This is a genomic window from Lewinella sp. (genome assembly GCF_050633125.1).
Lineage (GTDB): Bacteria > Bacteroidota > Bacteroidia > Chitinophagales > Saprospiraceae > Lewinella.
In genome coordinates, this window is sequence record NZ_JBOEFX010000037.1 from 1 (window position 1) to 57,671 (window position 57,671).

The 57,671-nt window shown below is 44.2% G+C and carries 45 protein-coding genes (1 of these 45 running past the window's edge); 10 read left to right on the forward strand and 35 right to left on the reverse strand.

All coding sequences use genetic code 11. The features are described from left to right. Positions 1-72: 72 nt before the first annotated feature. The 9 genes from ACRBG0_RS09160 to ACRBG0_RS09200 form a co-directional block, all read right to left on the reverse strand. Positions 73-1,176 carry a ligand-binding sensor domain-containing protein gene (locus ACRBG0_RS09160; protein ID WP_431486595.1) on the reverse strand — a complete coding sequence of 368 codons (1,104 nt, stop codon included), beginning with the start codon at positions 1,174-1,176 and terminating at the stop codon, positions 73-75. 51 nt (positions 1,177-1,227) lie between these two features. Then, the gene (locus ACRBG0_RS09165) at positions 1,228-2,394 is read right to left on the reverse strand and encodes a ligand-binding sensor domain-containing protein (protein WP_431486596.1); all 1,167 of its coding nucleotides are present in this window, start codon (positions 2,392-2,394) and stop codon (positions 1,228-1,230) included. An 84-nt stretch (positions 2,395-2,478) separates the two neighbouring features. After that, positions 2,479-3,525, reverse strand: a complete 1,047-nt coding sequence (locus ACRBG0_RS09170; RefSeq protein WP_431486597.1) for a bifunctional transcriptional activator/DNA repair enzyme AdaA — start codon at positions 3,523-3,525, stop codon at positions 2,479-2,481. An 81-nt stretch (positions 3,526-3,606) separates the two neighbouring features. Next, positions 3,607-3,918, reverse strand: a complete 312-nt coding sequence (locus ACRBG0_RS09175; protein ID WP_431486598.1) for a hypothetical protein — start codon at positions 3,916-3,918, stop codon at positions 3,607-3,609. 80 nt (positions 3,919-3,998) lie between these two features. After that, complete coding sequence (locus ACRBG0_RS09180) at positions 3,999-4,778, reverse strand: ABC transporter permease (protein ID WP_431486599.1); 780 nt, start codon at positions 4,776-4,778, stop codon at positions 3,999-4,001. After that, on the reverse strand, positions 4,775-5,692 hold the full coding sequence (locus ACRBG0_RS09185) for an ABC transporter ATP-binding protein (RefSeq protein WP_431486600.1): 918 nt from the start codon (positions 5,690-5,692) through the stop codon (positions 4,775-4,777). The genes ACRBG0_RS09180 and ACRBG0_RS09185 overlap by 4 nt, the downstream gene beginning before the upstream one ends. A 714-nt stretch (positions 5,693-6,406) precedes the next feature. Then, positions 6,407-7,072 (reverse strand): hypothetical protein, encoded by a 666-nt coding sequence (locus tag ACRBG0_RS09190; RefSeq protein ID WP_431486601.1) that lies wholly within the window; start codon positions 7,070-7,072, stop codon positions 6,407-6,409. 58 nt (positions 7,073-7,130) lie between these two features. Continuing rightward, on the reverse strand, positions 7,131-7,574 hold the full coding sequence (locus tag ACRBG0_RS09195; protein ID WP_431486602.1) for a hypothetical protein: 444 nt from the start codon (positions 7,572-7,574) through the stop codon (positions 7,131-7,133). A gap of 220 nt (positions 7,575-7,794) precedes the next feature. Then, entirely contained in the window at positions 7,795-11,229 is a 3,435-nt protein-coding gene (locus ACRBG0_RS09200) for a LamG-like jellyroll fold domain-containing protein (RefSeq protein ID WP_431486603.1), read from the reverse strand. A gap of 74 nt (positions 11,230-11,303) precedes the next feature. Here ACRBG0_RS09200 and ACRBG0_RS09205 point away from each other — a divergent pair, with 74 nt between their 5' ends. The 3 genes from ACRBG0_RS09205 to ACRBG0_RS09215 all read left to right on the forward strand — a co-directional run bounded on the left by ACRBG0_RS09205 (position 11,304) and on the right by ACRBG0_RS09215 (position 14,578). Further along, positions 11,304-12,218: a LuxR C-terminal-related transcriptional regulator gene (locus tag ACRBG0_RS09205; protein WP_431486604.1), complete on the forward strand. Its 915-nt coding sequence runs from the start codon at positions 11,304-11,306 to the stop codon at positions 12,216-12,218. Between the two features lie 374 nt (positions 12,219-12,592). Continuing rightward, the gene (locus ACRBG0_RS09210) at positions 12,593-13,285 is read left to right on the forward strand and encodes an SDR family NAD(P)-dependent oxidoreductase (protein ID WP_431486605.1); all 693 of its coding nucleotides are present in this window, start codon (positions 12,593-12,595) and stop codon (positions 13,283-13,285) included. A 213-nt stretch (positions 13,286-13,498) separates the two neighbouring features. After that, complete coding sequence (locus ACRBG0_RS09215) at positions 13,499-14,578, forward strand: S-adenosylmethionine:tRNA ribosyltransferase-isomerase (protein ID WP_431486606.1); 1,080 nt, start codon at positions 13,499-13,501, stop codon at positions 14,576-14,578. A gap of 1 nt (position 14,579) precedes the next feature. Here ACRBG0_RS09215 and ACRBG0_RS09220 read toward each other — a convergent pair whose 3' ends face one another. The 4 genes from ACRBG0_RS09220 to ACRBG0_RS09235 all read right to left on the reverse strand — a co-directional run bounded on the left by ACRBG0_RS09220 (position 14,580) and on the right by ACRBG0_RS09235 (position 18,612). Then, positions 14,580-15,242, reverse strand: coding sequence for a Uma2 family endonuclease (locus tag ACRBG0_RS09220; protein ID WP_431486607.1), 663 nt, complete (start codon positions 15,240-15,242; stop codon positions 14,580-14,582). Between the two features lie 97 nt (positions 15,243-15,339). Next, positions 15,340-15,720 carry a 30S ribosome-binding factor RbfA gene (gene rbfA / locus ACRBG0_RS09225; protein WP_431486608.1) on the reverse strand — a complete coding sequence of 127 codons (381 nt, stop codon included), beginning with the start codon at positions 15,718-15,720 and terminating at the stop codon, positions 15,340-15,342. 52 nt (positions 15,721-15,772) lie between these two features. Beyond that, on the reverse strand, positions 15,773-17,455 hold the full coding sequence (locus ACRBG0_RS09230; protein ID WP_431486609.1) for a hypothetical protein: 1,683 nt from the start codon (positions 17,453-17,455) through the stop codon (positions 15,773-15,775). 71 nt (positions 17,456-17,526) lie between these two features. After that, positions 17,527-18,612 (reverse strand): sterol desaturase family protein, encoded by a 1,086-nt coding sequence (locus ACRBG0_RS09235; RefSeq protein ID WP_431486610.1) that lies wholly within the window; start codon positions 18,610-18,612, stop codon positions 17,527-17,529. Between the two features lie 117 nt (positions 18,613-18,729). Between ACRBG0_RS09235 and ACRBG0_RS09240 the strand changes: the two genes are divergently transcribed. Next, the gene (locus tag ACRBG0_RS09240) at positions 18,730-18,864 is read left to right on the forward strand and encodes a hypothetical protein (RefSeq protein ID WP_431486611.1); all 135 of its coding nucleotides are present in this window, start codon (positions 18,730-18,732) and stop codon (positions 18,862-18,864) included. Between the two features lie 454 nt (positions 18,865-19,318). Here the strand turns inward: ACRBG0_RS09240 and ACRBG0_RS09245 are convergent, their stop codons facing one another. Then, complete coding sequence (locus ACRBG0_RS09245; RefSeq protein WP_431486612.1) at positions 19,319-20,284, reverse strand: hypothetical protein; 966 nt, start codon at positions 20,282-20,284, stop codon at positions 19,319-19,321. Between the two features lie 365 nt (positions 20,285-20,649). On the opposite strand from ACRBG0_RS09245, the gene ACRBG0_RS09250 reads away from it, so the two are divergent. After that, positions 20,650-23,796 carry a CHAT domain-containing protein gene (locus ACRBG0_RS09250; RefSeq protein WP_431486613.1) on the forward strand — a complete coding sequence of 1,049 codons (3,147 nt, stop codon included), beginning with the start codon at positions 20,650-20,652 and terminating at the stop codon, positions 23,794-23,796. Here the strand turns inward: ACRBG0_RS09250 and ACRBG0_RS09255 are convergent, their stop codons facing one another. From ACRBG0_RS09255 to ACRBG0_RS09290, 8 genes are all read right to left on the reverse strand, one after another. Next, the gene (locus tag ACRBG0_RS09255; protein WP_431486614.1) at positions 23,797-25,083 is read right to left on the reverse strand and encodes a hypothetical protein; all 1,287 of its coding nucleotides are present in this window, start codon (positions 25,081-25,083) and stop codon (positions 23,797-23,799) included. It lies immediately after the preceding gene. Between the two features lie 297 nt (positions 25,084-25,380). Next, positions 25,381-26,031: a hypothetical protein gene (locus ACRBG0_RS09260; RefSeq protein ID WP_431486615.1), complete on the reverse strand. Its 651-nt coding sequence runs from the start codon at positions 26,029-26,031 to the stop codon at positions 25,381-25,383. A gap of 4 nt (positions 26,032-26,035) precedes the next feature. Beyond that, a complete protein-coding gene (locus ACRBG0_RS09265; RefSeq protein WP_431486616.1) occupies positions 26,036-26,650 on the reverse strand; it encodes a hypothetical protein in 615 nt (204 codons plus the stop codon). 58 nt (positions 26,651-26,708) lie between these two features. Next, positions 26,709-26,960 (reverse strand): hypothetical protein, encoded by a 252-nt coding sequence (locus tag ACRBG0_RS09270; protein WP_431486617.1) that lies wholly within the window; start codon positions 26,958-26,960, stop codon positions 26,709-26,711. A gap of 485 nt (positions 26,961-27,445) precedes the next feature. Next, positions 27,446-28,180 carry a hypothetical protein gene (locus tag ACRBG0_RS09275; RefSeq protein ID WP_431486618.1) on the reverse strand — a complete coding sequence of 245 codons (735 nt, stop codon included), beginning with the start codon at positions 28,178-28,180 and terminating at the stop codon, positions 27,446-27,448. Between the two features lie 99 nt (positions 28,181-28,279). Beyond that, on the reverse strand, positions 28,280-28,630 hold the full coding sequence (locus tag ACRBG0_RS09280) for a hypothetical protein (protein ID WP_431486619.1): 351 nt from the start codon (positions 28,628-28,630) through the stop codon (positions 28,280-28,282). Positions 28,631-28,874: 244 nt separating this feature from the next. Then, a complete protein-coding gene (locus ACRBG0_RS09285; RefSeq protein WP_431486620.1) occupies positions 28,875-30,263 on the reverse strand; it encodes a Gfo/Idh/MocA family protein in 1,389 nt (462 codons plus the stop codon). 426 nt (positions 30,264-30,689) lie between these two features. After that, positions 30,690-33,530: a M4 family metallopeptidase gene (locus ACRBG0_RS09290; RefSeq protein ID WP_431486621.1), complete on the reverse strand. Its 2,841-nt coding sequence runs from the start codon at positions 33,528-33,530 to the stop codon at positions 30,690-30,692. Between the two features lie 347 nt (positions 33,531-33,877). Between ACRBG0_RS09290 and ACRBG0_RS09295 the strand changes: the two genes are divergently transcribed. Continuing rightward, positions 33,878-34,750: an AraC family transcriptional regulator gene (locus ACRBG0_RS09295; RefSeq protein ID WP_431486622.1), complete on the forward strand. Its 873-nt coding sequence runs from the start codon at positions 33,878-33,880 to the stop codon at positions 34,748-34,750. 3 nt (positions 34,751-34,753) lie between these two features. On the opposite strand, the gene ACRBG0_RS09300 is transcribed toward ACRBG0_RS09295, so the two are convergent. The 8 genes from ACRBG0_RS09300 to ACRBG0_RS09335 all read right to left on the reverse strand — a co-directional run bounded on the left by ACRBG0_RS09300 (position 34,754) and on the right by ACRBG0_RS09335 (position 45,959). After that, positions 34,754-36,007: an NAD(P)/FAD-dependent oxidoreductase gene (locus ACRBG0_RS09300; RefSeq protein WP_431486623.1), complete on the reverse strand. Its 1,254-nt coding sequence runs from the start codon at positions 36,005-36,007 to the stop codon at positions 34,754-34,756. After that, positions 36,004-37,005: a 4-hydroxyproline epimerase gene (locus ACRBG0_RS09305; protein WP_431486624.1), complete on the reverse strand. Its 1,002-nt coding sequence runs from the start codon at positions 37,003-37,005 to the stop codon at positions 36,004-36,006. The genes ACRBG0_RS09300 and ACRBG0_RS09305 overlap by 4 nt, the downstream gene beginning before the upstream one ends. Then, positions 37,002-38,573, reverse strand: a complete 1,572-nt coding sequence (locus ACRBG0_RS09310; RefSeq protein WP_431486625.1) for an aldehyde dehydrogenase (NADP(+)) — start codon at positions 38,571-38,573, stop codon at positions 37,002-37,004. Before ACRBG0_RS09310 ends, ACRBG0_RS09305 begins: the two co-directional genes overlap by 4 nt. A gap of 13 nt (positions 38,574-38,586) precedes the next feature. Further along, positions 38,587-39,522: a dihydrodipicolinate synthase family protein gene (locus ACRBG0_RS09315; RefSeq protein ID WP_431486626.1), complete on the reverse strand. Its 936-nt coding sequence runs from the start codon at positions 39,520-39,522 to the stop codon at positions 38,587-38,589. Positions 39,523-39,869: 347 nt separating this feature from the next. After that, positions 39,870-40,685, reverse strand: a complete 816-nt coding sequence (locus ACRBG0_RS09320; protein ID WP_431486627.1) for an alpha/beta fold hydrolase — start codon at positions 40,683-40,685, stop codon at positions 39,870-39,872. Positions 40,686-40,732: 47 nt separating this feature from the next. After that, positions 40,733-42,043: a DUF6985 domain-containing protein gene (locus ACRBG0_RS09325; protein WP_431486628.1), complete on the reverse strand. Its 1,311-nt coding sequence runs from the start codon at positions 42,041-42,043 to the stop codon at positions 40,733-40,735. A 12-nt stretch (positions 42,044-42,055) separates the two neighbouring features. Beyond that, positions 42,056-45,580 carry an SNF2-related protein gene (locus ACRBG0_RS09330; protein WP_431486629.1) on the reverse strand — a complete coding sequence of 1,175 codons (3,525 nt, stop codon included), beginning with the start codon at positions 45,578-45,580 and terminating at the stop codon, positions 42,056-42,058. A 19-nt stretch (positions 45,581-45,599) separates the two neighbouring features. Further along, on the reverse strand, positions 45,600-45,959 hold the full coding sequence (locus ACRBG0_RS09335; RefSeq protein WP_431486630.1) for a DUF1304 domain-containing protein: 360 nt from the start codon (positions 45,957-45,959) through the stop codon (positions 45,600-45,602). Positions 45,960-46,117: 158 nt separating this feature from the next. Between ACRBG0_RS09335 and ACRBG0_RS09340 the strand changes: the two genes are divergently transcribed. The 3 genes from ACRBG0_RS09340 (at position 46,118) to recG (ending at position 51,198) form a co-directional block, all read left to right on the forward strand. After that, entirely contained in the window at positions 46,118-46,507 is a 390-nt protein-coding gene (locus tag ACRBG0_RS09340) for a hypothetical protein (RefSeq protein WP_431486631.1), read from the forward strand. A gap of 15 nt (positions 46,508-46,522) precedes the next feature. Beyond that, positions 46,523-48,994: a DUF4132 domain-containing protein gene (locus ACRBG0_RS09345; RefSeq protein WP_431486632.1), complete on the forward strand. Its 2,472-nt coding sequence runs from the start codon at positions 46,523-46,525 to the stop codon at positions 48,992-48,994. A gap of 83 nt (positions 48,995-49,077) precedes the next feature. Then, positions 49,078-51,198, forward strand: a complete 2,121-nt coding sequence (gene recG / locus ACRBG0_RS09350) for an ATP-dependent DNA helicase RecG (RefSeq protein WP_431486633.1) — start codon at positions 49,078-49,080, stop codon at positions 51,196-51,198. Between the two features lie 28 nt (positions 51,199-51,226). Here recG and ACRBG0_RS09355 read toward each other — a convergent pair whose 3' ends face one another. From ACRBG0_RS09355 to ACRBG0_RS09375, 5 genes are all read right to left on the reverse strand, one after another. After that, positions 51,227-51,637, reverse strand: coding sequence for a hypothetical protein (locus ACRBG0_RS09355; RefSeq protein ID WP_431486634.1), 411 nt, complete (start codon positions 51,635-51,637; stop codon positions 51,227-51,229). Between the two features lie 182 nt (positions 51,638-51,819). Continuing rightward, positions 51,820-52,104: a nucleotidyl transferase AbiEii/AbiGii toxin family protein gene (locus ACRBG0_RS09360; protein WP_431486635.1), complete on the reverse strand. Its 285-nt coding sequence runs from the start codon at positions 52,102-52,104 to the stop codon at positions 51,820-51,822. Then, entirely contained in the window at positions 52,101-52,688 is a 588-nt protein-coding gene (locus ACRBG0_RS09365; RefSeq protein ID WP_020536418.1) for a type IV toxin-antitoxin system AbiEi family antitoxin domain-containing protein, read from the reverse strand. The genes ACRBG0_RS09360 and ACRBG0_RS09365 overlap by 4 nt, the downstream gene beginning before the upstream one ends. A gap of 206 nt (positions 52,689-52,894) precedes the next feature. Next, the gene (locus ACRBG0_RS09370) at positions 52,895-54,961 is read right to left on the reverse strand and encodes a WG repeat-containing protein (RefSeq protein WP_431486636.1); all 2,067 of its coding nucleotides are present in this window, start codon (positions 54,959-54,961) and stop codon (positions 52,895-52,897) included. Between the two features lie 8 nt (positions 54,962-54,969). Further along, the gene (locus ACRBG0_RS09375; RefSeq protein WP_431486637.1) at positions 54,970-57,048 is read right to left on the reverse strand and encodes a WG repeat-containing protein; all 2,079 of its coding nucleotides are present in this window, start codon (positions 57,046-57,048) and stop codon (positions 54,970-54,972) included. Positions 57,049-57,283: 235 nt separating this feature from the next. Between ACRBG0_RS09375 and ACRBG0_RS09380 the strand changes: the two genes are divergently transcribed. Next, positions 57,284-57,671, forward strand: the 5' end (the start) of a protein-coding gene (locus tag ACRBG0_RS09380) for a WG repeat-containing protein (RefSeq protein ID WP_431486638.1). Its footprint extends 1,598 nt past the window's final position; the window shows 388 of its 1,986 coding nt (coding positions 1-388); it begins with the start codon at positions 57,284-57,286; its stop codon lies beyond the right edge, outside the window.

The following is a 57,671-nucleotide window of genomic DNA, read 5'->3' on the forward strand; positions in this document are numbered from 1 at the left end:
TATAAAGACCAGTCTTTTGGTTCAGGTAACTAAAAACACCGTTACTCTTATTAAAAATGACAGTTCCTCCTTTTAGAACGTCATCTCTGTTACCACTTCTCCATCAAACTTCCAAAGGCCATGCCTGCCACCGAACCAAATATTACCTTGAGCATCTTGGGTAAGAACAAGCACGCCAGCAAAGCGCTGCCCTTTTGATGAAGTGAATTCCGAAAAGGTTGTTCCATCAAAAATACAGAGGTTACCTCTATCCCCTCCCAGCCAAAGGTTACCCGTATTGTCTTCAAAAATGGACCGAATACTTTTACTGCAAAGTCCGTCTTTTTCATAAAAACTTGTCATCGACTCACCATCATAATAGGTTAAGCCGCTTTCTCTGTTTCCATTAAATCCAAACCAAATGTTCCCTGATCTGTCCTCATAAACGACTCGAACCATGTCGTCTGTCAATCCATCTTCTATCAGAAAATGGGTAAACGTTTCTCCATCATACTTACTTGCTCCGCCGTGCGTCATGGAAGCAAACCAGATATTCCCTTGACTATCTTCAGTGATACTCGGCACCCAGTTATGATAAAGGCTATCTTCCTGTTTCCTCCCGATTTTCGATTGAAAAGAGGTGAAACTTTGGCCGTCATAGCGGTAAGCGCCAGCACAACCTGTGCCTATCCATAAATTGCCTTTACGATCCTGAATCAAGGAGTGAACGGCGTTTGGACTTAAGATCGGGTAAACCTTATCCAGCCATACGCCAGAAGTATCACTAAAAGGGATAGGAACATGGGTAAAGGTTGTTCCGTCGTATTGGCAAAGGCCATTTTGAGTACCCAACCACAGCATACCATTTTTGCCTTCTGTAATTGCAAAAACCTGGTTGCTACTCAATCCATCTTCCTCTATAAAATGCGTGAACGCGGTTCCGTCATAACGGTACACACCACCTCCGTTGCTTCCAAACCACAAAATCCCATCGCTATCTAAATAACCACTATTAAAACCATTCTCAGGTTTTACGACCTTCACTTCTTTGGGAATTTGCAGTTTAGCTACTGACGCAATAGCATCACTGCCTTCGAGCTTCGTCTGAGAACTCCCCGAACAGGAAATGAGGCACAACGCTAATAACAAGGTTAAATAGTGTTTTAGGCAATGTGAAAAACAAGGCAATGTGCTCATTTTTTCTTAGTTGTTTTTACAAGATTAGTGTGAATGCATTTATACGAACAGCTACCGCCAAGGCCCTTCCTTGGTCACATTCACGAAAGAACTCCCCTCCAACCGAAAGAGGCCGCCGGAAAAGCCGAACCACAGCTTGCCTTCTTTGTCTTCTTGTATGCTTTGGATACAGTTATAGGTAAAACCAAGATCACCGAATCGTTCTTTAAAATTGGTGAACGTCTTCCCGTCATAGCGGAACACCCCGTAGTGCATGGAGGCAATCCAGATGTTGCCGCTGCGGTCTTCATAGATAGGGCCAATTAGTTTGCCATGTAGGCCTTCCGTATCTATAAAGGTGGTAAACGTCTTACCGTCGAAGTGGGTTAAGCCAGCATCGGTAGAATCCACAAAGGAATTAGGATTCCCTTCTTCTGGTATTCTGGCATTTCTGGATCCAAACCAAAGGTCGCCCCGGCTATCCTCCAGTATACTGTAAATATTGTTGTTGCTGAGGCCGTCTTTTCGGGTGTAATGGGTAAACTTTTTTCCATCATATTTGGCGACGCCAAGGCCGTCTCTGCCAAACCAAATATTACCTTGGCTATCTTCGATCATACACCATACCTGCTCAGGTGAAAACAGGTAACTCAAGTAGTCTACCTCGGGTCGGGGGATGGGAAAGTTAGTAAAACCAGCGCCATCATTACGGCTAACCCCCTTCGCTGTGCCTACCCAAATAGTCCCTTTGCTATCGGCTAGGATACTCCATGTATCGTTATCACCTAAGCCTTGTTCTACCCTGAAGTTGGTGAAGGTTTTTCCATCGTATTTAGACACTCCTGATGTGGTGGAAAACCATAGGTTGCCCGCTTTATCTTCGGTGATGTCGTTGATTTGATTGCCTGCCAAGCCGTCTTCGGTCGTAAAATAGGTGAGCGATGTTCCGTCATAACGGGCGACACCATAGGCCAGGGTACCGAACCAAAGGTTACCACCTTTATCTTCAAATACCTCGCGTACGTACTCTCCGATTTGGATAGCAGGATCAGGGGTGGAGTTTTGCGAGAAAACACCTTCAAAAAGCTTATTAGTTACTTCGTTTTGCCCTTCTTGGGAATTTACCTTGGCTGTAGCAACAGGTGAGCTTTCTTTTTTTGAGTCTGACGTTTCTTGCCCATTGCAAGCGGTAATGAAAAACAAAAGGCAGGGTGCTAAACATTGAACAAGCAGCTTCATAAAAGTGATATTTTATATTACAGCAGCAATAATACACATCCCTTATGGGTATTCCGTTACGCTTAACAGGCTCGTAACAAGTGCCTACTTCTTCCCCATTTCCAAATCCAGTAACCACTGCTTTCGGGCCAAGCCTCCAGCATACCCCGTGAGGCTGCCGTCACTACCAATCACACGGTGACAAGGAATAACGATAGCAACCCGATTGTGACCATTGGCCGAGGCTACGGCACGCACAGCCTTGGGGTTACCAAGGCGGATGGCTTGCTCTTTATAGCTTCTGGTGGTGCCGTACGGAATGGTCTGTAGTTCGTGCCAAACTTGCTGCCGAAAAGGAGTTGTAGGCGTATGTAGCGCCACGGAAAACTGCTGTAATGTGCCCGCAAAATAAGCGCTTAACTCGGTACGCAGTTGCTCTAAATAAGAGTTACTGCCCGGCAGAATAACCGCATCGAGGCGCTTACGCAAGTCCTTAAATTCGGTTTCCAACATGCGCCGGTCTGTAAACTCCAGTAGGCAGATGCCCTTGTCGGTGGCACAGGCGTACATGGGGCCTAGTGGCGTGACGATACGGTCGATATGAATGACCTGCTTGCCTTTTTGGTCGGAGGGGTTGCCCTGAAATATTTGCTTGAAGCGTTCATTGAATCCGCTGAGAGATTCGTAGCCGTTGCCGAATGCGGCATCGGTGACGGAATACCCATTGGTGATGTGGTGATAAGCACTATTGAGGCGCATCATACGCTGATAGGCTTGGAAAGTCATGCCGTGCTCTTTGTTGAACCAGCGCCGTATTTGACTGGGTTCAACACCTCTGGCACGCAGATCGGCATCGCGGATTTTTAGCTCTGGGTCTTCGCGCAATTCGGTGAGCAAGGTTTGAATATAATCAGGCGTTGCGCCAGGTTCCTCCAATGGCTTGCAACGCTTGCAAGGGCGGTAACCATGTAGGATGGCGGTTTTGGCGAGGGGAAAGAATTCTACATTTTCGGGTTTAGGTTTGCGCGCGGTGCAAGTCGGGCGGCAAAAGATGCCGGTGGTCTTCACTGCGGTGTAAAACACGCCTTCGTAGGCTGCATCTTTCCGTACAATCGCCTGGTATTGCTCTTCAAAAGTCAAGCTGTTACTCATTCTGTTTCTTGCGTTTGTACAAAGGTAACCTAAGGCTTTCCTTCTTGCTACCGAAAACTGGACAGGGAATTTTTGGAGGGATTATCTAATCCTTTTTCGCCGTTTCTTTTTCTTTTGTTTCTTGGCAATTTCTCCCATGACTTTCTTCATTTTTTTAACGGTACGGACGCTTAGAAACCATTTAATATAAGAATATGCCCCTACTAAGAACCCACAAAGTAGAACTACAACCAAAAAACGATCGCTATGAATAGATTCAGGGAATAGAAGAGCAGCAATTAGCACAAATACGATCATTCCTACACTACTAAAAAGAATAAAATAGAAGTCATCTTTTTTATTCTCTTTTTCAAATTCTTTGCCAATCTCCTTTTTGAAGTCTTCTTCTTTCATATAAAAAACAGTCAGGCATACTCAGTGTTTTTTTTCACCTCTGACAGTTAACCATTAGCTGACAGTAAATATTTCAGGTACTAAACCACTCTCTTCCGCACCATATCCAAGCCCGCCAGCACAAATACTACAGCAGCCAAACCAACACTGCGGTAAACGAACTTCAGCTCGCTCAGCCATTCGTAGGCGGGGTCCTGGTAGTTGCCGAGGCCCAACATCGGGAAACCGTAAGGGTGGTATTCTACATATTTCCAGCCTTGTGACAAGATAAGGAAAGAGATCCAGCCTCCGATACCTATTCCCAGTGGCAAGAGCAGGTTCTTCCACCGCTGGCTCATCCAAAACTGTAGGGAAGCGTAGCCCAACGTCGTCAAAAAAATCTTAATGGCCAACTGGAAAAAGAGGCCAATGCCAAAAGCTTGGTCAAAACCCAAATCAGGCATCATCACTTTGAGGAGAAGCCCCACTAAAACAGTGAAGACACTAAAAAGTAATAGGCTGAATAATAGCATGAGCGCAAAGACCACTACTTTGGACGTATACACCACCAGGCGGGAAAGGGGCTGTGTATAGATCAACTTCCAGGTATTGGAGTTGTGTTCAATACTACTGACAAAAAGGGCCACGATCATCACAAAAAAGGTAAATAGGAAGTTACCGGGTTCGATACTCAGCTGTACTAATCGCTCCCAAGGATTCTCGTCGGGGCCCAAGAGCTCGTGGCCTTTTTTTACAAAAATCATCAGATTAATGAATGGCACAAAAGCCGGCGCCAGCAATAGGAACCAGAGGATAAAAGTTCTTCGGAATTTGTACAATTCTGCACCAATTCCCCTTTTCAGGGCGGTTACACTGTTCATTGGTCGAGCTTTTTGGTGAGGTTTAGAAAGACAGCTTCGAGGTTCTCCTGGGAAGAGGAGAGTTGGTAAACCTGCACGCCGCTGGCGACCAGCAGCTGATTGATTTCTGCGATTTCCTGCTTGCTTTTGATCGCTAATAGTAGCCCGTTGTGGTAGGCTTCTAAAATAACGAAACCTTGCTTTTCCAGTACATGAGTAGCAGTATCCACGTGATCCAGCTCTATGCTAAGTTGTAGGTTATCACCTCCATTTTTCAGCCCCTCCAACTTCCCTTCGTAGAGGATTTTGCCTTGATCGATGATGGCTACATCGGTGGCCAGTTTTTCTATTTCAGAAAGAATATGGCTGGATAGGAAGATGGTCTTGCCGTGGTCTTTATTAAGTCGCAGAATCAATTCTCGCATTTCGATGATGCCGCTGGGGTCGAGACCATTGGTGGGTTCATCGAGGATCAGTAGCTCGGGGTCAGTCAGCAGAGCGGCGGCGAGGCCCAGGCGTTGGCACATTCCCAGGGAGTAGTTTTTGGCCTTTTTATCGGCATTGTCTACGAGGCGAACGATCTTCAACACCTCGTCTACCCGCTCTTTTTTTCCGCCCACCATTTTGCGGACGACTTCCAGATTCTGCCTGCCAGATAGGTGCTTGTAGATGGAAGGGTTTTCGATCAGTGCCCCGACCTTTCCGAGTATTTCTTCGCGGTGATCCAGGAGTTCTTTCCCAAATATGCTGACCTGGCCCCGCTTGGGGTGAAACAAGTCCAGCAGTACTCGAATAGTGGTGGTCTTTCCTGCGCCATTGGGCCCAAGAAAGCCATAAATGCTCCCGCGCGGCACATTCAGACTGACCTGATCAAGGGCTTTGAAGTCTTTGAAGTAGAAATCCAGCCCTTGCGTTTGGATAATTGGTTCCGGCATCTTTCCCTATTTGTTATGGCGATGAAGATGGGGAATATGTGTTTGGTGAAATTTTAAACTATACGAAGGAAGGGGTTTTGTCGATGAAGGTGGTGTTCCTCCTGAAGCCTCGGTGCTTACGCAGCATTGAGTTGGTTCTAAATGCGCCCACCTCCAAACAATCAAATCCCTGTCCTCCACCGGGGGAGGTGTCCGAAGGACGGAGGGGCAGCCCTATCTGAAAGGGCTACCCCTCCCTCGATCCTGTGGATCGGTCCCTCCAGCGGGACACATTTTGATGGTGCTAGTAGCAAGAATAACACCGATTATAAAGATGACATCCTATTAATTTGGCCTTAGGAGGGAGTTTTACAGAACCAATCAACTATGAGTGATTTAGCCCCCTAAGATTCGCTTTCTGGGTCTGATAGTATTTGTTGCATTGCACTATCAAAGCTATCAAAGTCAGCAACTTTATAATGACCACATCTTTATCGTTTAAAGATTGCCACTTTCCCTGAAAGGTGGTGGTTGGATTTTGTTTACAACCAGACAATAATAAAACTATCGCTGCAAACCAGAAAAATTTGAGTTTCATAGAAAAAGCGTTCATGTAAGATTTGTTTTCATGTAAGAATTCGAGCGCCTATTTAAGGGGTCGGCGCCGAGCAGGGGTGTTCGTTCCGAGGTATCGGAACTCACGGTGGCGAGTATTTTCAGCAGCAATCTGGGGACTTAGGTTCGCCAACCATTACTCAGTTGCTTATCCTTCCAATAGTCCGTCACCGACTGTAAACGGGCTTTGAATTCCGCAAACTCCTCTTCTTCGAAATTCCGGCTATCGACGGTGACTGTATTTTGGCCCTCTGAAAGAATATATATCTTTTTTTCTTCGAAAACGAAGTACCTAAAATCCTCCATCATGATCGTTTCTTCTTTATTAGGCGCTTCAAATAACAGGAGTTTATCTTCTAGAAGAACTAGCCTAATCTGCGGATTTTTTTTTAACGAAAGAAACTCGAAGATCCCTAAAAGTAAACCAAAGGCGCCCATACTCAACAAAAACACTCTATTGTTCAAATGATTAGTTGAATTCCAGAATCCTAGAACAATAACATAAAGACTTATCAAGGTGCTTCCTAAAAGTGACTTTTTCCGGCTAAAACTCCCCCCTCTTAATTCAGCGACAATAGCTGCTATTGGCTCCACCAATTTTGCTGCTAATTTCTTTTTTACGCTATGGACCATTACAAGTATAGCACCCATCCAAAGCAATATAAGCACAACTAGCCACCACAGAGAAATATCTTCACATTTCAAATATAAAGTTGTAATAGCTACTATGTTGAGCACAGAAATCATAGTAAAAAACCATTTAGAGCGCGCTTGTTTTTCCATCATGATCTAAATAAGTCATTGTAATTCTTAGCATCAATCCCACAGTAATATAAGTACTATTTCACTTTGTCCTCAATTTAGAAACGTGTATAGACTGCCATTCCCCATAGGAAGAAATAAATTTCAGATAATTCCTTTCAAGCGTATCAATAAGGCTATAACGATGATGATAAATAGCCAATTCCCGTACTAGATCTCTGCTTTGCTCGAAGCGAATAATAACAGAATCTCCAAGCAGCTCAACTGTAGAAGAATTTTCGCTAGACATTCCCTCCAACGCGAAAAAGCTTATTCTCAACGTATCTTTTACCCTCGTAACTTCTAATTCAAAAGGCTTTCCAGAACCATAATTCTTTTCAAAATCCCAGGGCTTTCCAAATCGATCATCATAAACAGCATCCACTTCCTTTTCTAAAACGAATGGAGGCTGATCTAATTCGCGGTCGCCTTGATTGCACCCTAGTACCAAAATGATAAATATATATTGACTGCACCTCTGAATCATAAGCTATTTAATGGCAGAAAAAATCAACTCCTATAAAACAAAAAACGGGTTTTTGCCCACCCTTTACGGCAAACAAAAACCCGCGAGTGCAACGAGCACCACCGCGACCCCGATTTATCGGGAGAGCACCACCACCATTCCGATACAATCGGAATGGTACCCCCCGCGAGCCCCGAGGCTTCGGGGCGAGCACACCCACGAGTGAAGCGAGTACCCCACCCTACGGCATCACCACCAATTCCTTGCTATACACCTTCCCATCCAGCTGTACTTTTACGATGTACATACCGGCAGGCAGGCTGCGCGTGTCTAGTTGTTCTAATTGCTCGGAACTGCCTACTATCGTTTGGCCCGTTTGGAAAACCCGACCAGTCATGTCTACAATTTGCCATTCTACCTGCTCGCCTGAGAAGCCGGTAAGTTCTAGCGTAGTGCTTTCTCGGGCGGGGTTGGGGTAGAGGCTGAAACGACGTGGGGTCTCAAGTTCTTCTTCTGTTCCTACAGCTTGAGGAATGATAAAGTCATAGTGCAGATCACCACCAAAATCGGGATTGAACGTTTTCACCGATGCGAAAAACGTCTCGGTCAACTGGCGCCTCAGGCTTACGTTGCCTGTACCTACATTTTGGCCTACAGCGGCCCAGTACCAGAAGTCGAGGCCATCACCGCCATCGTCTTCTATCGTCAGGCTGTAACAACCTGGTGGTAGCATGATCTCGTCGCGGTACGTCGTTGCTGTACTCATATTGCTACGCTCCAATACTACATCACCGTTACTATTTTTGATGGTGTAGCGGTTTTCTCCCGGGCGGTTATTGGTTTTAATCTGAATAAAGAGACTTTCGTAGTCCATTATATCCGCAGGCGTGAAGGCCGAACGCATCATGTTGTTGGCCGCATATTCATCCTGCCCGCCGTTGGGGCCAAAGACGCCTACGATAAACTGAGGGTTTTCGTCGGACGTTTCCCAAAAGAGGTAATCATCAACTGGCAGTTCAATCTCTATCGTTTCGCCGAAAGGCAAATTACCTGTCCAATTGTAAGTGGTCGTATTGCCGTTCACTACACCATAATTAATGCCTAAAGAAGTGATGGTCGTCGTACCATTATTTTTTACCACTACGATAGGCTGCTGACAAGCCGGATTGAAACGCTCATATTCTACCTTCTGGCTGGGGCGCATGACATCTACAACTGCTGCGTCGAGCGTAAAGTTAGGAGTACCATAGCTTACCAATTGGGCCGCCACTAGATAATTGGCTTCTGACATAAAGGCGCCGTTTACCCCATAGTCCACATCAATGGTTTCGCCAGCGTCTTCTGGCACCATAAATTCGTGAACATCCGTAGCCATGCCTGGGCACCAGCCTGCACGGTCAAAAATCCAGGTACCGCCTTGAGGGTAGATCGGGTTTTCGCCACAAGCTTTCCATACATCAAAACGAAATTCCTGGGCGCCACCATTGACGTTGAGGTAGTGCTCGCGAGAAACAAATTCTCCATTTTGGCCGTGTCCTGTGACACTGGCCCTCAACTTATAAGTATCGGCCTCAGGGTTGAGGCGTAGTGTCCGTGGCTCGAAAACGTTATCTGCCTGAATGGCATCAAACCATCCGCGAGCAAAAGGCCATACATTTTCAATAGACAATACATCGCGCGTAGGCGTGCCGGTGATAAACAGGAATTCAATGTCCATTTCCTCCTGGTTTTGGCCGCCCATTTCCATGCTCAAGAAGCGTTCTCCTTTCAGGATGGGCCCAAAATCAGTAACATCAAAAGTGAAGGTCTTTCCTGCTGCTCCCAAGCTCAGGCCGTTGCCGTAAGGGGTGACCAGTGACAGAATCTCAAATTTCGCAGGGCGCTTTAGATGGTAGGTAAGTTCTTCGATATTAATCGTTCCTTCTGCCGTCAGCGGGTACGTTTCGAGGATATTGCCGTCTTCATCGTAAAGATAAGTAGCTGTAGCAGGATAGGTTTCATAAGTATTGGCCACCATCAGGTTGTTGCCATTGTCTACAACATACTCTACGACGGTACTAGGGTACACCAGGCTGGAATCTATCGCCGGCACGGTTTCATTAACAACCGTATGTACCCCTTGCTCAAAGCGGGCAGAGAAGCGGTAGTTGATGCTCGTCCAATCGTAGTAGAGCTCTTCGCCCCGATAGGTTTGCCAATTGGGGCCAACCAAGCTGGCATCAAAACCATTGGCAACATCTTGCGCCACCAAACCGGTTCCTTCATTGAAGGGGTAATGTGCAATCAGCGAAGCAATGGCCGGATGGCTACCAGGGATATCTTCGGTGTACATAATCGCTTGAATTTCTTCGGCCGTCAAGGCACGCTGCCACATACTGAGGTTATCCAAATTGCCAGGGTAAGCGTTGCCACCATTAATATTGGCTCCTACTTTCATGCGAGTTGCCATAATGGGGCGATTCATACCCGTGCCGCTGTGCCATAATTCTCCATTGAGGTAGATGGCCATCGTGCCGGCGGTTGCATCTTTGGTAAATGCCCAGTGGTTCCATTGGCCTTCAAAATCAGCAGTATTAGCTGGTTTTTCTATCCGGTCATATCCGCTACCATCGTTGCCACAATCCCAGTAGATCGTGCCATTACTCCAAGGCAGGTGTACGTTCATCTGGCGGCGATTAGCGCCATCTACGGCCTCAAAAACAGAGGTATTTGCAGGCAATGCATCTTCCAAACCATAAGACCAAAAGGCAACGGTTACGCCCTGTGTCATGCCCAGTGCTTCGGTAGGAACGTCCATCTGACCAGTGCCCTGTAAACCGAGGTAATGCTGATTGGCAGGAGTAGCTCCTAATCCAGTAAGGTTAGTAGTTTCTGTGCCTGCGAAACGCAGTAGTGGTGCTGAATTTTGTCCGGTTTGGCTAACATCCAGTAATACATCACTGGTGCCATCCCATTCAAAAGACTGATAGAAAGGCAGGCTCGTCCATCCCGTCTCCGTGAAGGTGGTCGACTGAAAATAAACTTCTGTAAAACCATCAACAGCCGGGGAGGTAGCATCGAGGTTGTCTTGGTCTACCGCTTTCATACGCAAGCGCAAAAAAGGGAGCGTTCCGCCTGTTTCTAACACCTCCAACTGTAGCGCAGTGATCGGGCCAGCGCTCAGTCCAGCGGCAGTTAAGTCTTCTGCGGCGTAGAGGTATTGTGCCCTGGCACGGTCTTCCAGTGTTCCGATATTGAGTGGCGCAACACCTTCTCCTACCTGGCCAACCGTAAGACTGGTGGTATCCGAAAAGGTTGTTTGTTGCTGACCATATTGTGTATAGGTATAAAAAGGTTGGCTCGTAAAGGGAAAATCTTCTCCAGCAAACCCACTGATCAGATGAGAAGGATGACGACTTAGTGAGGAGTCTTGAAGCGTAGGGTCGGTAATAAAAGTATTACAGCTGTAATCCCATTCCCGGCAACCCACGTTGCCACTACCTACTGCATTGTCATGGCAGCGCATATTGTAGCGCATGAGAATCTTTTCATAAGTCTGCGTTTCATCATCAGGAAATTGATAAAACCCTGAGCGAGCATCATCTGCCCAGGTAAGGGTTTGTACCCGTATGGTATCCTGTGCGTTGAGACTGAAGAAGATGCACGCGAAAAAGCTCAAGAGTAGAAATTGCTTCATTGATCGTTGTTTTGCTCTCAAGATAGGGCTTATCTCTTTTTCCTGTAAATTAGTGGCTCAAGTTCGTCCACCCCATGACCGAAAAAACGTATTTCCAACACCTCTACGAAATTGCTCGCCACTTAAATCAAGCGTTTACGCTGGAAGCTGCTTTGCGCAAAGCACTGGAAAAAACAGTGGAGGTACTTGATCTGGAAGGGGGCTGGATTTGGCTGGTGCAACCCGACAAAAAGAATGTTTACCTGGCTGCTTCGCACCAGTTACCTAAAGCCTTGAGCCAACACCCAGAACGCCTTTCCGGCTGGTGTTACTGTATCGACAAGTACCTTTCCAGTAGCCTGAACCAACCTAGCAACATCAGTGAAATTGCCTGTTCTCGGCTCAAAGACCTCGCCGAGGTGGAAGATGGTCTCAAATTTCATGCTTCGATCCCCATCAGTTCTAATGCCGAAAAAATTGGAATTCTAAATGTGCTGCACCAGCAAAATCGGCAGCTTGATGAGGAACAATTGCAATTATTACAAACCATTAGCGAGCTGCTGGCCATTGCGGTACAACGTACACGGGCACAATCTGTAGCCAACAATACCACCCTCCAAACCAATGGTGAACAAAAGATCCTCCAACAACTGGTACTACCCACTTTGGTGAAAATGCAGCAACAACTTGATGAAGAGGCTGGCCTTGACCTAAGCACCCTAAAAAAAGATTTAGCCAGCCTACAGAAACAACTCCACACCGTACAAAAGGAGTTACCCAAAATGGCTTCGCCCTCCTCTGAAATTCACTACCCCAACTCTCCGCTTACTCCCCGCGAAAGAGAAGTATTGGCATTGGTCAAACAAGGGCTCACCAATCCACAAATCGCCGGCCAGCTATTTATTAGCGAGCGGACCGTCAAATTCCACCTTAGCTCTATTCTTGCGAAACTGGACGCTCAGACCCGAACGGAAGCTGTTTTGGTGGGTACGCAGCGGGGTTTGTTTTGATTTACATGGCCTCTTGACTTTAGAATTGTCTGATATTATATAAGCATTACGGATTTCCGAGTGCATTCACGACCCACCCCAACCCCTCCCTGACCAGGCGAGAGGCTTTTACAAACCGCCCAATCACGGCCCAAAAACCATTGAAACACATTCATAATCAACACTTTATACATTTAAAATCCTCCATCCATCAAAAGGGAGGGAGTTAGAGGGTGGGTCGTGAATACAGGCCCCAAAGCGTCACACACTCCTCATATTATCAATTGAACACCCTCATCCCCTCACCTATACCATCGTACAGGTCGTAACCAAGCCGATAGACCGTAGTTCTAGCAAGCTCTTTGCCTGATCTTTGTTCTAACAAAACAGAGATTATGAAAAACAACAAAACAGCACTGATAACAGGTGCTTCTCGCGGATTAGGCTATGCTTTAGCGCTGGCTTTAGCCAAAAATGGTTGGCAACTACTAATCAATGGCCGCAATGCGGAGACTTTACTGAAAGCATACGACGAGCTATCCATACACACCAAGGTTGTCGCTATTTCAGGTGATGTGCGCGATGAAATTCATCTCCTCCAACTCCGCAATGCACTTCATGACCAGCAGTGGCAACTCGACCTGTTAGTCAATAACGCTTCTGCGTTAGGGATTTCGCCATTGGTTCCTATCCTCGAACATCCGGTGGATAATTTACACGAAGTCCTTCACACCAATCTCATTGCGCCGGTTTCTCTTTTGCAAAAAGTGCAAGCTTTCTTCACCGACCAACCTACCATTATTAACATCAGTAGTGATGCGGCCGTAGCGGCTTACCCAAGCTGGGGAGCTTACAGCAGCAGCAAAGCAGGGCTCGATCACCTCAGCGCTATTCTTGCGCAAGAGCAGCCCCAATGGAAAGTATACGCTTTTGATCCTGGCGACATGCGTACCCAAATGCACCAAGCCGCCTTTCCTGGGGAAGACATTACCGATCGCCCATTGCCGGAGGAGGAGGCGCTGCCTGCTTTACTAAAACTGCTACAATCGGGAGTTCCTAGTGGTCGGTATACCATTGATGCTGTGTAGTAGTTTTCCTACCCTTTTTTCGACCCATCCCCAAATCCCCTTCCTTTCAAGCTAATCTCCCTACACGAGAAAACTTGCACATATCATGTGCGAATACAATTAGGAATATTAGACAATTCCAATAATGTGCTTGATAAAGTTGTGTAGGAAGATTAGCCTTTCCAGGAATCGGCTTTAACCTAAGTAATGCGTAAGAACAAATTGCTATTTATTATGACAAAGACAACAATTGCCCCTATCCATTTTGAGCTACCACAACAACTCTCCTGCCCATTACCGACAGAAGAAAGAGGCATTGCACGCGACGAAGTACGCCTACTCGTGAGTAACCAGGATGGTGATAATATTGAACATCAAAAATTCAAGGCACTGCCGGATTATTTAGAGGAAGGTGACGTACTGGTCGTCAACAACTCGGCTACCGTGCCGGCTGCGCTACCCATCCTCTTGGAGAGTGGCCAAGCAGCCCGCCTCCACCTAAGCACCCAACTGGATGATATTCACTGGTTAGCCGAAATCAGAACCGTCCATAGCAACCAAAGTAAACGCTGGCGGAATGGTACTACAGGGCAGTCGTTCCTCCTGCCAGGAGGTGGCCAAGCGACCTTAATCGCCCCCTTCTATCAAAACACCCAACAACTGCACCTATGGAAAATCAGTTTAAAATTGCCTTTGCCCTGGCAGGAATATTTACACCAGCATGGCTCGCCCATTAAATACCAAAACCTGGATCAAGGGTATCCGCTAAATTACTACCAGACCTTTTTCAGCAGTGTTCCAGGTAGTGCAGAAATGCCTTCCGCCGCAAGAGGGTTTACACCAGAGATGATTGAAGAGCTCCTGCAAAAAGGGATACAAATCATCCCTATCACCTTACACACCGGCGTATCGAGTCTCGAAACCGGAGAAATGCCTTACCCTGAGAAGGTCATGATTTCGCCCTTAAATGCTGCGCGAATCAACCTGGCTAAATCAAGAGGAAAACGCATTATTGCGGTAGGCACCACCGCTGTCAGAGCAATAGAAACCGCCACGAACATTCAAGGGCTAGTGACCGCTTTTAACGGCCAAAGCGAGCTATACATCCAACCGGGCTATAAAATGAAAATTATCGACGGGCTCCTCACCGGATTTCATGAGCCAGAGGCTTCTCACTTGTATATGCTTCAGGCTTTAGCCAGCAAAAAGCATCTGCGCAAAGCCTACGAAGCGGCCATCCAGGAGGGATACTACTGGCACGAGTTTGGTGATTTACATCTTATTATTGCGCAGAAAATAAAAAGTGCGATTTAGCTTAAGTTTGCTGCATTCTTTGCAAAGCCGCAAGATTAGCGGAAGCCGAAAAGATAGCGCTGACTGGAATTTTAAAGCCAGGAATGGCATGGCTGGTTATTTCATCCCTCATTTCCTTGCGGCCATGTAAGTGATATTCTTCTTCCTCTCCTTCTAAAAGATACTGCTCTACTATATTTTCTACTGGATCAATGATCCAATACTCGGCAACACCGTGTAGTGCATAATCAACTTTTTTGATCCCCCGATCATAACCAGCAGTGCTGGGCGAAAGTACCTCTACCACAAAGTCGGGCGCAGGAAAGAGCATCTGATCATCATGGAATTCTTTTGCTTTTTCCTGATTCCAAAAGGCGATATCCGGTTCAAAGCTGTTTCGGCTCAGATGAATCATGATTTTTTCATCTTGGACTTCGCCTAAATCATTAGAACGTGTATACACATCCAATAACAGGGAAAGGTATTTTCTGGCATTGTTATGCCGACGTTTGAAAGGAGAGTGAATAATTACTTCACTATTAATAAATTCTGCTTTCACCGTTTCATCGATGTCATCATAAAACTGTTCGCGCCGCAATGCCTCCTCTTGGAGGTATTGCCGTGCCTTCTCCACCAGCTGAGGCAGATTAGGAAGGTCGAGCAATTCTTTGAGTGCAGTACTCATTTCAATGCGTTTGTTTTCTAAACTAGTGGTTAAACCACTTTTAAAGACAACCAATTTAGCCCATTTTTACAAGCAGCCCATCTCTCCTCAACAATCCCTACTCCTCCTCTGCCGTCCCCATTTGGTCTTCTTCGTGAAGGCGATTGAAAAGGGTTTCTACGCGGTACATTTCGTCGATGGTTTCATCTTCATAGATGCCTATATTGGGTATACGACGTACATGCCGCTTGAGGCGATTCGCCAAAGCTGTACGCAGTCGAGGGGCTTCTTCTTCCAGCTGGAGGAGTACCGCCTGCTTGTTATCCGTGTTCCAGATACTGAGGTAGATTTTGGCCAGGCCCAAATCTGAAGACATTTTCACTTCCGTAACCGTAACCAGTGGCTGGCTACCGTAGATATAGACGCCAATTTCCTGCAACACTATGCTAAAATTCCGCTTCACGAGTTCGGCGACTTGCCGTTGGCGCTTCGTTTCCATTCCTTGTTGTTTTAATAAAGACTAATACACAAAGGAACTGAAAAAAGTTCGCTTATTCGCAATCATTGTTATTGTACAAACGGATAGCATCTTTCATCCGTCGCTCATTTCGTTTATACTCTCCTGCCCTGATTTGCTCTTGCAAAGCTTCACAATCGGGAAAATAAGCTGCAAAGGATTTTCGCCAATTCGTAAATGACAGATTGAATAAACTCAGCGGTTCTGGTTTTTCACCTGATTTATGAATAACAAGGGCAGCGTCCGGCTCGTTTTCTGTGTTTTCGTTTACACGAAAGGGGTAGTAGCGGTAGAGGCTTAACTTCGTCCCTCCTTCTAACACCTCCATGATATTCTTTTTTGTCCCCAGAGCAAGTAAGGGGGAATAATCAATGACAATAAAAGTACGCCCCCGAAACCCTGCTTTCGTAGTTTTATCAGGGTCAAAAAACAGGCTTTGGGTCTTGCCATCTTGTTCATAAACAAAGATCGTATTTCCCGATTCATAAAAACTTGGCTCGCGGAATTCACCATCTGAAAAAACAAAGTTACCCGTCAACGAATCACCGCTATTGGTGATCATATAACCTTCATATTGGACGGCGCGATCCCGGCGGCCATTGATCCTGATATATTGTGTGTAATCAACTCCCTCAGGGCCAACAGCATCGCTCAAATCAATCGCAAAATGCCGTGATGGTCGTTCGTTTTCCACTAAACTGGCTTCGATATCGTCTAAAGCATCCGTTAGCTGATTCGTCATTCTCTTGTTCTCTCCCAGTTCTTCACAAGTGGCCAAATAGGTACGTGCTTCGTCAAATTGTTCCAAGTGGGTGCTTACCAAGGCCAGGTTATACAAACAAGCGTAATGTACTTTTCTTAAACGTTTGTCATCAGTGGGCAGTAATGGAAGTTGTGCTTCCCAGAAAGCCTTTACGGGGGCCATTTCCTCTTGCAAAGGCTCCAATGCGCCATCGGCTGTCATTTTACTCAGGATACCGGCAGCCGTAGCAATATTAGCATCATGCTCGTCTCCATTTGGTATTTTCTTGCCCTTGGGCCACTGGAGGTCTATTTTCTCCGTGGTTACGCGGGTATCAAAATTTGTTATCAACAACTTCTGGTACTTTTCAAAAGTTCGGGGAATCAAGTGTTCACGAAATTCATTCAGCACGTCTTCCTTTTTCTTTTCCCAACTGGCGTCCAGTTCTTTGATAGTGGGAAAATAGCTGGCTTTGTTTTTCTTAAATTCATACACCATCCCGTTGGAACCATTATTTTCCACTTTCCTGAGCAATACTTCCCCTGAAGGGTCTAGTACCTGAAGGGTGATAGGATAACGGTAAACCACCTTTTTATAATAGCTGATGGTCGTCGTCTTGACGCTGTCTTTGGTGGTAGTGGTTTTGCGTTCTTCATTTGTCAACTGGGTAATATTCAATTCACCGATCTGAATATTAATATGAAAATGCCCACCTGCAATCAATTGCCGAAAGGATTCAAGCTGCAAATATTTTTCAATCAGCAACTGCGGAGAAGTCTCTGGTTTTAAATCGCTCAGATCCTGATCACCAAGCACGTTCACAGATACAGAATACGTATTGGAGGTTAAAGGAAAAGGCTGCTCCGGTAATCCACGATAAGTAATTCTTACCGATTCATTATTGACTCGTTGAGCATTAAGACTAAAGCCTATCAAGAGTATTGACAAGCAGATGATGGATGTTTTGAAATTCATTAATAGGGGTGTTATTTGAAATAAAGATACTGCTTTTCATTACCACTAAAAAAGACTCATTGGGTCAGTGCTTAGCTGTTCTTCAAATGGGAGTCATCACAAAAGGGAGCTGCGCTGGTACACTTGCAGTTACAAAGTCGGGCAGGGCCGCTCCGCTGGGCAGTAAAAAGTAAGGGTTTCGACTTCGTCCCATGATGCGAACCATCGCAAAAAGGTTGATTTTGGCTCCTACCGCATTGGCAAAACAGATAGCGCTCCCCTTCCTTTAAGTCTATCATAGCAGGCTCATTTTTTCGGGTGTCCTTTTTTGTAAACCCTCGGGAGATTTCCGAGCGAGGGTCATCCGACGCTACCAACGGATAAAGATAAGCCGCAGTCCAAGGTTCTTTCGGGTCATTTTCGAGGCCGTACAAAGTTGGAAATTCACGACTGTAATGGGCCGTCCCGAACAATTGATCCCATATAGAAAACATATTACCAAAATTGCCATTGGGGTCACTGATCCCATCCCGGCGGCTTTTACCATGATGGGCGTGATGAAAAGCTGGCGTAATAAAAATGCGTTCCCAAACACTCGCCAATGGCTGTAAAAACCTATTGCGGTAAAGCACTTTGTCATAAGCGATGGTGCTGTGAGAACTGATGATTATCAACTGTTTGAGCACCAAGCCCAAGGCCACTGCTTTTGCTCCTCCAAGAAACGTAAAGAGGCCAATCCACCAGATATTTGGCATAAACAAGTAGTAAATGGCCGCATTGCGATAAGACACAAAAAAGCCCATTTCTTCCGCCTGGTGATGGGGACGGTGGAGTTTCCAGAGAAATTCGTATTCGTGAGCAAAACGGTGGTACCAATATTGCAGAAAATCGTCAACAAGCAGAAATATCAATAAACTCCCCCACAGCGGAAACTCGGCTAAAGCAGCCTGCTGTGCTGGAAAAAACTGGCTCCCCAGAAACACCACCACCAAAACTAACCCTGGCTTCGTTAGCAACGACAGTACCATAAAAGCACCAAATTCCTGTATCCAATCACTGATCGTCCGTTGCGTTTTTTGCCAATAACCACCAATAATTTCCAACACAATAAAAAAGATAAGTATCCCCATCACCAGATAAATATCCATGTTCGGAACACCGAAAAGAGCATTATTCATAAGATTAGCGTATTTGTAATCAGACTGAATATAGTGATTTTAGGGATTATTAGAAACTGGTCAAATCACCATCAATGGACACCTGCGGAGATTGCCACATCTCGCAGCAAAAAAGACATGTTCCAGGCATACGAAAGGCGTCTGCACTGGGGCAAGATGAATACCTTTACCAGTGAACAGGCTACGGAAGCTTATCCTTTTTCAATGACTTTTACACTATCGATAGCACAAGATCCGGTGGGCGTTTTCTAAACGATTACCTGGCAAATTACTGCCCTAGTATTGCGTAAAAAACAGATTACGATTTTTGTGCTGTGCCCTAATCGTACTTAGGCTTTTTCAATTTCTTTTCCGCCTTTTTTTCTTTTGCGGTTTTAGCTGGCTCCTTCTTCACTGCTTTCTTTGAATCCTTGCTCTTTGCCATAATCAATTGGTATTTGAGTAGTTAATTTGGCAAGATAGGAGTACCGGTAGTGTTATCACCTAAATTGCCTTGCGAAGATTGCAAAAAAAACCACTCCAATTCAAATAATTTCCTTCTCGGATAATTTCCATAAATATGAGTCATCCCGAATTTNNTCGTACAAAAAGTCAGATAAATTATTCTTTTTAGCTATTTAATGACCCTTTCTAAATCAAAGTCAGGCTGGATTTTGGCCTTAGCCAAAATTCGGGATGACTTATGTTTATTAACCAAACGCTTTTCCTACTCCCAAAAAGCACTAAGACCTCTTAACCCCATATCCACGACCCTTTCACTTTGATTGGTATTTGTGGCATCTATGTCCCACTGGTCATTGCCATTCGTATCCTCCCACTCGAAGCTGCCATTTGTGGAAAACGACAAGGTCATGTACACATCTTCGGTTTCATCCCACGACACTGTCAACGGAATATCAAAACTACCTGCTACCACACAAGACCCCCTGGGAATAGGAGCATTCGCAAATGGATTGACAACCGTGGTGGCATCAGCAGGTGCTTGCCCTGTGCTAATCTGGTTATAACTACTATACGGTTCCGACAATTTGGTCTCAAAGCCCCAAAATCCCTGAAGTTTCGGTGCATTAACAGCAACCTCCAACTCATCCACCTGCAAATTATTGATATACGTATTGTACCCCACAAACGAAGCGATCGTCCCGGATTGTTGGGGCAAGGAGTTGATAACAGGAACATTGTTCAGGTTATACAGCACCTCATAATTTTGATAAGCAACCGATACCCGGATATGATGATAAACACCAGTATCGATAGCTGACAAAGGAATTTCTAAAAACACCTCCTCTTCGACGGTCAGCAATGCGTTATCAAAATCAATAGCTGTGGTAAAACCGTAGGTGTTCGGATTATTCGCTGGTACTTCTTCGCCTTTATAGAGAAACGCCCCTTGCTGGTAAGGCGTAAACTCATCCCCCACCAATTCAATAAAATGAGCACTCATGGTATTGAAGCTGGGCGTCTGCGTAGCATGAGTAGATGGCACTACCGCCGGGTTACCGAAGCTATCTAATCGCGCTTGATCCGAATCAAACCGGATTTTAATTTTAAGCATTTTATCGGTGATTCCGGAGGACGGTAGGTCTTCTTTGTTGCAGGTTGTGAGAATGGTGGCAAGTAGAAACATAAGGAGTACCGCTCCGCTACAGGTGAATGCTTTCCAGTTTTTCATAGGTAGTTTTTTGTATATATCCTATACGAGGTCATTTGTATATCACTTCAAATATAGGGTCTTACAAACAGGTATGTTATTAATCATTGTTCTCTTCAAAAAGGAAAAACAAGTACTGCTACAAGCGCTTTTTTCGATAAATTATTTGACTATTCGTTCATTTTTTATGTGTATATATCGTTTCTTTGCGAATAACGCAATTTACAACAAACAACATAAAACGTTAAAAAACATAGCTTTTTGATTGCGTACATCGTCCCCTACTTTAGAAGAAAGGCTAATTTTCTTTTCAAGCTGAAATTTATTATTTGTGTGAGCATCTGGGTTAGACACAGTCTAATTCATGAAATGGAGTAAGCTACAGTATGAAGGCGTTCAACGAATACTTTAGAGAAAACAGGTTTAGGGAAGCAAGGGATGATTTCCGCTCTCGCTTTGATGCTCCTCCGACGGGCTTCAAGGAGGTAGGGCAGCTAACGAAAGAAAAATTGAACGCTTTTAACCGATGGAGTGAAGCTTGTTTGTATTTAGGTGAAGAAAACTCGGGGTTCCAAGCCCTCAAACGTTTTGTTGAAGACTTAGAAAAGAATAGCCATAAAAACTGGACCTGGCTAAAAACACTAGATGAAAGACTGGCACTCGAAATCACCGAGTCCATCATCCACCTTTCAAATTTTTACTTCTACTTTGGTAAGTACGCGAAATCTTTAGATCTGGCAGAACTTAGCCAAAAACTAAAACAAAAGGTCCTCGATATCAAAAGTGATGCCCGCAACGCTAGGCCTTTGGCTAGAACTAGTGTCGTGATGGGGAAAGCATACTGGAAACTAGGAAACTTTTACGATGCGATCCTTTCCTTTTTGAGATCAATCGAGTATTTGATCATTGCAAACACCTATAACAATGACGAAGAAGGGTATATGGTAGGCCGTTGTTTTTGCCTCCTGGGAGAAGTATACCTTGATTTAAACAGCCTTGATCTCGCAGAAGATTTCCTAAAGAGTAGCCTCAACATTATGGAGAAGCGTTCTCAATTAGTTGACAATCATTTGTATGTAGGCATCGCAAATAATGTATTAGGCAGAATACTCGCAAGAAAGGGGAAAGTAGAGCTGGATTCCGCGAAAGCAGAAAGCCTCTTTTCAGATGCCAGAGATAGGCTTTATGAAGCTAAGTACTACCTGAGTGAGACATTTAAGGATGCTCCATTCCATCGTTATAGAGCAAATAACCTTTGCAATATAGCCATGAGAGATTGGTATTGCTTTTACCGTTTGACCGAACCTGAAGTCCGTTTTTCTCCTTCTAAAATCACGGAATTTGACAACGTAGTAGCTAAATTCAAAGATGAAATAGAGCATCGTGAAAAATGTTTCGACAGGGCTAACAAATACCATAGCAGTAAAGCAAATGCCCATATAAACCTTGCAAAAGTCTATCTACTTTCCAACTTATTAGAAAAAGCCAAAGCGTCTTCTCTATCAGCAATTAAGGTTCTTGCTCCTGAATTAGGGCAAGACCAGTGGTCTCTTCCAAAGAACAGCGAAGGAAGGAGAATGGAAGACATCTCCTGGATTACACTATTCAAAGCCCTGGAGGTTCACCTAAAAATACTATGGAAAGAGTTTTCAGTGTCATTGAGTAAAGACTGCCAAGTGCTAACCCCTTCCCAGCAATCTCTTTATGATCAAGGCATGAATGTAAGTCGCCTTTGTCTTGATATCTATAATAATGTTTTAAACAATGGTAATTCCCCGTTAAAAGTCAAAGATCCAGGCATTGTAAGAATGCTTTATTCACGACAGGCCAGTTTGATCATTGAATTGAGATTAAAATTTCTCTATAGGCAATACCAGTGCTACGATCAAAGCACCGGAGATAGTGCTGAATTGAACGATAAGATTTTTCAGAGTTTTCGTACCCAAAGGAATATCTTCCTGTCTTCGGTTAATGAACGAGGGATGGCTAATAACGAAGACGACACCAATAGTTTGTTCAACAAGACAGAAAAAAGCATCGTTGATATGCTCCAGGGGCTCACTGGTAAAGAACAAACAAATAAAGCTCAGAGAGAACGTATTATTCTAGACACTATTCAATATGTTCATAATGAGCAGATAAAATTAAAAAAACAGATTAAAATCAGGTCAGAATTTGTTGCTTCATTGAGGACACAAGAATCTTCGGAAGAAGATGGAAAAGGCAAAACAGACAACTTTAACTTAAATTCTATTTACAGTCATTTTGAAAAAACAAGAGAGGGTAAAATCCTGTCCTATGTTTTAGGAGAAGATAGCTTGTTTGTGATGATCATAAGTAATAAAGATAATGCCTTTGATTTTAAGAATCTATTAACCGAGCACCCCAACCCCAAACAAGCTATTGATGATATCAAAAGCAGTACTCATGAGATCGAGGCGATCATCAACAACACTATATGGGAAACAGGTAGACTTAGTACAAACAGGCCAACCAATAAACAATATGCAATTCTTGAACCTGAAATCAATACGCTCAACACTAATGACCTAAATGTTAAATTGTACCATCATTTAATTAAACTTAATAGCCTTCTAATTGCCCCTTTAAATTTAAGTGAGGATAAGAGAATTTATGTCATCCCAGATGGAGAGCTTAATTTTTTAAACTTCGGACTCCTAACACCTGATATAATTGAAAGTAAAAACCTGTTTCCTAGAGATGGTGAAGATGATAATGATTTCGGCACTTTTAAATTTAGTGACTTAGCATTCTTAGACCGTAGAATAGAAGTAAGTTATGCCATTTCATCCGAGAGCCTTTACAGCAATCATGTTCACGAGACTGCCGTAGCTCCTATGCCAATAAATGGCGCATTGAGCATGGTAGTAACTGGAAGAATAAATAATCAACAAAAATTTGAACGAACCGCAGAGTCTGATATATTCGTAAAAACGTATAATACAATTGCTAAACTAGCTCCCAATCAACATACTACTTTTGATAGTACTCAGCCCTATAAAAGAGAGGATTTTTACCAAGCCTATGAGAATGCTGCAATGGCTTACCTTCATGTACATTCAAGAAAACAGGATTTCGAAGACAATGAACATTTGCTAGGTTTAATTATTAACAATAGTAAAATTGAAGAAGAGAACCTTTTAACACAAGAACATATTCTCGAGCACTTACAGTCTAACACTCAACTATTACTCGTCCTTAATGCGTGCCGAGCAAAATGGGGTCGTATGGAAAGAACAGGAAGTATTTCCTCCCTACTAAATGCTTTTATAAAAAATGGCAGCAAAAATATATTATCAAATATTTATCGTATTGATGGGGCTACTGCCGAGAATATTTCAATCGATTTTTTGCGGAAGCTAATTAAAGGACACACGATGGGAGAAGCATTACATTTGGTCAAACGTAAGATGATCGAAAAGGGTACTTTTAGCCATCCTACTTACTGGGGAGCAAGCGTATTTTTTGGTAATGCGCAGTTGAAAATCCAACCTGCTCAAGACGACGAATAATTACCCTGTGAGTCCATCAAAAAGAGATATAGGATCTATTTCTTCCCTGCTATAATTTAGTGGATTAATATCTCCTAAAATCGTAAATACCTGCCATGCAGGCTGAAAACCGTCTGCTTCTACTAATAAATAATAACGCCCGGGCAGTAAGGTCGTTTCTTCGACGATGTCAATTTTTATTTCCTTCAATCCTTCTTCAGTATCCATATATTGATCAGCACTGTCATATTCATCAAGCTCTTGCCTTTCTTTATGATGGAGCGCTGGAAATATTCGAACTCTTACCTTTTTTATATTTAAAGAAAACTTCAAATATATAAATTCAGAAAAATCTAATACCTTAAATGGTTCTGCCTCCCATAACAAAGGAACAGTATCTAGTTTTTCTTCAGCCTTGTTGTTGTTATTATTTATTTTACTAAAATAATTCTCATATTGTTGTTCTATTGTCCCTGGAGGTAATTCTTCGGTTCTGCTTAATAGATTCCTGGCACCACTAACTGCTACCTCCAATGTAGACGCCACCTGCCTTTCCATAACTCCAGACATAGTAAAGCGATCTTTCAACTCACTTAATTTTTTATCAATATTTTCAATAGAAAGATCTTTCGTAAAAATATCTTCTAGTATTTCAATTTTATCAAATAACCTACTGACACTTTTGGGCGTATGACTATTCCCTAAAGATGTTTTTATTTTTTGACTTGTCATTTTTTCCGCCAGCTCCGATAAGGTATAATTATTATCCTTTGATTCTTTTAATAAAAATTCAATAGCTGTAATGTTATTAGCTTTAAAATAAGTCTTCTGAATACGTTTTCGAACCTTCAGTGCCTGATGGTCTTTATCTCTAAGATGTAATCCTTGCTTACTTGTTTTAACTTTTCTTTCCTTGGGCCTAGCCTTTGTTTTGCTATGAATAAAAATAAAATGAGGAAATGCTTGCTCTGAAACAGAGGGAGAATCTAAAAATCTAACTTTTAAGTTACTATCAACTAAATTTTGCAACCAAGGAATACTTTCTATTTCAGTGAAAGGTGTAAAATGAGAAATAAATAAAGGTTTGTTTCTTTTTTTTGCCGTCGAAATAGCCAAATCTAATTGTTCTGTAAAGTTCTTTTTATAAAAATTAAAATTAGCTATACTCTGAGTAATTTCAAAAGTATTTTCTTTAGATATATGAATTCCCTTCGAGAAAAATTGTTCTAGTTTTTTAAAATCTTCATCACTACCTAAGCTACTGAGTTTTAGATAAACAACCGTACTTCGATTTATATAGGAGTTCATAATAGGATTAGTTGTTGAAGTCAGACTTTCTTTTCAAGTTCAAAAAATGACGATAATCTGGAAAGATCTTCCTTCAGAAAAATACATAGTTTGGGTTTCTATTCCTACGTACTAGATACTTGAAAAGTTCCACAAAGGTAGGACAAGAGATATTAATGACAAAGAAATATGTTATTTTTTTGACAAAAAATATTACTCTCCTTAGTCAACGCTATTACTTAGTATAAGTTTGACTTTAAGGTCATTATATTCTCTGGAAAGTAAAATAGGTAATTATTTTGACAATTTTCAAAATAATTAATTGCACCAATCATCTTCATTGGCGATAACCTCTGAAAGATTACGAAAATAAACGTCGCCCTTATTTATAACTAAAGAAAATTCTACAAATAATTTATCTAACTCGCAAGGGCCTATCCTATATTTACTTTGTGCTAAATAATGGTAAACACTCAACTGCCTTTCCAATTCCGAGAGATACTTATCTAAAACGGATAGCCAGTCTACTAATTGCTTTTTTTGGCCTTCGAGATTACTTATTTGAGTGAAATGTTTTTGGGAAATAACTCTATTAGGGAACGCTATTTCCCCATAGAGGCTAGTCAGCCTTTTTCTGTTTTTTTCTATTCTTTTACAAAAAAGTGGGATTTCTGTCATATACCCCGTAACTTCTTTAACGTGACCAACAACTTGCTTCTCCCAATCTTCAATAGTGAGACGAGTACACACCGAATCATCTGCATTCTTTGAATAATGAACCACATTTAATACCCATGCATTTACCGTCACCGGATAAACATAAGTAAGCAGTCCTATAACAACAGCTATGTAGATAAACAATAGGTGTACCCACTCAACACCAGGAATAAGCAAGAGCAGAATCGGCACCCCAAGTAAAAGCCATTCGGACCCCTTCAAGCTATCGTCAAAATAGTCAACTGGTTTCATAGTCTTAGCGTTTTTTTTGTTGGCTAAAAAACCAAGCGGAAGCAACAAGTATCAATATCGCAAAGGCAATACGAAAAACAACTGGGCTTTTGTCAACTTGCTGCTGAATTCCACTGATCGAGACAATGGATGCCTGATTGGCATCGAGTGTGATATGATTGTCCTCCAAGTTTGAAAAAGCCTTACCGTCAGAAGATAATTCAACGTGAAAATTGGTAAATTTTTCAACCAAAGTCGTTCCTATATTTTCCACTGCTTCTGAAACTGCTAATTTCGTTCTGTCCGGTTCTTTTGAAACAAAGTCCTTTAATCCATCTATTTCTTCAGTCAGAGTTTCAACACTCTGTTCTAACACACCTATATACGCATCTTGCCTACTTTTTCGAGCCATGTGAATACTATCATTTTTCTGATAGTATTCATTTTCCAATACGAGTTTTTCTTCAACATTCCTCAGCGAGTCCAGCGAAAATTCAAGGCTCAATTTCTGAGCAATTAATCCCTGGTTTTGAGCCTTCAAATCGTTCGCCTTTTTATGCATAGTGTAAATGATGATACCAGATGCCCCAACGGACAAACTCAAAATTATCACAATTGAATACCTGATTAGCTCTTTCATTTCCGTTGATTTTTGTAGATAATATCAAATATTATAGCAGTACTCCAGATCGAGATACCTAAAGCCCCTGGGTTAGTGTACCCCAAGTGTCAGTAAACCAATTTTTAACCTTCGATGTACTTCGACAAATAAGGTAACTCGCTCGAACCTCTTTTACTTTCTTGATTTCAGCACTAGATAGCTCTTCGTACACCGTTGCGTAATCACTGATAATCCTTAGATACTCTGTATCTCTTGCTTCTACCTCAGCTGAAGAATACGATCCACAGCCTATCTCTATTCCATCTCCGAAGGCCGTAATATTCGTCATGAAAATGTCTTTCTCGCTTGGAGCAAATTGACATGCCCCAGCAAAAAGTAACGATAGCATAAAAGCGAAAATGGAAAATTTGTTAGTCCTCATCATGATTCTATTAATTGATCTAATTCATTACATTGTCATAAAACTACAATATATTTATGTAATTGACAAATAAATAATAATATTGACAAATAAATAGTGAAAACGCATTCTACTTAGCACTACGCTCAGTAAAAAGCGAGAACCTGAAAGGCGCTTGAGTGCGCCTATAGTTTTGAATAGGTTGAACAATTAAAAAACAAGGCTCTTTGGAAGAGCCACGAAGAGACAGGTAAAATACAAACGCCCCCTAACCCCAAAGGGATAACCTGACTATAGCCCCAATGGCAATATCATCATCCTGCCCCTGAAGGGGTGGCATTGCACAACTCATACATTTAGATTTTTGCCATAGCAATCTCGCAGAATAAAAAAATATCTTCACCTCACCCTATTCACTTTCTGACAATCATCCTCGTCGTTATTGAAGTAAGGGTAAAGTCATTCGTCCAAAAACTGCTTTTTACAGTGTACTTCCCATTATACAAATCACCAAGGGAGCTTGCATCAAAAATAATCAGCTCTTTTTCTGCTTCATCAAAGAACCATTTTGCCCTAATGCCCTTACTATTGAACCCTGGTAGAGATACCTCGTTTGTTAGGCTACTGAATGACAAGTGTTCCTTGTCAAAAACGCCCACCAGTTCATAGTCATATTTAGTATCAGGAATCATTTCCTTTCCTTCGAAGTAAATACGTTCTATATGAAAGCGATTAATGGCCTCATTGGGTTCCAAAAAATCACGATCATACTCCAATAAAACCCACAAAAAAAGCAGAACACCAATAAGCATAAGCCCCCCTAACAACTTCCCGTAAAGAGGCATATATCGAGCTATCGGAACTCCAGAAAGATACTTATCCAATTTAGTAACAAAAAGAAATCGATGCCTTTTCAAGTCACCTTTCTCCTTTAACTTATGCTCAACCAGTAGCCTATCGGCATCATGGTAAGTTGATCTCGGCACGCGTATTATTGCGCCAGCATTTCCAAACGGATCATGTCTTTTTTCGCTCACCAACCGATATTCGTACAGTGCCTCGTACTTTATATTTTCTCTTTCCAAAAGAGCACACGCTGCCTCAAAGTCTGTTTTTATACTCGTCTCGAACAGCTTAATGTAAGGCATAGGAGCAATTTTAGATTGGGAAGTTTTGCCGAGGGCTATTATTCAACAACTATCTGAACATCTGATGACCAGCGTACTGCCAAATTGATAAATTTCAAACTATTCTCCTCCCTTGTTACGTTGAAATTTTACACATTGAGAACCGCATCGTACAATTTCCATCTTTTCACCATCAGGTAGAGTTATCACTTCTGGTACGTTATTAATTAAATGAAAAATCAAAAAGCCATCATTCATATTCGCTCCTGGCAAGATCAAGATCTCTTCATACCAACCAACATTACTATTTTTCTCGTAGCTCGCTCCATTTTCATATTGAATCCGCTTTTCTCTAAGATCTGAGTTACTGTCTCTCAAAATAGTCGAGTCTACCTCATGATATACCCTATCCATATAAGACGTAAATCCTTCCACGTATTCATTTCCATTTTTATCTGTAATGAACTTCATCGGTGGCAGGCTAGATAGATAGATAGCTATCAAATACAAATCCTTCTATCTGCCCATATCGAATCTTAGACCAGTGGCCTTTTAGGTTATACTCGGACGTCCCCTCACTTTGTCCTGGTATAAACAGTTCCTTCACCTCCTGCAAGGAAGAATAATACAGATAAGCATATCGCGAATATTGTCATGTCTATTAGGTTTTTGAAAACTGAATTCTGTTTGAGACCAACTCCATTTCACACACCCCCTACTCCACAATCCCCAACGGCACCGTCTCCTTCCAGTTCCCGCGTGTAAAATCGGGGAACGCCTGCGGCATACCATCCTGGGCTACCGATAGCTCACTCAGCGGGGCCACCGCACTCCAGTAGCAACCTTCGTACACGTTCTGGTCTAGCGGCAATCCTTTTTGCAGGCACTCTACTATACGGTACATCATCATGCCGTCCATGCCGCCGTGGCCGCTGTCTTTTGTGGCATGGTTGAGGCGTTTGTACAGCGGGTGATCGTATTTTTCATACAGCATTTCCAGCTGCTCGCCTTGCGCCCAGCGATGGTGGTTTTCGGTCAATCCCTCTATACCGCCTTCCAATGCTACCCTGGTCGGAAATCCGGCCAAGGTGCCTTTCGTGCCTTGTATCAGGTTGTGCCGCGAATAAGGGCGCGGACTCGTCTCGTCCCACTGCACCATCACGGTACGGCCCAGTTCGGTCTTTATAATCGTGGTATTCAGGTCGCCGCCCTGATAATCCAGCTGATTCCACTTGTGGTCAGCGGGGTAGTTTTTTTCGGCGTAAGCCTGCCTACCCAGCGCAGGCGTCGAGAAGGACACCAGCCGCTTGAAGTTGTCTTCCTGCCGCGCCAGGTTCATGTACTGCGCCACCGGCCCCAGCCCGTGCGTAGGGTACAAGTTGCCGTTGCGCTTGGCATAGTGCAGCGTCCGCCACGAGCCCGTCCCGCGTTCTTGCTCCTCCATTTGCCAACGCAATTCGTGGATGTAGGCCGCTTCCGCATGCAACAATTGCCCCACTACACCCTGCCGACACATATTCAAAAACATCAGCTCGTCCCGACTGTAGTTCACGTTTTCCATCATCATACAGTGCTTGCGCGTACGTTCCGACGTATCCACAATCGCCCACATTTCTTCCAAGGTCACCGCTATCGGCACCTCCACAAAGGCATGCGCGCCCTGGTTCATGGCCGCTATCGCCATCGGCGCATGGTTGTGCCAGTTGGTCGCAATAAACACCACATCCGGCTTCACCTCTTCCAGCATCACCCGCCAACGTTCTTCCTCACCATGGTAGCCAGCCACGTCTTTATGCCGCTCACCTGCACCTATCTCATTGGCCACTTTCTGCCATTTTTGCACATTATCTTCATACAAATCACTGATAGCCACCACTTCCGTCCCCTCCAACGAAGCAAAAAACTGTAAATGGTCACCTCCACGGGCACCCACACCTATAAAAGCAGCCCGGATCATCGGCAATGGTTCCGCCGCATAACCGCCCATGTATTGAGCCTCCGTCAAGCGTTCTGTCGTCATTCCCGTACGTCCCTCCAATTGGGTACCAGCAGCAATCGCCGCTGTAGAAAGGGCGATCTTTTCCAAAAATTTCCTTCTTTGCATCCTATTCAATTTTGCGTTTTCTTTAATACCAGAGTACTTTCTCCAAGTTTTTGGGGCCTCCCTCCGGGCGCTACGTTACGTAGCTCGTTATTCACTCGGCCCTGGCTAAGGCCAGGTCTGCCCCTCCTTCGTCGGGCCACTACTCCACATCGCTAGGCCAACCGAGAAACGGCTGCCTCCCCTCTTTCAGGGAAAAACTTGCTAGTAGCGTATTCTTAGACACCAAAGCACTAAAATTCGAGACTGTTCATTAATGTGTGTCTGACTAAAAACAGCTAAAACGTATCTACTTGATAACCAGCTACAAGAAAACTCTGCGGGCTCTGCGTCTCTGCGCGAGACACACTATTTTGAACGCTCTCTAAAATTCACAAAAAAGACTTCCGTGTAATTTTGTGTCTCCGCGTCTCTGTGGCCAGTTTAAGTCTACCCCTTCACTACCAACTTGCGCTCCTCTCCTTGCACCGTCTTTGCGACAAGCAGATAAACACCAGCAGGCAATTTTTCGAGGTTTAAGATAAGTCTTTGTCCCGAAACTACCTGCTCATAAGTAGCAGTCGGAATCGCAAGCTGACCATCCAGTCGATACAAGGCTACTTCTACCCTATCCGCATCCGGAGCCAACCACCGAACTTGGGCTTTCTCCTTTATCGGATTAGGATACAACTCAAAAAGGGTGACAGCATTGCTTTCCATCCGAAACGTACGCAATGCAGAAAGGCTTTCCTGGCCATCTACATCTACCTGCCGCAAACGGTAATAATAAGACCGCCCCGGCACCACCGTTTTGTCTTCGTACTGGTAGCTTTTCAGCGCATCGCTATTTCCTGCACCAGCTACCCAACCCACCGTCACAAAGTCTGTATTGGCGTCACTGGATCGCTCTACCCAGAAGCCAGCATTGTTGCTTTCTTCACTTACCGTCCATTCCAGTAAGGCCGCCTGTTTTTCTTCTTTTACCGTAAACATTTCCCAGACCACGGGCAGGACAATCGTTTGGCAAACACCCACCTCCACATTATCGAGGTACCAACCATCGTTGCCGTTACAGCCGTCGGTACCCAGTCGCCAGCGTAAGCGAATATCGTCTCCCGGCAACATACCCAGCTCAATCTGCGAGGTTCCCCAGCTGCCAAATACCGAGCCGCCATCCGTTCCCGTAAAGGATGCTTTACCCGCCAAAGGGTTATCATTCCCTGCTCCTACCGAGCGTAGATTGGCATTGTAGGCATTAAAAACAAAATCTTCACTGGCTACATCCTGCCAGCCGCCGTCATTGATCTCGTACTGTAGAATACCACCGTCCCAAGTGCTCTCCGTAGCAACGTAATGATCAAAAGTGAGGTAGAGCGTCGTCGTGTAACCAGCAGGTACACTGATCAGCGGACTCTCCAGGTCAATCGTCCCATTTTCGAGATCAGTGCCACAATCCCCGTTTACCGGGTCGGCACCAAACAGTCCTTGCCCGGCACGGCCACCAGGCAAGGCGTTACTTATTTCCCAGTTGCGACTATCCCAACTGCCAGGGTTCGTTGGGTTTTCCGTGGCCGTCCAACCCGCAAAACCACTTTCAAAATCATCAAAGAAAAGCTGCTGAAAATTATCCATCGGACAAAGATCAGGGGTAGTAGTATCAAGTAGCGGTTCGAAGCCACAATCTGGTTCTTCACTCATCGCTACAGCGGCAATCGCATCGGCTACCGCCGCACAATCGGCAGCGGTTATCATCTCGCCCGACAACCCAGGATTGGTGGAACTGAAACCCAGCGCGGGCAAATTCACCCCCAACAAATCTGTACAAGAAGATTCCAGTGCTGATGCCAGCACGGCAAAATCACTGGTCCGAGTCAGGTACTGCGACTGGGCCTGCCAAAAGATATGTGCAGCCTTGGTAAATCCGATGGCTGCAACCGTCACACCATTATAGCTACCACCATCCACGAGTAATGCGTAGGCATGGTTAGGAACGCCAGAGTTGGTGTGTACCCCTCCTACATCACCGGTAGAACACCAGTAATTCGCGTCGTCTACCGCATTAGGATCGCCTTTGCAGCTAGGTTGCCACATATCGCGCAGGGCACTGCCTCGGCCTTCCCCCATTAGCCAGCGGGGGCTACTGTTACAGCCAGTACGCAATGTCCCTTCGTCTGTATCTAAATCGTAATTATTGAGCAAGTCAATGGTTTCCCCCCAAATATCAGAGAAGGCTTCGTTCATAGCGCCCGGCTGCCAGGCGTACACCAGGTTGCTGGTGTATTCCGTATAGGCGTGGGCCCACTCATGCCCGACAATATCATCGTAACCAAAACCAGTACAGAAGTTGGTGCTCGTTCCGTTCCAAGTGGCATTGGGGCAGTTGACGTTGGTCGCGTCCACTACTGTTTTCATGGTTGCGCCACTACCGTCGTAGGAGTCGTAACCAAAGGCATGAAAAAACAAATAGTAGGTGTGTTCACTCACGTCCACCAGCGTTAATTCTTCGGTACCCGAAGGCGGAGGGTCGCCTTCTGTCCAAATGGGGCTTCCGCTTGTATCTCCAGAATACAACTCTCGGTTCAGTGCGCTACAATTTGCGGGAAACCGCTCGACAGGGTTCCCTACCAGCGCATCTATGTACACATACTGTCGGTCGCCCGTTTCGCTATTGCCCAGCAGTATCTCGTAAGCCAGATGGCTCTCTCCTTTCACGCCTTGGGCTAGTCCTCGATAGAACACCATCAAGGTGGGCTCCGCCAGCGATTCGTAAATGGTATTTTCTTCTTTTTGTAAAAACGACTTCGCATACAACACTGCCCACGATGGAGAAACCACCGCCTGAGTAGGCAAACTCCGGCAAGGAATCACCACGCCGGAAACGCTTTTCAATTCCAAAAAACGGTTGAAGTGAAACCGCAATTCTCCATCAAAAACGGGCAAGCCCCGGTGTTCCTGACGGAAAGAAAGGTGCGTGTTCCCCGCCATGTCCATTTTAGAATACTGAAAAACCAAGTCGTTAGCAGGATCTTCCAATCCCCATAAGCCCTTGTATTGATATAAAAAATTGGCCGCCTTCTCTTCGGCGTTAGTTCCTGTTAAAGACAAAAGGCCAGCTACCGGAAACTGCACAAAACGCACCAATCCCGTACCAGGATGGAACGACACCGTAGCGCCATATTCGTTTTGCAATACCTCTTGCAAGGCACCTTTACGGGCATTTTGGGCAGACATCGTTTCCCGTAAGGAAAACAACAGGATGAAAAAGAAGAGGATTGTTGTCGTTTTTTTCATGTCTCTAATAGTTGCGGCCCCCAAGAAAGAGAGCTATTGAAAGAAAGGTCTTAAAGCTTCTTTAATTCGGTTTCCATTCGCTTCGTGACGACTCCGTCATTCTCCACAATCAGCAAATTTCGCGTAATCAAACAAGCTCTTAAAGCTACGAAAAAGGCCTCTTTACTTAATAGAAATCATTAATTTGGCTTGCGATACAACTATTTTTTCACCACCTCAGCAATGGACAAGACCATTTCCTTCCCTTATTTCACAAAACTGAATCGCACCTTCGTGTTTACAAAAGAGCTATTCCCGCTTTGTTGATTGATTTGGATACACTAGATCATAAACATCTAGTTCTCATAATGAAAATACATCAACCTATACCATTCAAAATTCCAAAATCAGAAAACCATGCGCTACTCGTTCAGGTGGATGAGGGGCCATTTTTCTATAATCAACTGCACTATCATCCTGAGTTTCAAATAACGGCCATCGTCAAAGGGGACGGGATATTTTATGCAGGCAATAACATGACGACTTTTACGGCACAGGACGTTTTTATTATAGGAGCAAATGTGCCACACCTGCTGAAATGCTCAAAAGATTATCACACCGAAGATTCTCCTGGCGTAGAAGGAGTTTCTCTCTTTTTTGATGAATATTCTTTTGGAAAACAATTCTTTGAAATCAGAGAATTGCATCATATACGAGCGCTACTGCAAAATTCCAAGCGTGTAATTAAAGTGGAAGGGGAGTTAAAAGAGACCATTTTCAATAAAATAACGACTACAACTTCTATTCAAGAAGAACAACTCATCATTCGTTTTTTGGAAACATTGTCTCTCCTCCGCCAGGCAGACAAAACCTATATTAATGGCGAGCAATATAATCTCGTTTTGGATAACAATGAAGGTGATCGCCTCAATGAAGTCTTAGCCTACACCTTTAAAAACCTTAATCGAGAAATAACAATTGACCAAATTTCTCAGGTTGCTTTTTTGAGTCGGTCCCAGTTCAGCTACTTTTTCAAACTCCATACTGGCAAAACTTATATCAGCTTTCTCAATGCCTTACGAATTGAGAATGCCTGTATTCTACTACGAAGCAAAAATCAAACCATTGAGCAAATCTGCTATGAGGTAGGCTTCCAGAATGTATCTAACTTTGTGAGGCATTTCAAGAAAGTCAAAGGGCTTACGCCGTCCCGTTATCGAAAATCATGGGCGGTAAAATAGCCGCTAAAATCTATTTAGTCGAAACGGGTGAATATCCATAAAAGCCGGGTCGCCAGTCATCAGGTCACAGATTATCTTTCCCGTCACTGCACCCAAACTCAGGCCCATCATACCGTGTCCTGTTCCTACAATCAGGTTCGTCAAAATAGCTGACTTGCCGATGTATGGCATTCCATCAGGAGTGCAAGGACGGTAGCCTTGCCAAATCGGCGATTGTTCCACATTAGGAGTCGGCAGGTTTTTATAATATGCCGGGATGCTCTCCACTATTCCCTGCACACGCTTTAGGTTGATTCCTTCAGACCAGCCGCTCAACTCCAGGGTTCCGCCAATCCTCAGGTCAGCCCCCATTGGTGTAATGGCCACCTTTGCTTCTGACAAAATAGTCGGTATTCGTGGACGAACACCTGGTTCTTTCAGCGTCAGGCTGTAGCCTTTTCCATCTTGTAGATGAATTTTAACGCCAGCTTTCTTCAGCAATGTCCCCGTCCAACTACCAGAGGATAGTAGAACATTTTCGACAGTAATTTCTCTACCGTCATTGGTCAGCAAAGCCTCAATTTTGTCATTTTTTATCTCAAAATCGACCACTTCCGTATTAGAAATAAACTGCACCCCCATCTGCTTTAAGCGAGCAGTCATTTGTGCCATCAACCGATTGGGGTACAGATGTGCATCACCTGGAAAGTAAATACCTCCCAATACATCCAAGTCCATTTCGGGCTCCAATTTTTGCAAGCCCTTGGTGTCTAATATTTCTGTTTTGATACCTAAGCGGGTCGCCTTTTCCGCTAGCGCCTCTTCTTCTTCCGCTTGCTTGTGCGTTTTGTACAACATCAACAAGCCTCGTTCTTCAAAACCAAAATCAAAGTCATTTTCGGCAGCTAACGTTTTATACAAGGATTTACTCTCCTCATTTAAAGCATACAAAACAGGCATGGCCTCTCTTACATGCTGAGCATTCGCCGAGCGATAAAATTGCCAAAGCCATTGCATCAAGTCTGCGTTCAAACGGGGCTTAATGTAAAAAGGGCTTTTGCTATTCAAGAGCCATTTCAGCCCTTGCACAATCACGCCAGGAGTGGCCATGGGCACAAAATGGCTAGGTACAATCATCCCGGCGTTACCAAAAGAGGTGCCATCAGAGAAGTTATTTTTATCAATGATCGTCAGATCAAAGCCCTCTTTTTTCAAGTACCATGCAGCGCAAAGGCCAATAATTCCACCGCCAACAATGTGTAATTTATCCGTTTTCATATTACCTGAAATCCATAAGCATAGGGATCATCTTCATCGTCAATAATAATATTATTGTGGCCCGTTATTTTTGCCCAACCTTCAATACTGGGAACAATGGCAGGAAACCCCGCCACGGTTGTTTTCGCTTCTACTCGCCCAATAAAGGTGGAACCGATATAGCTTTCGTGTATGTAATCGTCGCCGGCCTTTAGTTGGCCCTTGCTAAAAAGCTGGGCCATCCGCGCCGATGTGCCAGTACCACAGGGTGATCTATCTATCGCTTTGTCTCCATAGAAGACCGCATTTCTACCATTAGCATCGGAGGAAAGAGGTTCTCCTGTCCACAGCAAATGCGATAAGCCCTGGATATTTGGAGAAGTCGGATGTTGAAATTCATACTGCTCGTTCAATCGTTGCCGCAACACCCTACTCCAGGTAATCAGTTGGTCAGCCGTATGATTTTGGATGCCTTTAAAACTTTGCTGTGGATCAACAATTGCGTAGAAGTTCCCGCCATAAGCAACGTCGACTTTCAGCGCTCCCAAATCCGGGCATTCTACAGTTAAACCTTCTTTATACAAAAAGGAAGGAATATTGGTCAAGCGTACCGATTTTACTTTGTTACGCTCCATTTTGTAAGTGATGTTGACCAGGCCAGCGGGCGTTTCCAAACGAAGTTGGCCCGGCACTTTGGGTTGCACCAAACCTTCTTCCAGCATAATCGTCACCGTACCAATCGTTCCGTGTCCACACATGGGCAAACAGCCACTGGTTTCGATAAACAAAACACCTATATCGTTTTCAGGATCAGACGGCGGGTACAAAATAGAGCCAGACATCATATCGTGCCCGCGTGGCTCAAACATTAGGCCTTTTCTAATCCAGTCGTATTCCGCGAGAAAATGAAGCCGTTTCTCCATCATGTTCTCCCCTTTCAAGATGGGGCCTCCTCCTGCTATCAAGCGAACAGGGTTTCCGCAAGTGTGTGCGTCTACACAAAAGAACGTATTTCTCATCCTCTTCTTTTTTCACCATTTACAGTGCGCCAGATGTCCAACGAGTTTTCCGTTTTCAGCTCTTTTGGCAAAAGCATCTCCGGCATATCCTGGAAGGCCACGGGCCGTACAAACCGCTTGATAGCATCTGTTCCAACAGAGGTAAAAAGAGCATTTGAAGAAGCCGGAAAAGGCCCTCCATGATGCATTGCTGGACATACTTCTACGCCAGTAGGTACACCATTAAAAATGACCCGTCCTGCTTTCTGACTTAGTAATTCTATCAGTGCTGTTGAGTTGGCCAATTCTTCCGTTGTGCCCATAATTGTTGCCGTCAATTGGCCTTGCAAGTGCTGTGCTATCGCGTTTACTTCTATAGCGTCTTCGCAAAGCACTGCCAATGTAAAAGGGCCAAAAATCTCTTCTTGCAAATGGTTGTTTTGCAAAAAACGCTTGCCTGAAACGGTGGCAAAACCAGGCTCGCCCTTCCAATCACTACTGGGGTTTTCACCCGAAAAAACCAATGACACACCTTCGGCGGCTATGCAAGCTGCTTTTCCTTTTTGATAGGACTCAAAAATGCCCTCATTGAGCATAGTTGCTGATTGAAGCGTGGCAAAAGCATCCTTTAATGCTTGTAAAAAGGCCGTCGTCGTATCGCTTTTTTGCAACACCAGCAGCCCCGGATTGGTACAAAACTGGCCTGCCCCTAAATTAACGGAACCAGCAATCATCGTTGCCAAATCCTCTTGCTCCGTCTTTAGCTTTTCTTGTAAAATAAAAATGGGATTGTTACTACCCATTTCTGCATATACAGGGATAGGTTCGGGTCGGCTATTGACCAAATCAAACAAAGCCTTCCCCCCACGAAAGGAGCCGGTAAATCCAACCGCCTTGATCAAAGGGTGTTTTACCAATTGCTGACCAGTCTCTATACCCCCTACCAGGGTAGAAAAAACACCTTCGGGCAAATTACACTGCTCAGTGGCCCTGGTAATTGCCGTTGCAACCAAAGCATTGGTACCCAAATGAGAAGGGTGGGCCTTTACAACGACCGTACATCCAGCAGCCAAAGCCGAGGCGGTATCGCCACCAGCTGTTGAAAATGCCAATGGGAAATTGCTCGCCGTAAATACTGCTACCGGGCCCAGCGCCACCAACATTTTTCGAATATCAGCCCGTGCTAAAGGCTGGCGGTCGGGCATCGCTTCGTCGATAGTAGCATCTACCCAGGAACCTTCTTCAACCAGGTCAGCAAAAAGGCGAAGTTGATTACACGTTCGTCCTCGTTCGCCTATTATTCTGCCTTCAGGCAAACCAGACTCGGCCATTGCACGGTTTATCAAAACATCACCCAGCTGTTCTATCTCCTTCGCAATGGTTCTTAAGAAACGGGCCTTCTCCTTGCCTGTTGTTTGCTTATACGTCTTCCATGCTTTATGAGCTGCTGCCACAGAAGCATCTATTTCTTCCTCGGTTGCGACGGGGAAAAGGTCAGGCAGCTGTGTTTTAGTTGTTGGGTTGACAGCTTGCAAGCTTTCTGTTCTCTTAGCGCTTCGCCTTTCTGCAATTATATTTTCAGTTGTCATTTTATTATCGCTTTTAAGCGTACTCGGCTACATTGATACTCAAATACTCCGGCAACTCAGGGCGAGTAGCCAAACCTTTCTCTAGAATACCAATAACACGCTCTCTCTCTGCGCCAACCAGAATATGGCGTGGTGCTCTGACGTATTCAGTGCCAATACCCGTCATCACTTCTGCCAATTTGATATTCTGTACCAATTGCGGGTTAATGTCTAATTCCAGTATTGGTAAAAACCAGCGATAAATTCTGAGCGCTTCTTCTATTCTTCCTGCCTTTACCAAGCGGTAAACAGCGACCGTTTCTCGGGGGAATGCATCGACCAAGCCTGCGACCCAACCATCTGCTCCCATCAACAATTCTTCCATCGCAAGGGTATCTACACCACAAAGGATTTTGAAGCGATCCCCAAACCTGTTCCTCATTCGGGTAACATTCGAGATATCCCGCGTGCTTTCTTTAACGGCCTGGATATTACTCAGCTGCATCAGTTGCTCAAAAATTCCAATGGTCACTTCGATTTTATAATCCACCGGATTATTATAAAGCATAATCGGAAGATGGGTACTGGTGGCTACATCTTTGAAATAATCGGCCACTTCCTGCTCCGTTGGTTTGTACAACATAGGCGGTAGAAGCATCAAACCATGTACTCCCAGCTTTTCGGCTGCTTTTACCAGTTCAATGGCTTTACGGGTAGCTCCTTCTGCTACATTTAAGATCACATCTATTCGGTCACCTACAGCAGCCAGGGTGGCTTCAACCAACACTAAACGCTCTTGATGCGTGAGCGTACTACTTTCGCCCAAAGAACCGCCAATAACCATACCGTCAACGCCCGCTTCTACCTGAAACTCAATGTTTTTCAAGAATGTAGGGATATCCAAATCACCGTTGGGCGTAAATTTTGTTGTAACGGCAGGGTAAACACCGGTCCATTTCACTTGTCTCATATACAAATTATTTTGGGACAAAGTTAGACCTGCGACCAGTCCTACACTTGTACTATTGTACGGAGAACCCGTACTTTTGCATCGAATTAAACATACAATATCATAAAATAACACCTCAGAAAGGTGGAATATTGGTAGAAAAGTAAATTTCCAATATCATCGCTCATGTTAGTTTCCGAACTATCCCGCCGGTCTTCTGACCAGTAATCAGTATTAGCCCATTTTACGCTGGTCAGAAGACCAGAAAGATAATGTCCCGACCAAGAAGGTCGGGATAGTCTGGAGACTACGACAAGCCTACATAATTGAAATGTGCCCCAACCGTAAATCGCCTTCGTACGATCAGCCTAAGAGTTCGGTAAAAATCGCAGTACCGCTTCTGAAAAATTCGCTTGCTTATAAGTATTGTTATGGTCTCCTTTTACGATCACCAGCTGGCTATTGAGCAAGTACGTCTGCAACTCCTCAGGAGAGCCATTATCCAGATCCTCATCACCACAGATGATCAAAGTCTCTACCTGAATACTCCTAAGTTCTTCCGGCGAGGTGACCGGTTGATAGTCCTGAAGTAAGCCTAATACTTTGAGGTCAGCATTAATAGACTTGGCATAATTAACAGCACCTTCTGTCATGGGTGTCAACTCAGCTCTACCGCTAAAGGCATCGGCAAAGGCTATTCGTCTATCCCAATTGAGGTTGGTAAAATCAAACCCCATACCACCAATCACTGCTTTGGAAATCCGTGTTTCTTGCGTAAGTAATTTTGCTAAAACAATCGAGCCTCTGGAATATCCAATGGCAATATATTTCTTCAACCGTAGATGATCTGCCAAAGCCACAAGGTCCTTTACTTCTGCATCATTCTGATACGCTTCGCCCTCTTGCGGTCGATCAGAAAGTCCATTCCCTCTCAAGTCTGGTACGATAACGCGGTAGCCAGCTGCTAATAATTCCGTCTTTAAAACGGTATTATTCCACGAGCTTCCATTGGAGATAAATCCATGAATAAGGATAACCGGCGTTCCTTTTCCTTCATCAGTAAAAGCAATTTTGGTTTTATCAAACGATAAAAAGAACGGCACCGAGTTTACTCCTTTGGATGTATGGCACTGCATCAATCCAAATAAGAAAAACGTGTAAAGGATCAATTTACTTAAAGACATGTTTCTTGGTTTTGTTTTCGCTATACTTTCAGCACTAAATTCAGTCACTAATCCTTCTTCTTTTTCCCAAACATCCACTTTCTAATCGCAGATATATTTGCTTGCTGGCTTTTTATCTCCTTACTTCTTGTATCCTGCTTTTTATTTGGCGAAACCAAGGCTTCTACTTTTTCCAACAGACCACTTTCTTGCAAAAAAGTGGCATTCCAACGCTTTAGTAAAACCTCTTCGTAATTATGTCCTTCCTTGTCACAAAAGTAGGGATTCGCGCCCATCTTCAGATAGAAAAGCACTCGTTCCCGATGCTCATTTTCCTTCTCCAATTCCTGCTCAAACCGCTTTGGGTCTATGCCTTCGTGCTTGCTTTTATTCTGCACCGCTCGGGCGTAATGATGGAGCTCGTTATGAAGCGGGGTTACCCCCCAGTTATTGAGAATATCAACATTGGCACCATTTTGCACCAGCAGTGCTATCACCTCTTTTTTGATATAAAAGTCTGTACACTCGCGCATAGAGCGGGAAAAATCTCCTCCCTTGTCAATCAGGTATTGAGTCATCTCAACATTGTTGGCGTACGCCGCCAAATCCACCAAATTTTTATCGAGTTCCACAAACCGGTAATTCACATCCCAGTTGCTCTCCTTTAATATTTCGATTAATTTTTCATTCTCTTGCTTTCGCAATAAAGTTCGGAAGTATTCCTCTGTCGCTTCCTGTTGCCAGGGTTTGAATTTGCCGTATTTGGACAAAGGCACATGCACCATATGCTTACCTTCTTCTTGTTGTGCCAGGATATCTTCCCAAGCTTTCCCTTTGTCCATTCCCAAGTCATCGGCAATACACTGATAGCTCATGTCACCCATACCCGAATATCCGATCAGCTGATCTTTATACATTACCACACTCAGGCCATGTTCTTCATCCCCCTTATACTCGCAGCGGACCTCATAGTAAGCCATGCCCTCTTTGTACTCCGCTAAAATGATGATACTACTGAAACCAATGAGTTTTTTCAGGTCACTGGCTTGCCGCATTTCCGGAATCCAATAATCCTCCCCACAAGCTTCAACGTAATAAGGATTAATCACCTCCTGAAAGGCTTTGAAAAGTGCTTCAACGACTTCCTGTTCCTTAACAATTATATATTGAATCGTAGCCTCCTGCGCTTGTGTAGGGTCGGGCTCGTAATTCCGTTCATCTTGAATAGTTACAGGCATATAGCCTTGTTCAAGATTGGTAAAAAAGGCAATCATCCGTTCATGGTACTTTCCCCCAATCCCATAATGGAGCTTAGCCATTTGGGGTAGCAGCAAATCGAAACTCCAATCCCCAGAAAAACGATATGCATCCAATTTCATAATGGTCTATTTTTAATCCAACTTCACCAAATCCCGTAACTCATCATTCGAATACTCTCCAATCCATTTCTCGCCCGTGGAGACCGTCAGATTAGCAAGGTCTTTCTTTTCTTGCAAAAGCATATTGATCTTTTCTTCAAAAGTGTGTTCCGTAATAAAGCGGTGTACCATCACATTGCGCTTTTGACCAATTCGGTAAGCACGGTCGGTAGCTTGCGCCTCTACGGCAGGATTCCACCAAAGATCGTAGTGAATAACATTGCTGGCCGCCGTAAGATTGAGCCCTGTACCTCCCGCTTTGAGCGACAGGATCATGATGCGCGTCGCACGGTCGTTTTGGAATCGGTCTACCATCTCATCACGCCCTTTGCGGGAAACACCGCCATGAAGGAAGGGAATCGTGAGGCCAAATTCTGCCTCCAGCATTTCTACCAGTAGGTTCCCCATTTCCTGGTATTGTGTGAAAATAAGCGTCTTCTCTCCGCTTTGCTGAATTTCGTACAGGAGGTTAAACAACATTAGAGCCTTGCCGGAATCCGCAGGAGACGAATCACCTTTTTTCAGAAACTGGCGCGGGTGGTTACATACTTGCTTTAGTGCGGTAATCAATTTCAAAACCAAACCTTTGCGTTCGATGCCATCACTGGTCTCAATGGTTTTCATCGTAGTGTCTACCACATTTTTGTAGAGTGCCGTTTGTACCGGACTGAGCGAACAAAATTGGTCTTTCTCTACTTTCTCAGGCAAGTCCTTGATAATAGAACGATCCGATTTCAGCCGCCGTAGAATGAATGGCGCGGTGACTTTACGAAACTTCTCCAGCTTCTCGCGGTCCCGATCAACTTCGATGGGTTTGGCAAATTCTGCTTTGAAGTTTTTCAGACTGTCCAGATAACCTTTGTTCGAGAAATCGAAAATACTCCAGTATTCACTTAACCGGTTTTCTACTGGCGTACCGCTCATGGCAATCTTTACAGGTGCTTTGATCTTTTTGATGGCCTTCGTCTGCGAGGTCGTCGGGTTTTTGATATTCTGCGCTTCATCGATGACTAGGATCAACCATTTTTTCTTTTGCAAAACAGCAGTTTCACTGCGGGCTACACCATAGGTAGTGAGCAACACATCTGCATGATTTAATGGTTCCAAACTACGGTTACTACCGTGATAAATATGTGTCCGTAAATCGGGGGCAAATCGGGCGATTTCTTTTTCCCAGTTGGTCAATAAAGTCGTTGGTACAATGACCAATGCCTTTTGCTTGGCCAGTTCTCCATCTTCCTTTAAACGCAGTAAAACAGCAATGACTTGCAAGGTCTTCCCTAGCCCCATATCGTCCGCGATCAGGCTACCGAATCCGATCCGAGTGTTTTTGTACATCCACTCATAGCCACTGAGTTGATAAGGGCGCAATTGGGCCTGCAGACCTTTGGGCACATCTACCTCTTCCCCTTCCAGCAGGCGTTTCATCAACTGCTGGGTCTTCTGATCTAAAGCCACTTTGGCTCCTTCATAATCTTCCGTGAGTGCTATTTGCAACAACTGGTTGCTGTTCAACACAGGCGGATTTTCCAGCTTATTGATCAACGATTTGATCTCATTTTCATCAAAGAAAACGTACTGATCATTGAGTTTAACAATACCTGAAAGTTGCTTGACCAACTTTTTAAACTCCGCCACGCTCACCTGCTGATCACCCAGCGCAATCTGCCATTGAAAAGACAACATTTCCTCAATGTTCAGCAAAGTACTTTTAGACACCACACCCGATTCCTCTTCCGAGGTAACGATCATCGACATCTGTGGGCGAAACAGTTTGCGCAAAGCTTTTGGCAATAGCACTTTGATACCAAACAGACGAATTGTAGGCAGTACTTTAAAGAGGACTTCCACAAAAGCTTCCGCATCAAAAAACAGGGGTTCTTTGCCTCGGTCAGCAACCAGTTTATTGATTTGAGGAAAATAATCAGCGAGCATAGCCAAATCGCGCAGTACCTCCATTCGCAAACCTTGGTACTGTTTTTGGGCCAGTATCTTCCTCAATGGTATCGGCGCACTCAGGCGGGCAGACTGCTTCTGGATGGCAATATTCACCAGAAAACCTTCGCCTTCTTCCTCATCAATTTGAATGACGGGAACAAAATCTTTCTCTACCAGGAAAAACTTATTCAGCCACAGCTGGATAGCCACAGGATACTCCCGGTCTTCGTAAGCGGAGAAGCCCAGCACCGCGCCGTTGAAAAAAAGATGCCCAATCTCGTGTTCCGCAAAACGGCGCTCCAATTGATGATTTTCCTTAACCAAAGCCCCGATAAAAACCCCAAGTAAAGCCTGCGTGTTATCAGCCGCTGTAGGTTCGTAAATCGCTTTTCCTTTACGGTAAAACAAAAGGTCTTTGTCTACAATAGAGCGCACCCCGGAAAAAAGGCTTTGCACCACAGGGTTGAGCAAAGCCGGCAACCACCGAATCTGGTATTGTCCACTATCCGCGACCTGTAGCAACTGCGGCACATAGGCCGATTGCTGCACCAGCTTATGCGCAAACTGGTACAACAACACCAGGCTTTTCAAGACCGGAGCGCAATTTGTCAAAGCACTCACTGGCACCTGCGACAGCCAGCTCATCAAGGTGGCTTGTTCATCAAAAATCAATACCGTTTCTCCATCGCTATCTCCCATGGATGCGGTCAGAAAATCACGCGATTCGCCCAGCAGGATTTCAATATGCTCGATCCTGTCCACCAAGGCCGCTGCTACCTCATCATCAGCATCTTGAAGTGGTTTGCTTATGTTTTTTGCGACCGCCGTATAGGCCATTTTCATGATGCCTTTAAAATCTCCTCTGGGGTAGAAAACCGGATTTTCAGAAAGAATCGTAAGCAAGTCCTCTTTAAGGTCGGGAATGCTGGAAAAATCCAGTTGCTGGTACACTTCATCGAGCCATTCCGTGGCTTGATAATCGGTATTAAAAGGCTGCTCCAGACTCGTTGTAGATAAAATGGTGATTTCCTGCTGCCCTTCGGCAGTGTAGCCTACCTCCGCGAGGCTTTGGAAGAGGTCAAAATTATGGAGTTGAAAAACGAGAAACGGATTCTTGTCGATCTCATTGGCGATGAGGTAAAGGACAGCAGCCATGTGCTTACAAGGCACGGCCCAATCGGGGCAAGAACAACTACCTTTCAGATCTTCCCAAGTAGCAGGAAAAAGCTGGATTTTTTTTTGGTCACAAAGTGTTTTCAATTCGGGCGGCAACACCCGATTGAGCAATCGGGAGAGGTGTAGCGGATTGTCTGTAACCAGATCAATAAGCCCTTGTTTTTCTTTAGCAGAAAAGGCAGGAACGGTGTACGAAACCTTATACGGGCGCGGACTAGAACCCTGTACATTGGCCGTGATTTTATTACCGTTGATTACGATATCACGAGCCAGTCCCTTGTTGGCGTAAGTTCGCCCTCGCGGCAATCGGTTGGAATAATCAATATTGGCAAGCGCATTGAGCCATTGCTGTCCCCACCAGGTATTTCCGTAGGTTTTTCTCACTTCCTTTTAGTTCGGAGATTTACACCAAAATCAAAACCATCGCCACCAAAGCCGGGATAGCCTGCACGTAGAGAATTTGCTTGGCCGCCGTCATAGCCCCATAGATGCCAGCGATAGCTACACATCCCAGAAAAAACAGGGCTACATTCGACTGCCAAATTTCATCTTTGATCAATAAAGACCAGATGAGCCCTGCGGCCAGAAAACCATTGTACAAGCCTTGGTTGGCAGCCATCACCTTGGTCTGAGGGAAGAGCTCTTTAGGGAATTGGCTAAAAACCTTGCGCCCTTTGGTCTCCCAGGCAAACATCTCAAAGTAGAGGATATAGAGATGAAAAAGGGCAATGAGGGCGATCAGAATGGTGGTAGGTATGGACATTTTCTTTACAGTATTCTTTGCCCTCAAAATAAAACATTAATTCGGTTTTGACTCGAAAATCAATCAATTTATTGATAACTTTGTTTCCCAAGTGTTTTTTAGTGTACAACGCGTAGGCTCTAGTTAGCTCGTCTGCCTAATAGTATTAAAGCAACAATATGAAAATTACCATTGAAGATGAAAACTTTGCGGGGCGAGCATTGCAGCAAATCCTCCTTGAAATTGAACAGGATACCTGTACGCTTAAAGAGCTTATTGAAAAACGAGTTGAAGCAGAAGTAGAAAAATTCAATGAGTTGCTCCCCAAATATTTTACGGGCTTGGTACAACCCAACGAATCAGAAGCAACTTTAAATGGATATCTGGTAGGTAACAGAAGAAAAATTGACGTTGAAAAGCAAATTTTTGTTGCACTGGCAGCCTTCAATAAAAACGGCTACTTTGTTTTAGTGGACAACGAACAGGTCACGGAACTCGATGCAATTATTGAACTGCATTCAGAAAGAAAAATCAGCTTCATCAAGCTTACCCCACTGGTGGGTGGATAGAAAAAACACTACCCCATGACAACGACGGATATCATAGAAAACCTTCTCGAAGAATATACCCGCAGAACTAAGAACGGTGAACGCAGCTATCAAATAAAAGATTCCTATAGCTCTTTTTATATCAACAAGTATTATTCTGAAGAAGAACAAGTAGCGTTCGGCAAAAAAGGCTTGCTTACCGTACTTGATCATATAAAAACCAAGAGAGACTTAATTATAGCAGAAAATGACACTGCCAGCTTACAAACACTTTACAAAAGCATTAATCCTCACCAGTTTTTATTTGAATTTTGTGTGCCGTATGCTGCCCCGGAACTCCAAGAGGAAGATATTTTTCCTTTTTTGGCCTACTACGATTCAAGCCCTCGTCTAGAAATCTACAATGATCTGAGTAAAAAAACCTTCGAAGCCGATATAAGCAATGCTCTTCTTTATCACGGTTATGTCTTGGACTTGGTCATTATTTTCCAACAACAACATTCCCTCTCCGAACAACTGGTTACTAAACTAGAACAACTAAAAGACTATCCCTCTATAAAGGAATATGAGTCTCAGCTCAAACGAATAGATGATGTGATAAATGGAGAGAGCAGGTTATATCGGGTGACCATTCCTGAAAAAATCATAAAAAAACTATCTGCCTCCGACCTGGCAAGCGGAAAAAAATGGGAATGGTTACAAAAGACGGAGCTAAAATTCATTGAGCGGAAAGAAGATTTTTTCTCCTTGATAGAAGCGTTGTCAGAAGTCAATTACTTCAACAAACAGGCACTCCGCCCCTCCTCAAAAGAAATTATTGAGCTAATAGATCCTGAAGAGTTCGAGGTTTTTGTTCTTGACCTTTACCATGAAATCCAAAAGGATGGAAAGAAGCGAAGTGGCTGGTTCGTCGGTGACAAAGTAATTGCATTTCAGATTTTTGTTTGGTTGATGCACCACCTAGATACCCCCAATCAATTTTCGGTATTGTCAAAACTCGCTGAAAAGTGCTTTTCTAAAATTCCCGGCGTTGGCCCTGTTTCCAGGAAACTGGGAGATGTTATTCTGAAAATCCTTGAAGAAAGTGAAACCATCGAGGGCTTAGGTATTCTTCTCAATTTGAAAGTAAAATCCAAGTACCCTGTCTTCCGAGACGCTTTAACAATCTCCATTAAGAATGCCATAAATTACACAAAACTAGATCCTAACGAGGTTGAAGATTACTTTATTGATGATTACGGGCTTGCCGATGGAGAAGTGGATAGTGAATTTGGTGCATTTCGTTCTACGATCATCATCGAAGACTTTAGCAAAGTGAATTTGCAGTGGTACAAAGAAGATGGGAGTATACAAAAAAGCGTTCCAGCAAAAGTAAAAACGGATTACGCATCTGAGTTGAAATTGTGGAAAGCAAAACAAAAAGATATAAAAAAAGGGCTATCCGCCCAGAAACAACGGGTTGAGGGATTTTGGAGAAAAAAGAAGAAATGGGCTTATCCTACTTGGGAACGCTACCTCTTAAATCACCAGCTATTGAGGTATGTTTCTCGCCCTCTTATCTGGCAGTTTGAGGACGGTGGCATTATTACGTCTGCCATGTGGCACGAAGGAAACCTCATTGATGCCAATGGTACAGCGATAGAGGGAGTCCATAGCACTTCTGTCTCCCTTTGGCACCCAAGTAGCGCAACCGTTGAGGAAGTACAATCATGGAGACAGTTAATTCTAGACAAGGAGATCAAACAACCTTTTAAGCAAGCTTTTCGTGAAATTTACCTGGTCACCGATGCAGAAATAACGACCTCTACTTACTCTAATCGTTTTTTGAATCACGTTGTTAGACATCATAAATTTGCCGCTCTCGCAAAACAAAGAATATGGACTTACGCCAATGTATATGCCCAACACCCACCATACATTAAGTATCCGGATTATGGGATTGCAGCTACCTTTGATCTCGAAAACAATCATGATTTTGCAAATACAGGGAGGGTCCATTTCCGTGACACAAGACGGAAGCAAGCACTATCAATGGAAGATGTGCCCGTTTTGATCTTTTCAGAAACCATGCGAGATATTGATTTATTTGTAGGCGTGTGTTCTATAGGAATCGAAGACGAATGGAACCAAAATCAATATCGCCAGTATTGGAGAAATTATTCTACTTCCGACCTTTCTGAAACAGCAAAGACGAGAAGAGTTATTCTTGCCAACATGCTGCCAAAATTGGCAATAAAAGACCAGTGCGAATTAACCGACAAATACCTGAAGGTAAAAGGAACAGTAAGGACCTATAAAATACACTTAGGCAGTGGAAACATATTAATGGAGCCGAATGATCAGTATTTGTGCATTGTCCCTGCCAGAGGGAAAAAGGGCCCTGCCGATAGCCTTTTCTTACCTTTTGATGATGATGCTGTTTTTTCGATTATATTAAGTAAAGCTTTTCTTTTGGCTAATGATGACACGATTAAAGATGAAGTTATTTTAAACCAAATTAAACCGTAAAGGTGAACATTCGTTAAAACAATATGCCCATCGTTCTTTCAAGACATAAGGCATAAACACGGTGTTCTACGTAAAAAAAATTAATGCAACCCGGTAAAAGTCAACTGCTACAGCAAGCCATCGAATACCTGAAGGGCGTAGGCCCTGCCCGGGGCGAGTTGCTCCGCAAAGAATTGGCGATCCATACGCTGGGTGACCTTTTGTTTCAGTTTCCTTTTCGTTATGTAGACAAAACCCAGTTTCACCGCATAGGGGAACTGATGCCCGATAGTGGCACTGTACAATTGAAAGGCATCCTCAGACGCCTCACCACGGCGGGCGAAGGCCGCAAAAGCAGACTTCAAGGCGTGCTTCGTGATGAAAGTGGCAAAATCGACCTCGTCTGGTTCAAAGGTGTCCATTGGTTGCAGAAAAACCTGGTGGTAGGCAAAGAGTATGTCATCTACGGCAAAGTCACCGATTTTCGGGGAACCCTCAATATGTCGCATCCGGAAATGGAAGCCGCTGATACGCAAAACGAAAAAGAGGCCGTCTCCTTTGCACCCGTCTACCCCAGCACGGAAAAGCTGAACACCAAAGGCTTAGACAGCAAAGTTCGCAGCCGGATGATGCAGGTGCTCTTTGAGAAACTCACCCCGGCAGATGTACCAGAAATATTGCCGGATTACGTCGTCAAAAAACTGCGCTTACTTTCTCGTTTTGATGCCCTGAAAGCAATCCACTTCCCCACCAATGCGGAAGAACTAAAAGCAGCACGTAATCGCCTGAAGTTTGAAGAATTATTTCTCCTCCAGCTACGGCTGATACAACTCAAAAAACGGCGTAAAGGAGCCGTCAAAGGGTACGCATTTACCACCATCGGCGATTATTTCAATACTTTCTATAAAGAAAAACTCCCCTTTGAGCTTACCGGCGCCCAAAAGCGGGTACTCCGCGAAATTCGCCAGGATATGGGCCGTCCTATCCAGATGAATCGCCTCTTGCAAGGTGATGTTGGCAGCGGAAAAACCATGGTAGGACTGATGAGTATGCTCATGGCCATCGACAATGGCTACCAAGCCTGTATGCTTGCCCCAACGGAAATATTAGCCCAGCAACATTACGACGGCATTCAAGAATACGTTGAAGGTCTGGGCCTAAAAACAGGCTACCTCACGGGCAGCATCCGCGGCAAAAAGCGCAAAGCACTCTTGGAAGAACTCGCCGCAGGAGACATTCACATCCTGGTGGGAACACACGCTATCCTGGAACCTCCTGTCGTGTTCAAAAACCTCGGGCTAGCCATCACTGATGAGCAGCATCGCTTTGGCGTAAAACAAAGGGCCAAGTTGTGGAAGAAAAACACCCCCTACCCGCCTCACGTGCTGGTGATGACGGCCACGCCCATCCCGCGCACCCTGGCCATGACCCTCTACGGCGACCTCGATGTTTCTGTCATCGACGAACTGCCGCCAGGACGAAAACCAGTAACAACAGAACACAAAAACGAATACCAGCGCCGCCGTGTCATCGGCTTCATGAAGGAACAGATCGCGCTGGGTCGACAAGTCTATGTCGTCTACCCACTGATCGAAGAAAACGAGAAACTAGACCTTCAAGCGCTGGAAGCAGGTTATGAGCAATTGCTCCTCGACTTCCCGATGCCGGAGTTCCAAATCAGCGTCGTTCACGGTCGTATGAAATCCGAAGAGAAGGACTTTGAGATGCAGCGCTTCAAAGAGGGCATCACCCAAATCATGGTCGCTACCACCGTGATTGAAGTAGGGGTAAATATCCCCAATGCCAGCGTGATGGTCATCGAAAACACCGAACGCTTTGGGCTTTCGCAGTTGCACCAGCTGCGAGGGCGCGTCGGGCGTGGAGCTGATCAATCTTACTGCTTACTCTTATCGAGTTTCAAACTCAGCAAAGAAGGTAAAGAACGCATCGCGACCATGGTCCGCACCAATAACGGTTTCGAAATTGCCGAAGCCGACCTCAAACTCCGTGGGCCCGGCAACATCGAAGGCACCCAACAAAGCGGCATCCTCAACCTACGCATCGCCGACCTTGCCCAAGATGGCCGCATCCTCCAAACCGCCCGCGAAATTGCCCATCGCATCCTCGATGATGACCCTAAATTAGAGAAGGAGCACCACCGTCCACTAGGGCTGCATTTGGAGCAGCATTACAAACATTTGAAAGGCTGGGCGCGGATATCTTAGGTGTAAGGGGGTAAGGGTTTTACAAACGCTAATCGAAGGCTATTGTTGATTTATTTGGTGTGTCGAGATCAAATTTCACCAAAACAGAATCACCAATTTGCAACTGATAGAGCTTCATTCGCTCTTTCATGGTATATCTCAGCTTATCCAGGTATACCTGCTTATCCTCCTCCTCACCATCCACTACATAAGAATATTTCACATCATATCCTGTAACGCCTAATTTACCACCCGCCTCTGACTCGTATATTTTCTCCACCTTTCTGATCTGGGTCACTACCCCAATCGTTTCTCCCTTCAGTTTCATAGTAGACGCATAACGCAACACTCTTGGCAAGAACCTATACCCACCAACTAAAACGACTAAGAGGGCAGTAACTTTAATTATACCTTTGATATCATCACTATAAAGTGAAAACCACTGGTGAATTTTCTTCATTTATTGTTTAATTGCAGTAGCATTTTTCGGGATACGAAGCGAAGCAGGGTATCTTGGACAACTCAGACCTACCCTCAGTGCGACGCAGGAGTATTGTCGCGGTAGGCTAAGCTGGGCGAATCCCCATCTTTTCATAAATCGGGTGAAGATTCTCTATAATTTTACTTTTTACTGAGGCAAAATCAATATTTTTCAACTGTTTTTTTTGAGAAAGATTTCCCACTGCTTAAGCCTTGACTTGTCCATGTAAAATTCATATCAATATCCCTTGTATGCCTGCTTTCCTCTCCACTGAATGTGTAAGCAAGTGCTCCTCCTTTCAGTAAGAAATTATCCTTGTACTTCGATTTTGATAATCTAAATAAAAACCGTTCTTGAAAGAATTTTACTATCGTATTCTGATGAACCTTACCTTTCGACTTGGAATAGGCTTTAAGTTTATCTTTTATTGACTCTGGATTTCTCATAGAAGTACTTCTAAATATTGTTTTAGTACAGTTTTTATTCCCAGCTCCTCGGCATACGAATGCAACTTATTTAGGTTACGATCTTGACTTTCCAGATAGTTCTTGATGACTTGATTCACCACAGCACGTTCTTGCTTACTGCGGAATTTGATAAAATCGCAAACTGTTTTTTCTCTACTGTACACCTTTATGTCATGAGAATTGTATTTTATTATCTCTACACCTAATTGGTACTGTGGCCCTTTCCAATAATACAACTTGATTGGAGGATAGTCAGGCAAAGTATACTTCTCCTTTTTTTCTATTGCCACGTGAAACTCGAATGGAACGTGAGTGCTATAATTATAGATAAATGCCGCGGAATGCAAGCAAAAAGTGCCACTCGGTATCAATTGCTGGACTATAAGATTATCTGGCAACTCACTATTAGTGAAAATGTATTTTCCTCTTTTTATTTTTTCAATTAAACGATTTGCTATAAGCTTATTTATGCTGTAGTGAGTAAAACCTAGGTTTTTTAATTCTTGAGTTGAATATACCTTATTCTTTTCCTCAAGATTTCTGATTAACGGTATCGTCTTCATTAACTAAGGTTATGCTTTCAGCCCTGATAGCCGTAATTTAGTAAAATATCTTATGCTTTGCAAGTCATCACAGGAACTTTTGCTTTGCGATATGATTAGTTTTCTTCCTTTCCCCCAACTTTTTCTCATGTGCAATACTTAGCGCAAGATCTAATCAATGGTCCTCCCATTCGTATAAATACATTCATGCATTTACACCCGACACCTCACTCCTCCCAAAACACCTCCCCCGCCAAGTCATACAAAGTCGTACCCCCCATCTGATCCGTCGTTACAATATACCCTAGTTGAAGGTAGGCCTCCTCATAAATAGCGGGCAGTAGGACCGTTCCATCACGGCGACCAATGCCCCATTTCCCATTACTGTAGAGACGGAATAATCCTTCGCGAGCGTATTCTACCTGTTTGTATTCGCCACCAAAAAGGAGTTCGCCGTTGGCATCCAGATATTGTTTCTGGCCTTCATACTCAAAGGAGATCAAGCCCATATCCTGATGGAAGGATAAATTTTCAAAGATCGGAGGAATGATTACCTCAGCCTTATCATTAACAACCCCTTTTCGGTCTTTATCATTGAACATAACATAGTGGCCCTCACCAAAAGCCCAACCGTGCAAAGACCAATTCTCCGTTGCTGGTACTTCCTCTCCGTTTGGTAATTGAAACACCCGCTCTCCATTAGGTTTATGGAGGTATAAAAAGCCCTCATCAAGCACAATCTCATAATGCTGCCTGGTACCTTTGTGTAAGACGCGGCCTTGGCAATCAACGACCTCATCCTCACTAACTGTTCTCCCGTCGATGACCACTTTCCGTTTGATGGTAAACGTATTACCTCCTGTATTCTTCATAATAAACCCAGCTGATTCTTTCAGCAGAGGTTCCCCTTTGGCGTTAATCAACATGTGCCCTTCGGCACTTAATGCCTTATAGATGGTATCTGTACCACAGTTGCCTATTGGTGATATTTTCCAGTAACCCAAATCCTCCAATGGCGTAACCTCTCCGGTGTTGATGTTCAGTAATTCACCATATTTATCCTGCCCTTCTTTCCATAATACTTTCAGGTGTTCACCATCTGGCTCCAGCCCAAAATGAAAATATTGACGATGAGGAATCGGTTCCTCACCAGTGAGGCTCACCAGGCCAAACTCTTTAAAACTCTGGGTCAATTGCAGGTATTTCCCGGCGTATAGTTTCTGCTCCAGTAAATTGTAACGAGCAGGCACAGTCCATTCTCCGGCCTCGTTGATCACGCCCGAAAGGATGCTTTGCGTAATATCCGGATCGTAATCTTCTACGTAGCCTACCACGAAATGCCCCGTCGGCAGATAGCCATCCACCTTAGCGAAAGCCATTTCACTAACCAGTTGCCCTTCTGGGTTTATAATATAATTAATCAATGGATCGCTTGCGCTGGAAACTGACAAATAGCCCCGCTCTGCATCTAGGAGCTTTACTTTGAGTTTTTCTCCACAAAACACACTTTTTCCTTCCTGCAAATCAACAAGATGCTGCTCATCGACGATCACGTAGCGATCCCCAAAGAAATTCAAGCCATAGTAGCTGTTCTGAAAGTAGACTTTCTGGCCATTGAGCAGGTTGAGCCAGTAGTACTTTTCGTCTTCATAACGAACTTTGAGAAAAGGAGTTCCTTCCCGAAGCGGCGTAATTCCCAACTGCACAGGAGGGAGCAGCTCTTGCCCTTGTTCCCCTAGCAGGCCAAAGCCTTCCGGTGTCATCACAATAAACGCATCCTGTCCCAAGGGTTGAACATGGAGGTAATCTTCCCGCAAATACGCTTTACCTTTCTCAAAATAGTAATTACAACGCCCTTCAACATAGCCTACAAAACCCTTCTGTTCTGGCTTTGCGATAATGGCATCAAAACGAGGTTTGATAAGTTGCTTGCCATTACTTTTCCGCAAGCCCCATTTCCCATTTTTGAGAAAAAAGACAAGCCCATCACGCCACACCAAGCGTGCTTCCAGGAAATTCTCATCGCTTCTCTTCTGCGTTTCTACATAAGCCTTCAACTTTGCTATTGCTTCTGCTGCAGGAGGGTATTGTACAGGAGCCGTTGCTTCTTCTTCCTCAAATATCCAGTCATCCGGAACTTCCTCCATGAGCCATTCCTCTTCGCCCGACAAGGTTTGCTCCGTCACCAACGAGCAACCCGCCGGGTCTAAATTGAAGATTTCAAAAATGGTCGCTTGAGCAGAAATTGCTGTGGCAAACAGGATAAAAAGTCCTGTTAAGTATATCGTTTTCATTTTCGTAATTATTTATTCAACGGCTGCCCTAAAAGGTCAAAAAACAAGGTTATTCTGGAGCCTGACTTCGCCCCCTTTATGATGCCGTCGTTTACATACAAATAACTATATTCAGGTGCTAGCAAAACCTCTCCATCGAGCGAGACAAGCCCCCATTTCCCGTTTTTCTTCACGCAGAAAGTCCCCATTTGGGTAGTGCGTACATCTTCGTACGCTTGCGCTAAAAAGTGGCTTCCTTCCGGCTTGAGGTATTGCCGCTTATTCTCTTCCAAGGTATAAGCGAGCATACCTACGCTTTTATCAAGGTACAGCGTATTAAAAACGGGTGGAACAAGTACGGCACCTTCCCCACTTACCAGCCCCATTTTGCTTGAGCCTGCAGACATCAAATAGTCTTCCCCAAAACGACCGTAGCTTCTGCTCCAATCATTGCCGCTATAAACGGCCACTCCGTTTGGTAAAACAAAATGGCCACTTTCCCAATCTTTACGAACGAAATAAAAATCTTCGTCAATGATGGTAAAATCATTGAAGGTATCTACAGGCTTTCCATCAATTTCAAAAACATGCGCCTCTCCCTGACAATTGACCCATTGCCGCTGGCGTACCTGTTTACCGTCTTGGGTGATCGTTGAAAGTAAATAGTAGGTTTCGGGTTTTGGCCCTTTAAAAATTCGGCCTGCAGCTTTTTCAAGAATGGGCCTCCCATTGGCATTGAGTAGCATTTCTCCGGAAGCACTGTAGGCCAGATAAACCGTATCCGTACCACAGGTTCCAAAAGGTCGCTTATCCCAATAGCCGGGGTCATCCATAGCAGTTATTTCTCCCGACTTCAAGTGCAGCAAAACAGCCTTCTTTACTTTATCCTCTTCGTAAACACACTTCAGTTGTTTGCCATTATTAGTAAGTTCAAAATGCTGGTACCAAAGAAAAGGCAAGAGGGTATCTCCCTGAAAATTCACCAAACTGGTTTCGTAATAAGATTTATAAACCCTAATAAATTGCCCGTCCACCAAGTTGTTGATAGGCTTTTGGTACAATGGCTCAACAATCCACTCACCGGCCTCATTCAGTATACCATAATTCATAATCTTCAGGCCTCCGGGTTCATAAGGCTGAGGGACTGCGCCAACAACCAAGCCATTAGAGAACCGAGGCCCAAGCACAGCAAACTTTTCCTGGCTGATTAAATTTCCTTCTACGTCAATCAACCAATACTCTTCAGGCGCGTCATTACGAGCGATTTTAAAGACACTCCCCTCTTTATCAAGTGAATAAATTCGTATTCCCGGTTCACAAAACACCAATCGATTCTCCTGCAAATCAATCAAAGCACCCTCTCCTGCCAGCGCATAGCGTTCATTTAGAAACGACCACTGGTACCTGTCCGTAGCATAAAAAGTTTTCACACCCGTTTTGATATGATAAAGAAAGGATTGCTTGTTATTTATATAAACGTGGGCATAAGGCAGCTTACCTTCTGCCACAAAACGAACGAGGTCATAGCTTGGTGCTAACACTTCTGTCCCCTGCTCATCGAGGAGCCCGTAACCTTCGGCACTACGAATGATAAACACAGGCCAAGCAGTGGGTTCAATATGCAGATAAGAGGTAGAAAACTTGGCCTGCCCAGTGAGATCATAATAATTACACTTCTCCTTGATATACCCCACAAAACCTGACCAGTCTTCGTTAGTTACTACATGATCGAAGCGGGGTGTAATCGCTACTTTTTCTCCATCACGCAAGCCCCATTTTCCGTTTTCACGAAAAAAATAACGGTCTTCCGTCCAGTTGATGCGATAGCTTAAAAATTCCGAGTCTTGCTGTTGGTGGTACTTAATTCGCTCCCCCAACAATGCTACTACCTCTTCCAGCGAAGAAAAACCAGGTGGGATGGGTGCCGATGGCGCCGGCAACCATTCTTCAGCTTCCACAGAAACATCATCATTACGACTGGGTACTTCGCCCTCCTTCTCCAACGAACACCCTTCAGGCGGTAAGCTCCACAGCTCAAAGATTGTTTCTTGTGCAGATAGGCAGATTATCGTTCCTATAAAAAGGGCCAACAGGATAAACTTTCTCATCTTTGTCTTGATTACTTGATATGCTGACAACAATAAAACAAGCGACATTGCTCTATTTCATTAAGAACTAAAAGGTAAGCAAAAAGCTCCTCTTTTATGGGCTTGGACCAACACTATAAAGACTGCAAAGAGGCGATATGTGTAACTTTTCTATGAAAAAATCTAAATTACCTTTCCCGTGTAAGTGCAATAGACTACTGATAACCATCCACAATTTCACTTGATTTCTTCCAATATGTCCCCCTATTTACGTCTCCTTTTACTCTTCGGCCTGGCTCTTCTTGGGGTATCCATCATTAATGCTCAATCTGTATTCCGCCTACAACCGGCACAAGGCAGCCTCATCTCTGCGCCACTAAAAGGCGACGCAGCGTTTTTCTACGAAACAAGCCATCAAGTCACGGATCAAATGGGAGAATGGAATTTCCGCCTTAACAAAAGGGAACGCGCCAGCGTAAACATCCTCAACGAGGAGGGCAACTACCAGGAGGTTATCCTTTTCATGGAGGATGACGACGTTTTTTCTTTTATAAAATTCAACTACCAAGAGAATGGGCAGCTCAAACAGGTTGAAGAAAAGAACCAAATGTTTGGCATCATTTTTTCCCTCAACTATACCTTCG

Coding starts and splice junctions, on each gene's coding strand:
- ACRBG0_RS09165 (WP_431486596.1), bottom strand. CDS start 2,394: ATGAAGCTGCTTGTTCAATGTTTAGCACCCTGCCTTTTGTTTTTCATT.
- ACRBG0_RS09230 (WP_431486609.1), bottom strand. CDS start 17,455: ATGAATTTCAAAACATCCATCATCTGCTTGTCAATACTCTTGATAGGC.
- ACRBG0_RS09160 (WP_431486595.1), bottom strand. CDS start 1,176: ATGAGCACATTGCCTTGTTTTTCACATTGCCTAAAACACTATTTAACC.
- ACRBG0_RS09285 (WP_431486620.1), bottom strand. CDS start 30,263: ATGCAAAGAAGGAAATTTTTGGAAAAGATCGCCCTTTCTACAGCGGCG.
- ACRBG0_RS09205 (WP_431486604.1), top strand. CDS start 11,304: ATGACCGAAAAAACGTATTTCCAACACCTCTACGAAATTGCTCGCCAC.
- ACRBG0_RS09175 (WP_431486598.1), bottom strand. CDS start 3,918: ATGAAAGAAGAAGACTTCAAAAAGGAGATTGGCAAAGAATTTGAAAAA.
- ACRBG0_RS09355 (WP_431486634.1), bottom strand. CDS start 51,637: ATGAAGAAAATTCACCAGTGGTTTTCACTTTATAGTGATGATATCAAA.
- rbfA (WP_431486608.1), bottom strand. CDS start 15,720: ATGGAAACGAAGCGCCAACGGCAAGTCGCCGAACTCGTGAAGCGGAAT.
- ACRBG0_RS09265 (WP_431486616.1), bottom strand. CDS start 26,650: ATGAAAGAGCTAATCAGGTATTCAATTGTGATAATTTTGAGTTTGTCC.
- ACRBG0_RS09315 (WP_431486626.1), bottom strand. CDS start 39,522: ATGAGACAAGTGAAATGGACCGGTGTTTACCCTGCCGTTACAACAAAA.
- ACRBG0_RS09370 (WP_431486636.1), bottom strand. CDS start 54,961: ATGAAAACGATATACTTAACAGGACTTTTTATCCTGTTTGCCACAGCA.
- recG (WP_431486633.1), top strand. CDS start 49,078: ATGCAACCCGGTAAAAGTCAACTGCTACAGCAAGCCATCGAATACCTG.
- ACRBG0_RS09235 (WP_431486610.1), bottom strand. CDS start 18,612: ATGAATAATGCTCTTTTCGGTGTTCCGAACATGGATATTTATCTGGTG.
- ACRBG0_RS09305 (WP_431486624.1), bottom strand. CDS start 37,005: ATGAGAAATACGTTCTTTTGTGTAGACGCACACACTTGCGGAAACCCT.
- ACRBG0_RS09325 (WP_431486628.1), bottom strand. CDS start 42,043: ATGAAATTGGATGCATATCGTTTTTCTGGGGATTGGAGTTTCGATTTG.
- ACRBG0_RS09215 (WP_431486606.1), top strand. CDS start 13,499: ATGACAAAGACAACAATTGCCCCTATCCATTTTGAGCTACCACAACAA.
- ACRBG0_RS09220 (WP_431486607.1), bottom strand. CDS start 15,242: ATGAGTACTGCACTCAAAGAATTGCTCGACCTTCCTAATCTGCCTCAG.
- ACRBG0_RS09190 (WP_431486601.1), bottom strand. CDS start 7,072: ATGATGGAAAAACAAGCGCGCTCTAAATGGTTTTTTACTATGATTTCT.
- ACRBG0_RS09195 (WP_431486602.1), bottom strand. CDS start 7,574: ATGATTCAGAGGTGCAGTCAATATATATTTATCATTTTGGTACTAGGG.
- ACRBG0_RS09185 (WP_431486600.1), bottom strand. CDS start 5,692: ATGCCGGAACCAATTATCCAAACGCAAGGGCTGGATTTCTACTTCAAA.
- ACRBG0_RS09295 (WP_431486622.1), top strand. CDS start 33,878: ATGAAAATACATCAACCTATACCATTCAAAATTCCAAAATCAGAAAAC.
- ACRBG0_RS09170 (WP_431486597.1), bottom strand. CDS start 3,525: ATGAGTAACAGCTTGACTTTTGAAGAGCAATACCAGGCGATTGTACGG.
- ACRBG0_RS09365 (WP_020536418.1), bottom strand. CDS start 52,688: ATGAAGACGATACCGTTAATCAGAAATCTTGAGGAAAAGAATAAGGTA.
- ACRBG0_RS09255 (WP_431486614.1), bottom strand. CDS start 25,083: ATGAACTCCTATATAAATCGAAGTACGGTTGTTTATCTAAAACTCAGT.
- ACRBG0_RS09245 (WP_431486612.1), bottom strand. CDS start 20,284: ATGAAAAACTGGAAAGCATTCACCTGTAGCGGAGCGGTACTCCTTATG.
- ACRBG0_RS09270 (WP_431486617.1), bottom strand. CDS start 26,960: ATGACGAATATTACGGCCTTCGGAGATGGAATAGAGATAGGCTGTGGA.
- ACRBG0_RS09300 (WP_431486623.1), bottom strand. CDS start 36,007: ATGAAAACGGATAAATTACACATTGTTGGCGGTGGAATTATTGGCCTT.
- ACRBG0_RS09340 (WP_431486631.1), top strand. CDS start 46,118: ATGAAAATTACCATTGAAGATGAAAACTTTGCGGGGCGAGCATTGCAG.
- ACRBG0_RS09280 (WP_431486619.1), bottom strand. CDS start 28,630: ATGAAGTTCATTACAGATAAAAATGGAAATGAATACGTGGAAGGATTT.
- ACRBG0_RS09250 (WP_431486613.1), top strand. CDS start 20,650: ATGAAGGCGTTCAACGAATACTTTAGAGAAAACAGGTTTAGGGAAGCA.
- ACRBG0_RS09375 (WP_431486637.1), bottom strand. CDS start 57,048: ATGAGAAAGTTTATCCTGTTGGCCCTTTTTATAGGAACGATAATCTGC.
- ACRBG0_RS09345 (WP_431486632.1), top strand. CDS start 46,523: ATGACAACGACGGATATCATAGAAAACCTTCTCGAAGAATATACCCGC.
- ACRBG0_RS09240 (WP_431486611.1), top strand. CDS start 18,730: ATGTTCCAGGCATACGAAAGGCGTCTGCACTGGGGCAAGATGAATACC.
- ACRBG0_RS09210 (WP_431486605.1), top strand. CDS start 12,593: ATGAAAAACAACAAAACAGCACTGATAACAGGTGCTTCTCGCGGATTA.
- ACRBG0_RS09310 (WP_431486625.1), bottom strand. CDS start 38,573: ATGACAACTGAAAATATAATTGCAGAAAGGCGAAGCGCTAAGAGAACA.
- ACRBG0_RS09290 (WP_431486621.1), bottom strand. CDS start 33,530: ATGAAAAAAACGACAACAATCCTCTTCTTTTTCATCCTGTTGTTTTCC.
- ACRBG0_RS09200 (WP_431486603.1), bottom strand. CDS start 11,229: ATGAAGCAATTTCTACTCTTGAGCTTTTTCGCGTGCATCTTCTTCAGT.
- ACRBG0_RS09260 (WP_431486615.1), bottom strand. CDS start 26,031: ATGAAACCAGTTGACTATTTTGACGATAGCTTGAAGGGGTCCGAATGG.
- ACRBG0_RS09360 (WP_431486635.1), bottom strand. CDS start 52,104: ATGAGAAATCCAGAGTCAATAAAAGATAAACTTAAAGCCTATTCCAAG.
- ACRBG0_RS09275 (WP_431486618.1), bottom strand. CDS start 28,180: ATGCCTTACATTAAGCTGTTCGAGACGAGTATAAAAACAGACTTTGAG.
- ACRBG0_RS09180 (WP_431486599.1), bottom strand. CDS start 4,778: ATGAACAGTGTAACCGCCCTGAAAAGGGGAATTGGTGCAGAATTGTAC.
- ACRBG0_RS09320 (WP_431486627.1), bottom strand. CDS start 40,685: ATGTCTTTAAGTAAATTGATCCTTTACACGTTTTTCTTATTTGGATTG.
- ACRBG0_RS09335 (WP_431486630.1), bottom strand. CDS start 45,959: ATGTCCATACCTACCACCATTCTGATCGCCCTCATTGCCCTTTTTCAT.